A 51,721-nucleotide genomic window follows, 5' to 3' on the forward strand; every position below is an offset into this window, starting at 1 on the left:
GAGGCTCCCGAGCGTCAGGCAGAGCACGCGGCGCTCGCCGTCGATCACCGCCTCCACCTCGCCGCGCCGCCGGTTCGCCCTTGCCCCCGCGCTCATCAGAGCGCCCCGAAGCTCAGGTGGCCTGCCGATTCCAGCGCCAGCTCGAACCGCACCTCGCCATTGTGCTCGCCGGAATATTCGAGCACGGTGATCTGGAAGGGTCCCGTCACCGTGCCGAAATCCGGGATCAGCACCTGCCAGGAGAGGATCGTGCCGGCGAAGAAGGCGGTGCGCACCAGCGCATCGCTCGCCTGGTCCTTGAAGAGGCCGGCCCCCGTCAGCGAGGCGCGCTGCACGCCCGCCCCGCCCAGAAGCTCGCGCCAGCGCCCGGCGCTCTCGGCGTCCGTCACGTCCACCGTCTCCGCGTTGAACGCCAGCCGCCGCGAACGCAGGCCCGCAATCGTCACATAGCTGCCGCCATTGTCGATCTTCAGCAGCAGGTCCTTGCCCTTCTGCGCCACCATGGTCATTGTCCTTTCTGGAATGGAGAGAGCGCCAGCCGGCGCTCAAGGCGATAGTGCTTCGGTCTCTTCCGTCACCGCGCGGAACAGCAACTGCGCCTCGAAGAGCGCCGTCTTCGTCTGCCGCCGCGTTCGGGTCCGCAGATGCAGGAGGCTTACCAGCGCATGGCCGGCCAAGAGCAAGGACACGCCGTGCAGCAGCACCCGCACCCGATGCGCGATCTCCTCCGCCTGCCGCCGGCCAGCGGCTTCCGACCACACCTCCAGCGTCAGCCGATGCTCCTCGCCGGCCTCCGTCCCGGTGGAATAGTCGCGCGTCTCCACCTCGCCGAAGACGATCGCCGGCAATGCCGGTCGTGGCAGCAGCCAGTCCCGGATCCCGTCCGGCCCGATCAGCCCGCTCAACGCCGCATCGCTCGAAAGCCGTGCGTGGATCGCCGCCAGCAGCGCATTCGCCGCGTTCATCGTGCCCCCTCCTCGCAATGGCACAGGAGAAAGCGCCGCGTCTCGTCGGGGTCGCGCACCAGTTTCACGGAGAAGACGCGGGTACCTTTGCGGAACCGCTGTCCCGCCACGATGTCCTGCCGGAACCACACCCAGATCCGGTGGCTGACGATCGCCGCTTCCGCCGCAGCCTCCTCACGCTCAAAAACCCGCATCGGCTCCACCAGAGCCCACAGCGAGCACACCGCCTGCCAGCTCACCGCCGCGCCGCCCTGGCCGTCGCCTGCCTCCACAGGCGCCTCGAGCATGAGCCGCGCCGTCATGCGTCCCGGATCGAAGACCTGAGCCATCAGAGCCTCCGCATCCTGAACGGCGCGACCAGCCGGTCATATCCGTCGGGGATACCGGCTGGCTGCTGGTCCGGGGAGATGACGCCGCGAAAGGCGAACATATGGCCGACATGGATCAGCATCGCTCGCTTCAGCGTGTCCGGCACGTCGGTTCCCGCCTCGCCGAAGCCGGCGGAAAACCCGATCTCGATACCGTTCATGGACTGTCCCGGCGCGGGCGGGTTTCGCAGCCAGAGCCTGGCCGGCCGGCCCTCGCCGTCAAGAAGATGATCCTCGAGTGGAACTTGAAGAGGCTCGCCCTCGGCATCGAAAACCGTAACGGCCGGAATCGCTTGCACCGGCGACTTCGCGATCCTGATGATGCCGTCGGCTGGCCAATCGTCGAGGTGGAGCCGCCAGGACTGCGCCATCAGGCACAATCCCGTCTCGCGCTCCAGGTGCTCGCGGGCCGTGGCGAGAAGCGAAAGCAGCAGCGCATCCTCCTCGCCGTCGTCCAGGCGCAGATGCGCCTTCACCTCGGCAAGCGTCAGCGGCTCCGCGGCGGGCGGAGTGGTCTGGGCATAGGTCATGGGGGTGTCCGAAAATGATTAGGGAGAGCCCGTCGCCATGCCCCCTCACCAACAAAATCTATGACTTAGCTGCGCTAAGATCATGATTTTGTAACCTCTCCCACAAGGGGAGAGGGAGCGCCGAGGGCGCGGCACTGGTTCCTCTCCCTTGGTGGGAGAGGATAGTTCGCCCCAAGAGGCAAAGCCGATTGGCGAGGCGAACTTGGTGAGGGGGTTTCGGCGTTCCTCAGCTCGCCGCGAACTTCACCAGCTTGATCGCCTCGAAGTTCTGCACTCCGCCGCCGACGCGCTTGGTCGTGTAGAAGAGCACGTAGGGCTTTGCGGAATAGGGATCGCGCAGGATGCGGACGCCCGCCCGGTCGACGACAAGATAGCCGGAGCGGAAGTCGCCGAAGGCGACGGCAAGCGCATCGGCGCCGACATCCGGCATCTCCTCGGCCTCCGCGATCGGGAAGCCCATCAGCGATGCGGGCTGTCCGGCGCTTGCCGGCGGGCGCCACAGGTAGTTGCCGTCGGCATCCTTGAACTTGCGCACGTCGCCTTGGGTCTTGCGGTTCATCATGAAGGTGCCGTTCTGACGATGACCGGCCTTCAGCGCATAGATCACGTCCACCAGTGTGTCGGAGGGACCCGTCGTCTTCCAGGCGCCTGCCGCACCGGTCGCGACATAGCCGAGGCTGCCCCAGGTCCAGGCGCTGTCGGCCACCGCCGTATAGGTCAGGAAACCCTTCGGCTTGTTGATCCCGTCGCCACGGATGAAGGCGTCGCCCTCCTGCTCGGCGAAGACGATGTCCACCTCGCTGGCGATCCAGGCTTCGATGTCGACGGCCGCGTCGTCCAGCAGCGCCTGGGTGGCCGCCGGCATGGCGTAGAGTTCCATGGTCGGGAAGGAAAGCTCGGAAAGCTGCGGCGTGTTGGTCTGCGGCCGCGCCGCCGTCTCGGCCACCCAGCCGGTCGAGAGGCCGGAGGCGGCAAACGGCTTCTTCAGCACGGCCGAGGATACGGTGCGCACCGTCGAGAGCGCCCGCATCGGCGAGGCGATGGAGATCCGCCGGCCGATCTCGTTGTCGGTCTCCGGCGGCACCAGATAGCCGCCATCGGCACCGGCCGTCCCGGAAAATGCCTTAGCCTCCAGTTCGCGCAGCCCCGCATCCTCGCCCCGGCGCACATAGGCGTCGAAAGCGGCCTTGTGCTCCTCGGCCTCCGGCGAAAGCTCGCCGCCCTGGCAAGAACCGAGCGCCGGCCGCGCCTTCTTCAACAGCATCTGGTCGAGCACCTTCTTCTGCTCGTCCATCGCCCGGTTGATGCGGTCCATCTTGTCGCGCGTCACGACATCTGCGACGAGCTTCTGCTCGATCTCGCCCAGCCTGCGGTCGTTGACGTCCTTGAAGGCTTCGAAGGCCTCCATAAACTCGTCGAAGGCCGCCGTCACCGTCTCCGGCACTCCCTTAACTTCCGGAGCCTTCACCTCGGGCGCCGTCTTTCCCATGTCCGTCATGTCGCTTTTCCTTTGAAGCTGGGTTTCAACATCATCTTCGCCGCCCGCCGCATCTGGCGGACGAGCTCCGTTTCCCGGTCGCGGAAGAACCGCGCATGCTTGACGTCGGAGACGCGCGCCGAGGGCAGCATCGGGAAGGTCACCACCGAGATCTCCCAGAGGTCCGCCTCCAGGATGCGGCGCACGCCTGTCTTCGGGTCGGAGCGCGCCTTCACCGTCCTGAAGCCGATCGACAGCCCGTCCAGCGCGCCGGACTTCATCAGCGAGAAGACTTCCGCCGCGCGCCCCACGCCCGGCGCAAGCCGCCCTTCGACATAAAGGCCGCGGGCATCCTCGCGGATCACCGTCCAGGCGCCGATCGGTTCGGCCGGATCATGCTGGTAGAGCATGCGCACGCCGCGCGCGCCGCGCTCGGTAAGCGAATTGGCAAATGCCCCGCGCTCGATCCGGTCCTTGCCGAGATCGACCTCGCCGAAGACGGAGGCATAGCCCGAGAATGTCCCGTCGCCGGAAACACCCGCCAGTTCCAGATTTGCGAACTTCCGCGCGCTCGGGCGCAAGACGGGGCGCATAGCTTTGTCCATGGCGGTGCGAGGCCCGCGGTCAGCGTGCATGAAAGTCTCCTGCGATCGTGATTGTCTGTTCGAGAGCCGGCGGAGGATCAGCCCGCCCGCCTGCCCCATCGCTCCGCCACGCGCACGAGCGCGCCGAGCACCCACCAGGCGAGCAGACTTGCCGCCGCCGAGCCGGTCAGTGAAATTTCGAGCCCGGTCAGCTCGTCCGCGATCCCCATCCTGTCGGAGAGCCACAGCCCGGCCGGCTTGCCGAAGATAAGCCCGCAGCAGAGGCCGGTGAAGAAGCGGCTCGCCGCCTCGCGCCGGCTCTTCGGCAACAGGTAGATGAGCGACACGCCCGCGCCCGCCGCCGCGCCGGCTGCCTTCGCCGCCAGCACGCCGGCCTCGTTGCCAAGGTCAGCCATTGTTAATCTTCCTTGATTAGGATGAACGCATGCACCAGCGGCCGGCGATCACCGCCCCGCCGACGAGGACCCCGATTGCCGAGTCCTTTGAATCGGTTGGCCCGGGATGTTCGTGTGGTATTTCCGGTTCTTCAGATACTGGGTGAGCAGCTTCTCAACCTGAATGAGTTTGCGACGACATCGAAGATGCGTCCCTCAAGCGCCTTCATCCAGATCGGCATCTTTCTCGAGATCGGCGGGTCCCTGCCTTGCATGCATGATGGAGACGATCACGATGTGGTCTTCTCGCAATATGTAATCCAAATGGTAAGGTGCTGTAACGAAGCGTCGAACGCCGTCGGCTGGTGCGACTACGACACCAACGCGAGGATGTTCGCCGAGGAGCCGCGCTGCCTTCTTGATCTGCTCGGAGAAGGCAACAGCGATCCTGCGCCCGAACTGAGCGAGATAAGCCCGCTCTCGTTCGACGTACCGTGTCGCTTCCTCCGAGAAGCGCACCTTCATCAGGCGGCCGCCTCACGATTGAGACGATCCAGCTCCGCAAACAGCTCTTCGGCGTCCACCATTCGTCCCGCTTCCGCATCCTCTAGGCCGCGGCGGATGCTCAACATTTCCGCCCCCTCCGCCATCAGGTAATACTTCAGCGCCCTGACGATCACCCAGGACCGGCTGCGATCCGCCGTCTCCGCGATCTTCTCGATATCCTCCAGAATATCCAGCGGCAGGCGCAGGGTGATCGGGTCGGAGAGAACGGGTTTGTCGGCCATGGTCGGCTCCTTCTGTAATACGTCGTATTACAAATCCTACACGCCCGATACCGTTCCCGCAATCGCGCCTCAATATCCAACCGCCTGGCGCTTCTCCTCGTCCGTCAGGAAATCCGCCGCGCCCACCCGCGCCCACAGCGCGTCGCGCTCGGCGGAAAGCCCCGCGATCGTGTCGAGGTCCGGTTCCAGCCTCAGCGTCCCGCCATAGGCCTGCGACAGCCATGCGGACAGGCTCGCCCCCGTGCGCACCAGGAGCGGCACCACCGTCAGCCGGTAGAAGGCGCGGTTCGCCTCCTGGTAGTTCGCGTAGGTGTTGTCGCCGGGAATGCCGATCAGCATCGGCGGCACGCCGACTGCCAGCGCGATGTCACGCGCGGCGGCGTTCTTCGCCGCGATGAAGTCCATGTCCTTCGGCGAAAGTCCCATCGACTTCCAGTCGAGCCCGCCTTCCAGAAGCAGCGGCCGCCCGGCATTCACTGCGCCCGAATAGCCGCTCTCCAGTTCCGCCTTCAGCCGCTCGTACTGGTCGGCGGAAAGATTGCCGCCCTCCTTCGGCTGGTAGACCAGCGCGCCGGAGGGCCGGGCAGAATTGTCGAGCAGCGCCTTGTTCCATTCGCCCGCCGCGTTGTGCAGGTCGAGCGCGGCGCCGGCGGCGGAAAGCGGCGGAAAACCCGTATGGTCGTCGAGCGGGTGGAAGAGCTTCAGGTGCAGGAGCGAAAGTCCGCTTCCCGCCTCCGCCGGCAGCCGGCGCGTTACGTTGCCGGCGCGGTAGTCATAGGCGGTGATCCAGCCGTCGCGGCCCTCCACCACGCTCACCCGGTCCGGCCGCAGCAGATGCAGTTCCCGCAGCCTGTCGCCCAGCACCAGCGGCTCCACATAGGTATTGCCGGACAGCATCAGGTGCCCGTAGAGCGCCTCGAAGAAATCCGGCCCCGCCTGGCGCGCGTTCGGCTGCGCCAGAAGCGGGAGCGCCGGATGTCCGCTCGCCTCCGCGTCCCCCTCATAGGCCAGCCAGGGAACGGAGGCGGCCGCCTCCGCCACCAGCCGCACGGCCCGATGCGCAACGGGGTTCCGCATGAAGCCCGCCCGTGCCAGCGCCCCATAGGAGCGGCCGGACCATCGGGCCGCCCCGTCGCTGGCGAAAATCGCAAAGCCACCCGCCGCCTTGGCTTCGACAGCCTGTCCTGCAGGCACGCCGCTTCCCCCGCCGCTGGCCGTCCAGGGCAGCCTGAATGGAGATTTCATGATTCCGTCCCTTTTCAAATCGCAGGCCGAAGCCCCGCGCCCTGCTCCGGTCTGCTCTTCCAGACGACGCGAGAGCTTGCCCTCAGTTCTGCGCCTGCTCCCACATGATCCGCTCGACCCGCCGGAGCTCGCGGCGCGAGCGGATCTGGCGCGCCGTCGGCTTGTCGGAAACCAGTGCACGCCGGCCATCCTCGTGGCGCACCGTAAAGCTCCGCTCCGCCGCCACCATGCCGTCCTTCCAGGGATAGATCCCGACCGCAGTAAGGCCGAGCTCGCGCAGGTCGCCGATGCCGCGCGTGCCGGTGCAATTTTCCATGGCCGCCAGTGCGATCTCCTCGAAGCTTCCGAGGTCGAGGTATTCTCCGACCGACACCGGCCCCTGAAACAGTTCGCTGCGCGGGTCACTGCCCTGGCTCGCCACCCGCTCGATGTCGCTCAGCGAGCAGAAGAGCTCCCTGTCGTCGAAGGCGATCCTGACGAGCAGGCCCTGGATGAAGACGATCTCCGGGCTCATATTGGTCAGGATGCAGCGGGCGGAAAGCTTGTGGCCTCCGCCCCGGGTAATCAGGATCTTCGGCCGCAACTGGTGGCGATGGCTCATGTAGAAGAGCTGCAGATAGAGCACCCAGACCAACAGCGTGGCGACGCTCGCCACCGCCGAAACGACGCCATAGTTCTCGCTGAGCCACGCCCACATTCGCTTGCTCCTGATCGGCACCAGCGGATGCAACGAGGCGGCAACGGTCGGGTTCCCGCTCCGGTGGCTCTATGCCGCCTCCGTCAGGTTCATCTCTGCCACGATCCGGTCCCAGCGAACGCAAATCGCGCCTGCGGTATTCTTCTCCACCAGCCCGACATCCAGCAGGGCCGAGACATCGGTGTGTACCCCGCGATAATCCCGCTGGAGCTTCTGCGATAACTGCCGGATGGATGTCGGCCCCTCGCCCTTCAGCGCACGCAAAAGCCGCCATCGGTTCGGCGTCAGCACCTTCAACAGCAGGTCCATGCTCTCGAACGCGATCTCCGCCGGCTGTTCGTCGAGATCGCCGCAGTCAATCCGGCGGGCAGCTTCGGCCGCTTCATCGAAGAAGCTTCCGATACCCGTCGCCTGCAGTCGAACTTCGCTCATGTCATCATCTCCCGTTCGACGTCGACCTCGAAATCGCGGATCAACTGCTCAAGGCTGGAGAACCGATACGGTTCCTCCCGGCTTCGGTAGTGCCGGTGGTCACCTTTGCCCTTCTCGTTGTCGTAGCCGATGATGCGTTCTCCCGGGCGACCGAAGAAGAGCGAGTATTTCAATCCATGCGGCCACTCGCGGCTTGCCGCGGGAAGTCGCGAGACCCGCATCTGGATGATCCTGCCGTCATCGAGAAGCAGCTTGCGGTCGAGGATCAGACTTGCCGGCGCCATTGATGTCAACGATACCATATGCTCCAATTTCCATCAACGACCCAGTGCCCGCGCAAACTCCCGCGCATGCCCCGCCACAAGGTCGGCCCGGTCGCGGCCGTTGATGATCTTGCGCGCGCCCACCCAGTCCTCGCGGCCCGGACCGAAATAGTCGTCCAGACGGTGGCCGGTGAAGCTGCCGCGGCGCATGCCCTCGATCAGGATCGCCACCGACACGTCCATCTCCATCGCCCGGCCGGGATCGGCGACGAGGTCGATCCCCGTCACCTCCGACATCGCTTCGTAATTCCGCCGATGGGTCAGTTGCACCAGGCCGCGGCCGAGCCAGGATTTGCCCTCCCCGTCCCGCCGCCAATAGGGTGTCTTCACCGTTCCCAGCCGCCCGGCGGCAAAGGCGGCGTTCAGCCGCCGGATCGCCTCCGCATCCGTCCGCGCCAGCGTCTCGCGCACCGGCTGCATGGTCGCCGCCGTCTCGTGGAAGGCGGCCGCCAGCACATAGGCCAGTTCCCGCCGGCCCGTCCCGGCGCCGTCGTCCCCCGTATGCGCGCACCAGCCGTCCAGGATCGCGGAAAGCCCTTCCACCTGCTTGTGGGTCAGCTTCCCCCGAAACGGTTTCTGCCTCACCCGTGCAAAGAAAGATGGGCGGTGGAGCTTGTCGGAATGCATGGCAAGTACTCCCGTTGGAGAGAATTCACTCGCTTTCAATCGGTTTAGAAAAAACTAAATCGTTTGAACTGCTTAGGCGCAGATTTACAAATCCTTCATCTTGTGGAACCAACGGCGCCACAGGACGTTTTGGTCGGCCTTTGAGATGGAGAGATCATGATGATGAACCAGCAAGCCCCGGCCCTTCAGCCCAAGCAGCAGCCCATCCCGCAGCACGTTCTCGATCGTCTTGAATCCGAATGGCGCCAGATGCGGGAGGCGTCCCTGCCCCAGCCGCGCCTCCAGGCCGCCGAATAGTCTAGATCCCCCGCACCCGCGGCTCTCCCTGCCCCTCGATCAGGAGAGCCGTGAGCGCCCAGACCAGCGCGTCCAGCCGGTCGGGCGAGCGGCCCGAGGACAAACCCTCGGGCCCGAAATCACACATCTGGTCTTCCAGTTCCACGAACCGACCCGCATGCACCACCCGCCGCTGCTCGTAGAGGGCGGCAACCGGTTCGGCGCGCAGGTATTTGCCGCGCGTTGCCCGAACCAGCGTCAGCGGCAGGGAGACGTCGACGCTTCTCAGCATCGCCGCCACCATCTCGCCGCCCTGGTTCACCTCGGCAACGATCCTGTCGGCGGCAAACCGCCGGTAGGTATTAGCCACGGCCTTTGCCCAGCCGGCCGGCGTCATGCCCTCCACGGAACAATCGGCCAGCACCACCGCCCGTCCGCCCGCATCCAGCCCCGCCACGACGATGCCGCAGCAGGAATGCTCGCCGGAACCGGAGGGTGGATCGACCGCCACGACGATCCGCCGCAGCGCCTCCGTCACCCGCACCGTGCAGGCCTCGATCTCGGCGCGCTTCCAAAGCGCATCCTCGCGGTCCTCGATCAGTTCGCCGTCGATCTCCTGCCGCCCGAGCCTTGTCCCGCCATAGCGCTTCTGCAGCTCGATGAGGAAGCCGGGCGCCAGGTTCTTCGCATTGTCCCTGGTCGCAATCCGCACCAGCCGCGTGCCATCCTCGCCCATCAGCCGTTTCAGGAGCGGCACCGGCCGCGGCGTCGTCGTCACAAGCTGACGCGGGTCGCGGCCGAGCCTCAGGCCGAACTGCAGCATGTCGAAGGTCTCCTCCGCATGCTTCCACTTCGCCAGTTCGTCGCACCAGGCATAGTGAAACTGCGGCCCGCGCAGGCTTTCCGGATCCTCGGAAGAGAAGATCTGCGCCACCGCGCCGTTCGGCCAGACAAGCCGCCGGCGCGAGATCTCGAACTCGGGCCTGTGGCGCCCGCGGGCGATCCGGCAGATGCCGGAAACCCCGTCCACCATCACCTCGCGCGCCTCGCCCAGCGTTTCCGCCACCAGCGCGATCCGAAGCTGCGAGCGGCCAACCTCTGCCGAGACCAGCGCCTGCACCCATTCCGCCCCGGCCCTCGTCTTGCCCGAACCCCGCCCGCCCATCACCAGCCATGTCCGCCAGTCCCCCGGCGGCGGCCTTTGCTCGCGCCGGCCAGCAAAGCGCCACTCGCGCTCGAATCCGAGGTGGAAATCCTCGTACGGATCTTCGCTCCCCGTGGTGAGATAAGGCGACGCGTCCTTTGGACCACTCTCGCTCCTTGAGGGGGAGATGCCCGGCAGGGCAGAGGGGGGTATTCCCACAGGCGCTGAGCCGACCTCCTGCGCACAGGTAGGACCGCCTACCGCTTCCCTCGCCTCCGGCAACCTCTCGTCCTCAAGAGACGGCATCGCCGCTTGCGGGCCGTGTCCCTCCACGTCTCTGCCGATCACCGCCCCCAGTGCCGTACCCAGGTCAACCGCGCGTCTCGCCGTTTCCCGGGCCACGACAATCCTCTCGAAGCCCCGGCCCATGCCCGAGGACACCTTCACCGTCTTGCCCAGAAGCTTCTCGTTTCGCTGCCTGATCGTCCGTTGGCTGTCTGGCTTGGTCGCCGAGACGCTCCAATACCCAGGCTGGCGGACCGTCGCGCTTCCAGGCCTCGTAAAGATGGAAGGCATTTTCATCGGCACGGTCCTTGATCATCTGGATGAAGCGTTCCTTCGCCTCCCCATACCCACTTGCCTCCGCCGCACGCTCCGCCTCGTCCGCCCGGTCGCGGGCAAGCTGGCGCTGCAGGCTGTCGACCTTCTCCAGCGTCCGGACGATCAGCGACATGGCGTCGGTCGCCGCCTTGATGTCGGCGCGGGCAAGCTTTCCCGCCGTCTCGTCGCCACCGGCAAGCAGCCGTTCGGCGGCAACCCGCATGGCCCGGAAGGCGTCAAACTGCCCGCGCATCTCGACCGTCATCTCGTTCAGGAGCCGCCGAAGCTCTTCCGCTGCGGAAACCTGGGGCCCCTCCGCCGACTTGGTTTCCAGAACCACTTCCCGGACGTCCTCCGCCAGCGGATCGTCCTCGGGCAGCGCCTCGCGATAGGCGGGCGCCGCCTCCCAGCAGCCGAACAGCGCAAGGTCCACCGCCAACGGATCGAAGGCGTCAGGTTGATCGGCATGTTCCACGGCAAATCTCCAGCCATGCGCCGGCGCCCGGCGAGCCTGAAAAAGGCTCCGGCGACAGAGGCATCCGGCGTCAGAACGAAAAAAGGCCCGGCGCAGGGGGCCGGGCCAGCTTTGACTGGAAGGCCTGCAACCCGGCTGCCGGCCGGCTACAGATCTTCGACTATGCCTGAACCCTACCAGACGACCGTAACGCCGTCAAGGATTAAATTCCTATCACGGTGATTTTATAGGGAGCCATCTCCTCTCCGCCTCCCCCACTGACCTACCCCCTCCCCAGCCCCGCCCTAAATGCCCGCCCCGAAACGAAAGGCAGGCATGGCATGAACAACCCCTTGCAGGACACCAGGGCGCTGAAGGCGATCCTCGAGGAGGTGGTGGAGGATGTCCGCAAGGCCGCCCCCGGCATCTATGAGAAAGCCGTCAGGCAAGCGGAGGAGTGCGACAAGCCGCAGCCTAAGAAGGCCGACTTCGAGAAGTTCGGCATTGCCGTCCATACCCGCATGGGCGAGCTTGTCTCGGCCGGCAATGCCGGCGTCGGCTTTCCCATCCAGTCGATCTCGAAGGTGTTTGCGCTGGAAGTGGCGCTGCAGGCGGTCGGCGAAAAGCTCTGGAAGCGCATGGGCCGCGAGCCATCTGGCGATCCCTTCAACTCGATCATCGACCTGGAGCGCGACCGCGGCATCCCGCGCAATCCCTTCATCAATGCCGGCGCGCTGGTGGTCTGCGACATCCTCGTCGGCATCGGCGGCAATGCCGGGCCGAACCGCCACGTGGTCAGGTTCCTCGAAAACCTGCTCGACGACCGGACGCTCGATTTCGACAGGACGGTGATGGAAAGCGACCGCACGGGCGGCGACCTCAACCGCTCGCTGATGTACATGGCCCGCCACTACGGCAATCTCGACCATCCGGTGGAGAAGGTGATGGACGCCTATATCCACCAGTGCGCCATCACGCTGGATTGCCGCGGACTGGCCAGGGCCGGCTGCTTCCTGATGCTCGACGATCCGGATGACGGCGAGGAGGTGACGGTGGCGGCCGCACGCCGGGCGCGCCGCATCCTCGCCGTCATGATGCTTTGCGGCCAGTATGACGGCTCGGGAGATTTCGCCTATCGCGTCGGCCTGCCCGCCAAGTCGGGCGTCGGCGGCGGCATCCTGGCGATCGCACCGCATCGGGCCTCTATTGCCGCCTGGTCGCCGGCGCTCGATCCGATGGGCAATAGCTGGCTTGGGACGCTAGGCTTGGAGCTCCTGTCGAAGAAGACCGATTGGTCGGTCTTCGGTCGCGCAAGGCATTGATCCGACAGGATATCGGTTACCAGCCATCGCGGTCGCGCTGGCGCCTGCGTTGTTCATCCTCGCGAGGCATGGGTGGAGGCGTGAGCGCCTTCTTCAGGTCGATGCCGGCAAGCTCGTCGATCACCAGCAGATAGAGAAGATAGATGGATACGGCAGCCATCCAGAAGCCGGTCCAGCCACCGACGCGAAGGCCGGTGCCGATGGAAAGCTGAAGCGCGATGAAGGCCAGTGCGCAAAATCCGATTTGGCTCAATCTAAGCATGTCGGTCACCTGGATCCGAGTGGGTGATGCCGCAGAAACATTATACTAAAGTCTAGGTTCCCCGAAAAGTTCTGCGAACGAAGCAGGCGCCGGAATCGCAGGATCCCGGCTCCTGTTTTCCGTTGCGCTCAGGCAGCCCTGCGCCCGAGCCCCCGGATGCGGAAGGCAACGTTGAAGGCAAGCTTGCTGACGATGATCGACAGCACGAAGGCGATCGGCCAGGCGGTGATGAAATTCTTCATCCAGACCTGCAGCCATTTCGGCGTCAGGCCGAGTTCCAGCAGGCTGAAAATGCCCGTCATCAGGAAGGCCATGGTCATGGAAATGAGGAACTGCGCAATCAGGATGGTTTTCTTGTCGGCCATGAAATTCTCCAGGGGTCGGGGAACGGAGAATGATGGCGTCGAAGCACCCATCAAAGCACCACTCCCCCTGTTCAAGGGTGGTGCCGTGGGTTCGCGGGTCGGCCCGCGACTGGATCCCGCTCAAGCGGGGGCCGGAATAACCAAACCGGCCTCGCAATCTTTTCGACGCGCCGTGAATGCCGCCCGTCTTGCGGTCTGTCAAGCCTGCGCCGGAACAATCGCAAAGCCCTCCCGTTAGCACGGCACCATTTCCGGAAAGGGCTTTCCATGGATATCGCCACGGCACATGCGCAGCCGAAGACGCGGGTCGCGCTGACCATCAACGGCCACCGCCACGACCTCGAAATCCACCCATGGGTCACGCTGCTGGACCTGCTGCGCGGCCCCATGCAGCTCAACGGCACGAAGAAGGGCTGCGATCATGGCCAGTGCGGCGCCTGTACGGTGCTGATCGACGGCGAGCGCATCAATTCCTGCCTCAAGCTCGCCGTCACCCTCGACGGCACCAACGTCACGACCATCGAAGGCCTCGGCACGCCAGACGAGATGCACCCCGTGCAGAAGGCCTTCGTGGAGCATGACGCCTATCAGTGCGGCTATTGCACACCCGGCCAGATCTGTTCCGCCGTCGCCCTTCTTAGGGAGGGTTATGCCCGCAGCCGCGAGGAGATCCGCGAGATGATGAGCGGCAATCTCTGTCGCTGCGGCGCCTATACCAACATTGCCGATGCCATCCAGGACGTCATGGAGCAGGAAGTGAAAGTCGGCATGCGGGAGGCTGCGGAATGAGGCCCTTTTCCTATACCCGTGCCGAAACGCTCGGCGATGCCATGGCGGCTCTTGCCGCCAACCCCACGGCCCGTGTGCTGGCCGGTGGCACCAACCTCATCGACCTGATGAAGTATGATGTCGAGCGCCCGGCTGCGATCGTCGACATCAACCGCCTGCCGCTGAAGGAGATCGAGGAACTGCCGGATGGCGGGTTGCGCATCGGCGCGCTCGTCTCCAACGCCGCGCTTGCCTATCATCCCGCGGTCACCGAGCGCTATCCTCTGCTCGCCAGCGCCATCCTTGCCGGTGCCTCGCCGCAGCTCCGCAACGCCGCCACCACCGGCGGAAACCTCTTGCAGCGAACCCGCTGCTACTATTTCTACGACCCCTCCACGCCCTGCAACAAGCGCGAGCCCGGCTCCGGCTGCGGCGCGATTGGCGGCGTCAACCGCATCCATGCCATTCTCGGTGCCAGCGAACACTGCATCGCTACCCACCCGTCGGACATGTGCGTGGCGCTCGCGGCCCTCGCGGCTATCGTTGAAGTCGAGGGGCCGGACGGCCGCCGTGACATTCCCTTCGCCGATTTCCACCGCCTGCCCGGCGACCACCCGGAGCGCGACAACACCATGCGCCAGGGCGAGATCATCACGGCGGTGCGGCTGGAGTGCAATCACTTCGCCCGCCACCACAGCTACCTGAAGCTGCGCGACCGGCTCTCCTATGCCTTCGCCCTCGTCTCCGTCGCCGCCGCACTCGACGTCAAGGACGGGATGATCGTCGATATCCGCGTGGCGCTCGGCGGCGTCGCCCACAAGCCCTGGCGCGACAGCCTGGCGGAAGCCGAATTCGCGGGCCAGCCGGCGACGGAAGAGACCTTTGCCGCACTCGCCGACCGGCTGCTCGCCGGCGCGGAAGGCCAGGGCGACAACGACTTCAAGATCCCCATGGCCCGCAAGGCCATCGTCCGGGCGCTGAAGCAGGCCGCCGCCGGCACGCCGCAGGTCCAGTCCGACAAGCGCATCCGCTGAAGGAGATCCGTCATGTTGAACGAAAAGCCAGTCTTCGGATTTCCGCTGCCGCGCATCGACGGCCCCCTGAAGGTCACCGGCACCGCCCCCTATGCCGCCGAGTATCATGCTCCCGGCATGCTCTTCGGCTATGCCGCCCAGGCGACGATCGCAAGCGGCCGCATCGCCTCGATAGACACTGCCGAAGCGGAAGCCTATCCGGGCGTGGCCAAGGTCTATACCCACAAGAACCGCCCCTCGGTCGCCTGGCGCGACAAGAAGTGGAAGGACGAGGTCGCGCTTCCCGGCCACCCGTTCCGGCCGCTCGAAAACGACCGCATCCTGTTCGGCGGCCAGCCGGTCGCGCTCGTGGTCGCCGAAAGCTTCGAGGCCGCTCGCGACGCCGCCGAGCTGATCCGCATCGAGTATCATCCAGACGAACCGCATACCGACATCACGGTGGAGCGGGCAAAAAGTTACGTGCCGCCGGAAGCGCGCAAGGACAGCATGGTTCCCACCGATCCGCGTGGCGATGCCGAAGGCGCCTATGAGGCCGCCCCCTTCAAGATCGACGTCGAATACCTGCAGCAAGGCGAGCACCATAATCCGATGGAGCTCTTCGCCTCGACCGCCATCCGCAACGAGGACGGGACGCTCACCGTCTACGACAAGACGCAAGGCTCGCAGAACAGCCACGACTATGTCTGCAACGTCTTCGGCCTCAAGCCGGAGAACGTGCGTGTCGTCAACGCCTATGTCGGCGGCGCCTTCGGCTCCGGCCTGCGCCCCAAGCACCAGTTGTTCTTCGCGGTCATGGCGAGCCTCGACCTGAAACGCTCGGTGAAGGTGGAGATGAGCCGCAGCGAGATGTTCTACCTGACCTGGCGGCCGGCCACGATCCAGCGGATGCAATTTGCCGCAAACGCCGACGGAACGCTGGCATCGGTCCGCCACCACGCGATCCAAGCGACCTCGCTGCGCGAGGACTACCAGGAAAACGTCGTCAACTGGTCGGGCCTCACCTACAAGTGCGACAACGTCAAGCTCTCCTACGAACTCGCCAAGACGACCATGTCGACCCCGGGCGACATGCGCGCACCCGGTGCCGCCACCGCCTTCCTGGCGCTGGAATCGGCGATGGACGAGTTGGCCTATGAGGTCGGTATGGACCCCCTGGAATTCAGGGGGAAAAACTTCGTCAGCTACGACCAGAACGACGACCTGCAGATCACCTCCAAGGAACTCGACACCTGCTACCGCGTCGGCGCCGAACGCTTCGGCTGGGACAAGCGTAGCCACGAACCCGGCTCGATGCGCGACGGCAACGACCTGATCGGCTGGGGCGTTGCCACCGGCGTGTGGGAAGCGACGCTGACGCAGGCAGAGGCCAAGGTCCGCCTTTTCCCGGACGGCAAGATCACCGTCATGGCCGCTGCCTCCGATATCGGCACCGGCACCTATACGATCCTTGCCCAGGTCGCAGCCCAGGAACTCGGCCAGCCAGCCGACCGCGTCAGCGTGCTGATCGGCGATTCCACCCTGCCGAAAACCTCCGTCGAAGGCGGTTCCTGGACTGCCGCCTCCTCCGGCTCCGCCGTGCAGGCGGGCTGCATGGAAATACGCAAGACGCTCCTGTCGCTGGCGCAGAAGATGGACAATCATCCCTTCGGCAATGCTCCCGTCGAGGAACTGGCGATCCGCGACAATCGCCTCGTGCTCGACCGCAACGACCAGATGGGGCTATCGATTGCCGACATCCTCGGCCACCACGGCATGTCGTCGGTGGAAGGCCATGGCAAGGTGGCGCCGGACCAGGAGCAGGCGAAGAAATACACGAGCTTCACTCACGGCGCCGTCTTCGTGGAAGTCAGGATCGATGCGGAACTCGGCGTGCCGCGGGTGACGCGGGTGGTCAGCGCCATCGATGCCGGCCGCATCATCAATCCGAAGACCGCGCGAAGCCAGATCCTCGGCGGCGTCGTCATGGGGCTTGGCATGGCGCTGCACGAGGAAGGCATGATCGACCACCGGACCGGCCGGATCATGAACCACAACCTCGCCGAATATCACGTCCCCGCCCATGCCGATGTCCACGACATCGATGTCATCTTCATCGAGGAAGAGGACAAGATGGCGAGCCCGATCGGCGTCAAGGGGCTGGGCGAAATCGGCATTATCGGTGTGGGCGCCGCCGTCGCCAACGCCATCTTCCACGCAACCGGAACCCGCCACCGGCATTTCCCGATCACCATAGACAAGATCATGGAAGGATTGCCCCAGTGACTGGCCCCAGTGACCGGCCGCCGGGAACCCGGCATCGTCATTCTGCCGGCATCTTCATCGAAGCGATGATCTCCGCCGCGGAAAGCTCGGACAGCAGCCGCTTGAGGTCCGGTTCCTGAACCAGTTCGGTCGCTTCCGGCAGCGAGCACCATTTCCGCCTCCGCTGGCCCTTCTCGCGCCACTGCAGCAGCGTCCCGCGAACCTTCAGCCCGAACAGCGAGACGTCGCACCACATCTGCGATCCGTCTGCCCTGCTCTTCAGATAGCGAAACTCACCAAACGGCGCGGCGCTCGTGGTGCCGATGACGCCCGCCTCCTCGTATGCCTCCCGCTCGGCCGCGGCGCGGGGAGAAGGATCGTCGCCAAGCCAGCCCTTCGGCACGATCCAGCGTCCCCGCCGCCGCGAGGTGACGAGAAGGATCCGCAGGCTCCCGCATCGGCCAATTCTCCACGGCAAGGCTCCCGACTGTTCGAGAACCGGAACCTCGCCCGGAAGAAGATGGCCGCCCGGCGCCAACGAGGAGCCGGAAGACGCTCCGGCCACGTGAAGGGGCGGTCCGTCCGCAAGGGGGGCCGGGCGATGCGAGCCGCCCGTGCGCGGATCATCGACCTGCGGCGGAAGCGCAGCCCGAAGAACGTCGCCCGCAGGCGTCATCACGGTCCCGGAAGATATGATAGGGGGTCTCATGGCAGTCGACATGCAAGAATCCAGTCGCAGCCTCGTGGAGGCGCGATACGAGTGAGCCGCATGTTTTGAATGAGGGTCCCGAAGCGGCGAATGCGGTTAGGGTGACGATGAGCCGCTCCGGGAAAGACCACGTCCTTCCCCGACCAACCTCGTCACCATCACAAGCGCATTCATACCCATGCGCTCATATATGGGCCTGCCGGACAAGCTGTTCAACCGGCTCGGGGACGCGGGAGGCTGATACTTGACGGAACAGCCGAGAAGGGCGATGAGTGCTCGACCTTCAATTCGAGAAAGCAGCGGCATCCTCCATGGCGAAAGAGCCAAAGCTGGAATATTCTGATTTTTCAGGAGAATTCGAAGACGACGGCGTGACCGTGCTCGTCGACATCCACCGGGCCGTCGGAAGCGAAGGCGGCTGGACGCTGGAGGTGATCTCCCAGGAGGAAGACGTCACCACCTGGGAAGGCACGTTCGAGACGGACAAGGAGGCCTGGGAGGAGTTCCTGGCGACCACCGAGAAGGACGGCATACGTTGGTTTCTCGGAGGCGAGGAAAGCGAATCCGTGCACTGAGCTTTAGGGGCTCGTCCACGCCATCCACCCCAGGCCGGGCCGGCAACCGCAAGCCCCGCCGCGATTGCCGCGTCGGCACGCCTAGAAGACGAACATGTAGAGCAGGATGATGACGAAGATGGGCACGCCCATGGCCCACAGCACGATTCCTTTGAGCATCTTCTTTCTCCTCTTGTTGTACCGGACAACGCCTCTTGAGCGCCGGAGGTTCCGAACCCGCGGTGCGCCTTTACGAGACGTGCACATGCGTCAGCCCAAGCCTTGAGACGGCAGAGGTACTGCGCTTCTACGGGATCTAGTCCACCTTCTTGATCACGCTGATATCGCCTTCCGCCTCCAGTACTGCCACGCGGACCTCGGAGATGTCCTCCACCCCCGACAGGCGCAGTACCGAGACAAGCTCCTCCTCGGTGATCATCTCGCGACGCATGTTTCTCTTCAGCATCCGCCCATCCTTGACCAGTTGCGTCTGTTTATGGCGCATGAGCCGGCGGATGAACGGCACGCGGTATTCGAGGAAATCGAGCACATATCCCCAGACCAGCACCAGGGCGATCATCAGCAGGAGATCCCCTATTTGGTAGGAACCCGCGGTGATCGACGTTGCGCCGATCGTGCCGATGACGATCAGGATGAGCATGTCGTTCGGCGAGATGTGGCCGGTGTTCCGTTTCGGCACCACCCGGATCAGCATCACCAGCACCAAAAAGACGATGCTGGTACGGATCACGATCTCGAGCAATGGCTGGCTGAGGCTGAATGTCTCGATGAGGATAGCCATGGTCTCTCGCCACCCCTCCGCAGATCTTGAGCGACGGCCTCAATCATCCGGGTATTCGATCCGGTAACGGCTCACCAGCCGCAGCGACCGGTCGGGCTGGATGATGTATCGCTCGCCCCATTCCTGGCTGAACCGGTCGCGGAAGCGATGGGTAACCGTGCTGCCGACCGGCGCCTTGGTCAGCCGCGTGGCCGGCTGGCCGCCATAGGTGATGCTGCCGGGAACGGGTTCCAGCTCTGCGCCGGTGGTACAGCCGCTGAGGCCAAGGATGAGGGCGGGTATCAAGAGGCGCATCATGGTCTTCTCCTGCATCGGGTCGGAGGTTCAACAACGGCTGCCGCGATAGGTTCCGCGCTTGGCGAATGGCAGGCGCCAAGCTTCGTAGCATTCTGCGCAAGGGACGAAAGGGGACGGCCAGCGTGATCTCGCGGCAGCAACGTGACGTCAATCGGTCGCCCGACCCCGTTCTAAAGATAACGGCAGTCGCGTCCCGGGTGGCTTGTGACAGAGCGGGAGCGCCAAGTCCACCACAGCCGGTGAAGGAAATCCAGGTCGCCCGTCCCCGAGCAGGCAGCGTGAACCGGGCTCCTCGGCGCCCTTCAAGGCCCCTTTCGGCGGTCCTCCGCCAAGGTGTGCGCCACAAGCGCATTCGCATGGCCATGGCCCATGCCGTGCTCGTTCTTCAGCATGGCGACCAGGTCCATGTGCCCGGCTGGATATTGCCTCCGCACCACCTCCTGCCAATGGGCGATGGGCTGACCGTATTTTTTCTCGATGGATGGAAAATAGGACGCGGGGCCCTTGATCCTTTCGCTGGTCACGGCGCTCATCCCCTCCGCGCCGCCTCGATCGCGGCGACGTCGATCTTCTTCATCGTCATCATCGCCTCGAAGGCGCGTTTCGCTTCGCCGCCGCCGACCGCAAGCGCTTCCGTCAGCACGCGCGGCGTGATCTGCCAGGAGATGCCCCACCGGTCCTTGCACCAGCCGCATTCGCTTTCCTGCCCGCCATTGCCGGTGATGGCATTCCAGTAGCGGTCGGTCTCCTCCTGGTCCTCCGTGGAGATCTGGAAGGAGAAGGCTTCGCTGTGCCTGAAGGCCGGGCCGCCGTTCAGCCCGACGCAGGGAATGCCGGCCACCGTGAACTCGACGAGAATGACATCGCCCGCCTTGCCGGAGGGGAAATCCGCAGGTGCGCGCATCACCTTCCCCACCCGGCTGTCCGGGAAGGTCGCCGCGTAGAACCGCGCGGCCTCCTCGGCTTCCTTGTCAAACCAGACACAGACCGTGTTCTTGGCCATTTCGATCTCCTTCCCAAGGGTTGCATCGCTTCATCGTGATCGATTGCGCTCCCAGGACGAACTGACGGCCGGCAGGCCGACAGCGGCCGAGAAAAATCCTTGCGTCCCCGGACCGCAGACCCGTCTCCGCGGCGGCCGCCGCCTCCTGCGTTCGACGCCTGTGGGTAATCCTTTGCGCCCCGATGACAGCGCCAGCCTTACCCGCTAACGACGTGTCCGGCGCATCGGCCGCAGCCTGCGGCGGTGCAATGTCGGAACGGGCAAGCAAGGGGCATCACGCATGGGCGAGAGTAGCGGCTATTTTCCGCGGTGGCGGTTGAAGACGGAGGGGCGCATCCTGCCCGACGAGCGGCTGCCGGCCGCGCAGACCATGGTGCTCGGCCTGCAGCACGTCGTCGCCATGTTCGGCTCGACGGTGCTGGCGCCGATCCTGATGGGCTTCGACCCCAACGTCTCGATCCTGTTCTCGGGCATCTCGACGCTGATCTTCTTCATCGCCGTCGGCGGCCGGGTGCCGAGCTATCTCGGCTCCTCCTTCGCCTTCATCGGGCCGGTGCTGGTGGCGACGGCGGCGGTCGCCGGCGCGCCCAATCCGAACATCGCGGTGGCGCTCGGCGGCATCATCGTCGCGGGAGCGCTCTACGCGCTGATCGGCGTCATCGTCATGGCGGCCGGCCACCGCTGGATCGAACGGCTGATGCCGCCGGTGCTGACGGGCGCGATCGTCGCCGCGATCGGCCTGGTGCTGGCGCCTATCGCCATCGCCAGCGCGTCCGGAACCGGCCCGGACAGCCCGGACGGCAGCCAGTTGTCGCGCTGGGTGGCGATCCTCACCGTCGCCGCCGTCGGCCTGATCGCGGTCTATGCTCCCGGCATGACCCGCCGCCTGCCGATCCTCATCGGCGGGGCGCTCGCCTACATCGCCTATCTGGTGCTCGCCAACGGCTTCGGGCTGGGCGCGCCGATCGACTTCTCCGGCGTCGCGGCCGCCGCATGGTTCGGGCTGCCGAGCTTCACGGCACCGGTCTTCTCTGTGCCGGCCATCACGCTGATCGCGCCGGTGGTCGTCATCCTGGTGGCCGAAAACCTCGGGCACATCAAGGCGATCGGCGCCATGACCGGGCGCAACCTCGATCCCTATCTCGGCCGCGCCTTCATCGGCGACGGCGTCGCCACCATGCTGTCCGGCTCCTTCGGCGGCACGGGCATGACGACCTATGCAGAAAACATGGGCGTCATGGCGGTGACGCGCATCTTCTCCACCCTCGTCTTCCTGGTCGCCGCAGCGATCGCCATCCTGCTCGGCTTCTCGCCGAAGTTCGGCGCGCTGATCCAGACAATTCCCGGACCCGTCCTCGGCGGGCTGTCGATCGTCGTCTTCGGCCTGATCGCCGCCACGGCCGGCCGCATCTGGGTGGAGAACAGGGTGGATTTCGCCGAGCCGCGCAACCTCATCACCGTCGGCGTGGCGCTGGTGCTCGGCGCCGGCAATTTCAAGCTCGAGGTCGCGGGCTTCACGCTCGACGGCATCGGCACTGCGACGATCGGCGCGATCGCGCTCTACCATGCGCTCGGCTGGGCGAAGCCTGCCGGCAGGACCGAAGCCTGACCAGGCTGGCCCGGCTCACGTGCCGCAGAAGGTCTGCAGCACCCGCTCCTCCGGTTTCGGGGGAACGGTGTAGACCTCAAACTCCGGGCGGTCCTCGTAGGGCCGTTCCACCGCCGCAAGCAGCCGGTTGAAGAAGCTGAGGTCGCCGTAGTTGGCGGCGGCCAGAGCCTCCTCGACCTTGTGGTTGCGGGGAATGATGGCCGGGTTGACGGCGCGCATGGCGGCAGAGCGTTCCTCTTGCGAACCCCTCTCTCGCTCGAGCCGAGCCCGCCAGGTTTCGAGCCAGGTGGTTGCCTGGTTCCTTTCCTTGAAGGACGAGAGGAAGGCCTCCTCGCCCGCGCCGGCTGCAACGTCGCAGAGCCGCCGGAAGGTCAGCGTGAAATCGGCCTCGCCCTCCTGCATGGCGGAAAGCAGCGCCTGCACCAGTTCTCCGTCGCCCTCCTCTTCGCCAGAAAGGCCGAGCTTGCGGCGGAAGACCGAAAGCCAGGCATTCTGGAAGCGCTGGCCGAACTCGCTCAGCACGTGGTTGGCCGAGAGCACCGCCTTGTCCTGATCCCCGTCGATCAGCGGCAGAAGGCATTCGGCGAGCCGGGCGATGTTCCACTGGGCAATGCCCGGCTGGTTGCGATAGGCGTAGCGGCCGCCCTGGTCGATGGAGGAGAAGACCTTCATCTGGTCGTATTCGTCCAGGAAGGCGCAGGGGCCGAAATCGATGGTCTCGCCGGAAAGCGTCATGTTGTCGGTATTCATCACCCCGTGGATGAAGCCGACGCCGAGCCAGCGGGCGACGAGCTCACCTTGCGCGAAGGCGACGGCGCGCAGGAGTTCCAGGTAGGGCTTCTCCGCCTGCCGGAGCGCCGGGTAATGACGCTCGATGACGTAGTCGGCGAGAGTCCTCAGGCCGTCCACATCCTGCCTGGCGGCGAAATACTGGAAGGTGCCGATACGCACATGGCTCGACGCCACGCGCACGAAGACGGCACCGGGCTGCGGCGTCTGGCGATAGACCTGTTCGCCGGTGGCGACGGCGGCGAGCGCCCGCGTCGCCGGAATGCCGAGAGCGTGCATCGATTCCGAAAGGATGTATTCCCGCAGCACCGGACCCAGTGCGGCGCGTCCGTCGCCACGGCGGGAAAAGGGCGTCGGCCCCGCCCCCTTGAGCTGGATGTCGCGGCGGACGCCGTTTCTGTCGATCACCTCGCCGATGAGGATGGCCCGGCCGTCGCCGAGCTGCGGCACGAAGGAGCCGAACTGGTGGCCGGCATAGGCCATCGCGAGCGGGGTAGCGCCCTGTGGCACGACATTTCCGGCAAAGATCGCCGCCAGCCGCTGCGGATCGGTCGCATCCGCCTCAATTCCCAGCTCCGCGGCAAGCGGCCCGTTGAATTTCAGCAGCACCGGACCTTCCACGGGTTCGGGATAGACCGAGGCATAGAAGCGCTCGGGCAGCCGGGCATAGGAATTGTCGAACTGGAACAAGAAACACTCCTTCGGGTCCGTTACCGCTGAAAATGGGAAACCATGGCCTTCCAACAAGCGGGCGGCGCCATGGTTGCGCCCCATTTGCAATGTCTTCCTTGGCGCGGGCGGCGGACAACGGACTGCGGGAACGGTGCTGATGCAAATTCGCAACAGCAGCTTTTCTTTGCAGCCGGGCGAGGAAACCGGCGGAACCGCGGCCCTTTCCCTTCGTTTTGTCGCCATCATCAACTACAGGCGGTCGGGGCAAAATACTGTTACTTCTCATTTACAAAAAGCTGTTGTAATTCAGCTACAGCTTTATCAGTGAGATAGATTACAACCTGATCATCTGCATTCGAGTAAGGAGAGCATCATGAAGAGAATCCTGTTCCTGGCGGCTGGCGTTGCAATGGTTGCATCGTCTTCAGCCTTTGCCGCCGATGCGGTGGAAACCATTCCGGAAGCGCCGGTGGCCGTCGAAATGCCGGCAGCCTTCAGCTGGAGCGGCCCGTATCTGGGTGTGCATGGCGGCTATGGCTGGGGCGATGGTTCGATCGACGGCATTCCTGGTGACGGCAGCTTCGACGGCGGCCGCTTCGGCGCCTTCGCCGGCTACAACTGGCAGATGTCGAACGGCTTCGTCGCCGGTATCGAGGGTGACCTCAACTACGACTGGAACGACGACGACATCGGTGGCGGCTTTGAAGGTGAAACCGGCTTCTCCGGCTCCGTTCGTGGCCGTGTTGGTTACGCCATGGACCGCACGCTGATCTACGCAGCTGGCGGCTGGACGGCAACCAATGTTGAAGTCACCGGTCCCGGCTTCGACGAAAGTGACACCGCACATGGCTGGACCCTCGGCGCTGGTATCGACCATGCCTTCACCGACAACATGTTCGGCCGCCTGGAATACCGCTACAACGACTATAGCAACGCTGATCTCGGCCCCGGCGCCGAGGCTGACTTTGACCAGCACGTCGTTCAGGTCGGCATCGGTGTGAAGTTCTGATCCTCCCGCATATCCTTGGAAAAGGGCTCCGCAAGGGGCCCTTTTTCGTTTCAGGACGGCAGTTCGGGAATAGCCGGGGATGACCGACGGGCATGTGCCGATCCCGCCAGGGGCTGGTCCGCCGCCTCAGTGCAGGTGCTTCAGCTTGTCCGGATTGCGCATCACGTAGATCGCCGTCACCTTGCCATCCTGGATGTCAAGCGCCGTCGTCTGCAATTCGCCATCTGCTTCGCGGGTGATGAAACCCGGCAGGCCGTTGACCATGGTCACGCGGATCAGTTCCCAGCCTCCCTTCTCGAAGAAGCGCACCAGCGACTGCTGGACCTTCATGACGTCCTCGATCCCGAAGAGCAGCCTGAGTGCCGCAGGGCGCTTGCCACCACCATCGGAATGCATGCTGACATCGGCGGAAAGCATGGCGGAGAGCGTCGCCATATCGCCGCTGCGCGAAGCCGCGAAGAAAGCCTCGGCGATCTCCAGGCCGCGCTTTCGGTCCACCTGAAACCTCGTGCGCGCCTCCCTGACATGGGCACGGGCGCGGGCTGCAAGCTGCCGGCACGCAGCCGGCTCGCGTCCGACCGATGCCGCGACCTCCCCGAACTCCAGCCCGAAGACGTCGTGCAGCAGGAAGGCTGCACGCTCCAGCGGCGAAAGCCGCTCGAGCGCAAGCATCAGCGGGAGCGTCACGTCCTCCTCTTCCTCCTCCTCCACCACCGGATCGGGAAGCCAGGGACCGACATCGGTCTCCCGCTTCTTCCGCGCCGATTTCAGCTGATCGAGGCAGAGCCGGGTGACGGTGCGGCGCAGGAAGGCCTCGGGCTCACGCACCTCCACGCGGTCGGCCCTCATCCAGCGGATGAAGGCCTCCTGCACCACGTCCTCGGCATCGGCCACCGAGCCCAGCATGCGGTAGGCGACGCGCAGCAGCTTCGGGCGCAGCGGCGCGAAGCTTGCCGCGGCATCCTCGTGAGCATCCTCGGGGCTGGGGCCTGCCATCAGGCGACCGCCTTCTGCGCATCGGGAATTGGGGGCGTGCTTACCCAAAGGCCGAAGCCGACGGCGAGACGGTTCCAGCCGTTGATGACGTTGATCATCAGGGTAAGCTTCACCTGTTCCTCCTCAGTGAATTCCGCCTCCAGCGCCTGGCGGGCCGGCTCCAGCGCATGGCCTTCCGAAAGCCGCGTCAGCGCCTCGGTCCAGCCCAGCGCTGCGCGCTCGCGCTCGGTATAGCACGGCGCCTCGCGCCAGGCCGAGAGCAGATAGATGCGCTGTTCGGTCTCGCCCTTGGCGCGGGCCTCGGCCGTGTGCATGTTGATGCAGTTGGCGCAGCCGTTGATCTGCGAGGAGCGGATCTTCACCAGTTCAATGATATTCCATTCCAGGCTCGCCGCAGCATCCATGGACACGCCCATCCACTTTTTCATAAGGGCGGGAGATGCGGCGAAGGGATCAAGTCTCGGTGTCATGGTCATATCCTCTGTTGGGGTTACGACACAAAGACGAGGCAGGATCTGCCGGTGTGACATGACCCCGGATTTTTTCGTCTGGAAGGCCAGCGGCGCTCCGGCGGGAAGCCGCCGCCCGCGTTCCCGCGCCAGGGAACCTGATCGGCTCAACGGCAGGAAAGCGGCGGATGCTTGCTCCGGATCAACCGCCGTTGCGGGCGGATCCGCTAGAGTGGAAATGGAGGATCTTTCGGCAATGGGAGGCAGGCATGGGTTTGGTGCAGCGGATCGGGTTGCGGCTTGAGCGCCAGTCGCATCTGATGAGCATGATGATGGAGCGGCTCGGCGTGGACCAGGAACTGGCCGGACAGGAGCAACTGGGGCTGACCATGGCGCATGCCGTCAGATCCTGCATCTTCTGCCGTTACAGCGCCGCCTGCGAGGAATGGCTCTCCGCCGGTGCCGGCCGCACGCCGCCGGCAGGGCCGGAATTCTGCGGCAATCGGGAATTCTTCAGCGCCCACAGCTAGCATGCCCGTCGCGCCCGAGGCGCGACAGGCATCCGCTCGTCAGGCCGCCCTCTCCGGCGTATAGCCCGCCTCGCGGATGGCGTCCTCGGCCTTGGCCGCATCGCCTTCCACGGTCACCCGCCTGGACGACAAGTCGACGGTGACGGCGGCACCGGGCAGCGCCTCGCCGAGGGCGGAGCGGACGCTCTTTTCGCAATGGCCGCAGGTCATGTCCGGGACGGTGAAGGTGGTGGTCATGGGCAGTCTCCTTTTGTTGTCGCTCGTTTCTGCGCCTTTCCCATGGCGGGAAGGTCAAGCGCTTTTGCCGGGGCGCACGGGGGCCGGTGCCGCGGCGCCGGCCAGATCATTGAGGATCGGGCAGTTCGGCCGGTGGTCGCCGCTGCAGCAATGGGAAAGGTGCTTCAGCGTCTTCACCATGCCCTGTATCTCGGCGATGCGCCGCTCCAGGTCGGCGATATGGACCTCGGCCACCTCCTTGACGGCGGCGCTGGTGCGATCCTTGTCCCGCCACAGCTTCAGCAGCGTCTCGGTTTCCTCCAGCGAGAAGCCGAGATTGCGGGCGCGCTTGATGAAGCGGAGGACGTGCACCTCTTCCTCGCCATAGACGCGGTAGTTGTTGCCGGTGCGGCCCATCGGACGGATGAGGCCGATCTCTTCATAGTAGCGGATCATCTTGGAGGAGACGCCCGACGCCTCCGATGCCTGGCCGATGTTCATCGCGCGCCCTCCCGCTTCACCCTCACCGTCTTCAGCCGCAGTGCGTTGGCGACGACGAAGACGCTGGAAAAGGCCATGGCGCCGGCGCCGATCATCGGCGAGAGCTGGATGCCGAAGGCCGGATAGAGCACGCCGGCCGCGACCGGGATCAACGCCACGTTATAACCGAAGGCCCAGAACAGGTTCTCCTTGATGTTGCGGATCGTGCCCCGGCTGACGGCGATCGCATCCGCCACGCCGGCGAGCGAACCGCCCGAGAGAACCACGTCGGCGCTTTCGATCGCCACATCCGTGCCGGTGCCGACGGCGACCCCGACATCGGCCTCGGCGAGCGCCGGCGCATCGTTGATGCCGTCGCCGACGAAGGCGAGCTTGCGGCTGCGTGCCGATCTTTCCCCTTCGCCCCGCAGTGCCCGGATCGCCTCGACCTTGCCCTCCGGCAGAACCTCGGCCAGCACGCGGCCGATGCCGACGCGGCGGGCAATGGCTTCCGCCGTCCGCCTGCGGTCGCCGCTGACGATGGCGACCTCGAGCCCGAGGTCGTGCAGGGCGCGGATCGCGTCCACGCTATGCGGCTTCAGTTCGTCGGCCACGGCGATGACCGCAGCGAGCCGGCTGTCGATGGCGGCATAGACGGGCGACTTGGCATCTTCCGCCAGCCGGTCGGTATCGGCGGCGAAGGCGGAGACGTCGAGGCCGAGCTTCCGCATCAGGCGGTCCGACCCGACGGCGACCGAATGCTCGCCGACCCTCGCCTCGATGCCGTAGCCGGCCGTGGCCCGGAAATCCGTGGCAGGGCGAAGGGCAATGCCCTTTGCCTCGGCGGCGCGGACGATGGCATCGGCCGTCGGATGCTCGGAGAGCGCCTCCACGGAGGCGACCAGAGCCAACACTTCATTTTCGTCAAAACCTTGCGCCGTGACGAGATCCGTCAGCTCCGGCTTGCCCTTGGTGATCGTGCCGGTCTTGTCAAAGACGACCATGTCGACCGAACGCAATTCCTGCAGCGCATCGCCCTTGCGGAAGAGGACGCCGAGTTCGGCGGCGCGGCCGGAGCCGACCATGATCGACATCGGCACGGCAAGCCCCATGGCGCAGGGGCAGGCGATGATGAGCACCGCGACGGCGGCGACCACCGCATGGCTGAGCGACGGGCCGAAGACGAGCCAGGCGAGGAAGGTGACGACGGCGAGCGCGATGACGGCCGGCACGAACCAGGCGGTCACCTTGTCCACCAGCGTCTGGATCGGCAGCTTGGCCCCCTGCGCCTGCTCCACCATGCGGATGATCTGCGCCAGCATGGTATCGCGGCCGACCTTTTCGGCGCGGAAGCGGAAGGAGCCGGTCTTGTTGATGGTGCCGCCGATGACGGTGGCGCCCTCGCCCTTCTCGACCGGTACGGGCTCGCCGGAGATCATCGATTCATCCACATGCGAGGCGCCGTCGATCACGATGCCGTCGACCGGAACGCGCTCGCCCGGCCGGATGACGACCATATCGCCGACGACGACCTCCTCGGTCGGGACGTCGACGGCGCGGCCGTCGCGCTCGACGCGGGCGGTCCTGGCCTGCAGGCCGGCGAGCTTCTCGATCGCCCGGCTGGCGCGGCCGCTGGCACGGGCTTCGAGCAGCCGGCCGAAGAGGATGAGGGTGACGATGACGGTCGCCGCCTCGTAATAGACGTAGCGGGCGTTTTCCGGCAGCAGGCCGGGCGCGAAGGTCGCGACCAGCGAGTAGCCGTAGGCGGCCAGCACGCCGACGGCGACCAGCGAGTTCATTTCCGGCGCGCCGCGGAACAGCGCCGGCAGGCCGCTCTTCAGGAAGCGGAGACCGGGGCCGAAGATCACCGCAGTGGCGAGGACGAAATAGGCATAGTGGAGCGTCTGCGTCTCCACGGCGCCCATCAGCCAGTGGTGCATCGGCTCATAGACGTGGCTGCCCATCTCCAGCACGAAGAGCGGCAGGGTGAGGACGAAGGCGAGGATCAGGTCACGCCGCAGCTTTCCGTCGCCATGCATATGGGCGTGGTCGTGGCTTGCATGAGCGTCGGCGGCCGCCTGACCGGCATGCTCATGGTGTGCATGGTCCTGGGCACCGTGGCTGGCATGGGGGTCGGCGCCGGGCGCCCCGTAGCCCGCATCATTCAGCGCCCGCTGCATCGCGCCGGCCGGCACTTCGTAGCCGATCTTCTCGATCGCCGCGGCCAGGGCCTCCGGCGAGAAGCCATCACCGGGCTCGACGGTCAGCTTCTTCGTCGCAAAGTTGACGGAGCTTGCCGCCACACCCGGCACCCGGGACGCGGCGGTTTCGACGCGGCGCACGCAGGACGCGCAGGTCATGCCTTCGACGGGAATGCTGATCGGTTCGACGGAAGGCGGTGTTCTGACGGTCTCGTTCATGGCGGAATCCTCTGTTCCGCATATAGGTGGACCTTCCCATGATGGGAAGGTCAAGGGCGGCGCGGGGAAATTCGTGAGGGATGTCGTAAGAGGAGGCGCGCGCGTCCTCGGATCGGCAACAGGCGCTCAGCACGGGCGCGAGCGATGAGAAAGATCATTGTCGGCGCATTGGCGAGTCTCGACGGCATCTTCCGGGCGCGGGCGGGCCGGAGGAGGATCCGGCCGGCGGCTTGCGGCACGGCGGCCCGGCTTTCCATCCGAGCAGCCGAGCGAGGCGGAACTGGAGCGGAGGCGGAAGCTGACCTAGGAACGGGAGGTCAGCTCACCATACGCTGCACCGGGGCGAACTTGCTGAGCCCCAGCCAGTCCTGCATGTTGCGGGCGAGAGCCGGGTCGCCTTCCACTTCGAGCCGGCCCACGGACGTCTCATGCCGCACCGTCGTCAGGCCCATCCAGATCGCCGTCATCGTGTGGAGCGAGCTTCGGATCACGAGGTCGAGATCATGCCCGGGATCGAAATTGCAGAGGTCGGCCTTGCCGTTCTCGATCACCAGCCACCATCGTTTCTGAGCTCCCGCAACTTCGGGATACAGAAACTGTATCGTGCAGCGGCGCGGCGGAAGGTGGCCGGTCCCCAGGTTTCGCTGCATATCCCACATCAGCAGGGACGGATCGAGGTTCTTCAGCGACAGGCGGGATTCTATCCAGCGCTGCGCCCAGGTTCCGAGCCCCATGATGACGGAACGCAGCTCCTCGCCGGAGGGGGACAGACGGTATTCCGTCATTCCCGCCGACGAACGGTCGACCGTGACGACACCGGCCTTCTCGAGTTCCTTCAGCCGCTTGGAGAGCAGGGCCGGCGACATTTTCGGCACGCCGCGCCGCAATTCGTTGAACCGTGTCGAGCCGCAGAGAAGCTCGCGGACGACGAGCGTGGTCCACCTGGAGCACAGGACTTCGGATGCCATCGAGACCGGACAGAACTGCCCGTAACCACCGCGCTCTTCCATGGTGCACCTTTGACGGAACACTTCCGAAGCCCAGCCCGCGCCCATCATAATCCAGCAGGCCGGTTCCGACAATCGGCAGCAGCCGCAACGATGCAGGCGGTACAGATCCTGAACTGGAGGACGATCGAAATCAGGCTCACACTCCGGCATTCTCAATTTCGAGAGGAGGAAAGGGAATGCAAAGCCTGGCAGAAACCGCGACGCAGCCGGAGGCGTTCGTCCGGAAACCCGATATCGTCGAGATCGCCAAAAGCCTGTCGATTGCCCTTGGAGAGCGCGCTGCGGCAGCGGACGAGCGCGACGAATTCGTGCGGGAAAATTATGCGCTCCTGAAGGAGGCGGGCCTCGTCGAGGCAGGCGTGCCGGTGGAACTGGGCGGGGGCGGCGCGGAGTTGCCCGAACTGGCGGAGATGCTTCGCATCCTTGCCCATGCCTGCGGTTCCACCGCGCTTGCCTTCGCCATGCATACCCATCAGGTGGCAATTCCCGCCTGGAGATGGCGCCACCAGAACGTGAGCGCAGTCGAGCCGCTGCTGAAACGCGTGGCGGCAGAACGGCTGGTGCTGCTTTCCAGCGGCGGCTCCGACTGGATCGGCGGCTCCGGCAAGGCGGAGAAGGTCGAAGGCGGCTACCGGATATCGGCCCGCAAGGCCTTCACCTCCGGCGCGGAGGCCGGGAACATCCTGATGACCGGCGCGATCCACGACGGGGCCGACGGCACCCGGTCGGTCATCCATTTCGGCGTGCCGATGGCAGCGCCCGAAGTCAGGATCGAGAACACCTGGCATACGCTCGGCATGAGGGGGACCGGCTCCAACGACGTGGTGCTCGACAACCTGTTCATTCCCGACGCGAACGTCGCCTTCTCGCGCAGGAGCGGCGAATGGCACCCGGTATTCCAGATCATCAGCACGCTGGCGTTTCCGCTGATCTATGCCGTCTACCTCGGCGTTGCCGAGAGCGCACGCGAGATCGCGATCACGACGGCGCGGAAGAAGCAGCCATCGGAGGATGCGACGAACATCGCCGGCCGCATGGATACCGCGCTTCGCGCCGCGCAGCTGGCGCACCGCTGGATGGTGGAGGTCGCCATGCGCAACAGCCCCTCCGCCGAGAGCGTCAACGAGGTGATGATCGGCCGCTCTCTCGTCGCGCGTCACGCCATCGAGGCGACGGAGCTTGCGATGGAGCTCGCCGGGGGTGCGTCCTTCTACCGGGCGAACGGCCTGGAGCGGCGCTTCCGCGACATCCAGGGAGCCCGCTTCCATCCGCTGCAGGCGGGTCCTCAAGCACGCTATGCCGGCGCGATGGCGCTCGGGCAGCCGGTGGCCAACATCTTCTAGGCGGTCACGCATCCGGGCCGCGCGAGCGCGGCCCTGGTCGCAGGAGGATCCGCGGGCCGCAAATGGCTCGCGGACCTTCCGTTCCACCGTCAGCCGGGGACCTTCTCCGACCCCTCACCCACCTTCCACGGCCAATCCACCACATAGTCTTCGAAATCCTCGACCGGGACGTCCGTCTCGCAGACCGTCTCGTGGCCGCGGGCTGAGATGCCGGCCTGGTGGACCGTCTCCGGATCGCCCGAGAGGAGCGGGTGCCACCAGTAGAGGTCGCGGCCCTCGCGCAGGAGGCGATAGCCGCAGGTGGGCGGGAGCCAGGCGATCTCGTCGACCGCCGCCGGGGTGAGCTGGATGCATTCCGGCACCGTCGCCTGCCGGTTGTCGTAATCGGTGCAGCGACAGGTATGGCCGTCCATCAGCCGGCAGCGGACGGAGGTGAAGACGACGTCGCCGGTATCCCAGTCCTCCAGCTTGTTGAGGCAGCAGAGGCCGCAGCCGTCGCAAAGGCTTTCCCATTCGCGCTGGTCCATCTCCTCCAGCGTCTTGGTTTTCCAGAAGGGCAGTTCGCTCATTCACAAATCCGTGCCGGGAACAAGAAGGCGATCCGCGGCTTTTGCCTGTTGCGATTCTGTCATCGCATTTCAACACTTCATCAGCTATTGCTGATTACCTATGCCTGCAGCTCTGGCCGCTCATGACGGCGGCGTCAAGCGACCGGCATGACGATCGGGGGACGCAAGGTGCAGGACGATCCGAAAACGAGCCAAAAGCAGCCGCGCAGGAAGCGCCACCTGCTGCTGCGCATCGACTCCTGGATCGATTCCACCGTCTGGAACCTCGGCTTCCGGCTCGGCGAAATCTGGGAAGAGATCACCATCTTTTCCCGCCGGTTCCGCGTCCGGGGCTGGAAGAAGGCCGTCTTCGAGCTTGCCGGCGAAGCCATGACGCTCGGCACCGCCGGCGCCGTCGTACTTCTCGCGCTTGCCATGCCCGCCTTCGAAGAAACCAAGGAAGATTGGCGCAATCGTGGCGATTTCGCCGTCACCTTCCTCGACCGCTACGGCAACACGATCGGCCATCGCGGCATCATCCACGAGGATTCCGTGCCGGTGGACGAGTTGCCGGACCACCTGATCAAGGCGGTGCTGGCGACGGAAGACCGGCGCTTCTTCGACCATTTCGGCATCGACTTCCTGGGGCTGGCGCGCGCCATGAACGAGAACGCCAAGGCCGGCGGCGTCGTCCAGGGCGGCTCGACACTCACCCAGCAGCTCGCCAAGAACCTCTTCCTTTCCAACGAGCGGTCGATCGAGCGCAAGATCAAGGAAGCCTTCCTGGCGCTGTGGCTGGAGGCCAATCTTTCGAAGAAGGAAATCCTCGCCTACTATCTCGACCGCGCCTACATGGGCGGCGGCACCTTCGGCGCGGCGGCGGCGGCGCAGTTCTATTTCGGCAAGAACATCACCGAGGTGAACCTCGCCGAGAGCGCGATGCTGGCGGGCCTCTTCAAGGCACCGGCGAAATACGCGCCGCACGTCAACCTGCCGGCGGCGCGCGCGCGTGCCAACGAGGTGCTGACCAATCTCGTGCAGGGCGGGCTGATGACCGAGGGACAGGTGATCGGCGCGAGGCGCAATCCCGCCACCGTCATCGACCGCGCCGAGGTCAAGGCGCCCGACTATTTCCTGGACTGGGCCTTCGACGAGGTGCAGCGGCTCGCCAAGGCCGGCAAGATCAGGGAGCGCTCCATGGTGGTGCGCACCACGATCGACATGGGCCTGCAGCAGGCTGCGGAAGCGGCGATGGAATCCAGCCTGCGCGAATACGGCGAGAGCTACCGCGCCAAGCAGGGCGCGCTGGTGATGATCGAGAACGGCGGCGCCGTGCGCGCCATGGTCGGCGGCCGAGACTACGGCGAAAGCCAGTTCAACCGCGCCAGCCGGGCGCTGCGGCAGCCGGGCTCCTCGTTCAAGCTCTACACCTATGCCGCCGCGATGGAGAAGGGGTTCACGCCGGAATCGGTCGTCTCGGACGCACCGGTCACATGGCGCGGCTGGTCGCCGCAGAACTACGGCCGCTCCTACAAGGGCAAGGTCACGCTGATGACGGCGATGTCGCAATCCTACAATACGGTGCCGGTGCGCCTGGCGAAGGACGAACTCGGCACCGAGCGGATCGCCCAGCTCGCCAAGGAGATGGGCGTCGAGACGCCGCTGCGGACGGACAAGACCATTCCGCTCGGCACCTCCGAGGTAACCGTGCTGGACCAGGCGACGGCCTATGCGGTAATGCCTGCCGGCGGGCTGCAGTCGCGCCGCCACGGCATCGCCCAGGTGATGGGCTATGGCGGCGAGGTGCTCTACGACGTCCAGCGCGACGAACCGCCGCCACGGCGCGTGCTCTCGGAGCAGGCGATGTCGTCGATGAACCGCATCCTCACCAACATCCCCTACAACGGCACCGCGCGGCGCGCGGCGATCGACGGCGTGCTCACCGGCGGCAAGACGGGAACGTCGCAGAGCTATCGCGACGCCTGGTTCGTCGGCTTTACCGGCAACTACACGACCGCCGTCTGGTTCGGCAATGACGACTACACGCCCATGAACAACATGACGGGCGGCTCGCTGCCGGCAATGACCTTCAAGAAGCTGATGGACTACGCCCACCAGGGCATCGAGCTGAAGCCGATCCCGGGCATCGAAAACCCCTTCCCCGAACGGGAAGAGAAAAAGGAACAGGTGGTCGCGGAGAAGCCCGAGGGCGAGGAGGCGCTGCCGCCGATGGTGCGGCCCCGCTCCCTGTCGGCGGCTTCCACCCGCGTTCTGCGCAAGATCGCCGACCAGTTGAAGACGGCCGCCCCGCTTGCACCCGCGACCGCCAAGGTGGCGGATGCGACGGTGACGGGATCGGTGGGGCTTGTTCCTGTCACCGCCCCTGAACCGGCACACTGAACGATGCGGTGCCTAGCGCTTGCCTTTCCTTCCGGGGGGAATCAGTGGTAACCCTCGAACGCAATCCTTGAGGGCAGCCTTTCCGTGTTTCGTGTCCCATTCCTCGTCGCCATAGCGCTGGCGATCGCCTTCGGAGGCGGCATCTGGTCGACGCTGTGGGCGCTCGAGGCCACCGCCGGTTTCGGAGCCATCCGGCTCGGCGCCTGGGAGGCGTTTCCCAATGCGCAGACGGCCGATGCCGATCCCTATGCGAAGTCGCACCGGGCAAGCGCCGGGGCGCTTCTCTATGCCAGCGCCGAGGGACTTCGATTTACGGCCAATGTCGACGATGCCGGAGCCGCACTCGATGCGGACTGCTCCTATCGCATTTCCGGCCATACGCCCCCGGCAAGGCTGTGGACGCTTCACACGGACCGGACGGCTGCCGCCCGCAAGGCGGAGCGCGACGGACTTCCGGTCGCAGTGAATTCACGCACCATCCTGCGCCGCGCCGACGGTACCTTCGACATCGTGGTGTCGCGCTTCGCCCAGCCGGGCAACTGGCTCTCGGTCAACGAGGACGGACGGTTCCGGCTGCGGCTGACGCTCCTCGATACCCCGGCCGCCGGCAGTTCGGGCCTGATCGACCTGTCGATGCCCTCCATCACGAACACCGGATGCCGCGATGCTTAAGGTGCTGTTCGCGGTCATCACCGGCCTCGTCGGCGCGGCGCTGCTTCATCTCGTGATCATCCTGGCGCTCCCCTATTTCAGCGAGAAGGACGCCTATACGCGGGTGCTGGCAGAAGGCGGGCGGCACGAATTCCACCTGCTTCCGGACCTGCGCGACCGGGCCGGACTGGTGCAGGAGGACCCTTTCATGGAACTGGCCGTCTGCGCCTACGACATCTCGCAGGGGCCGATCCGGATCTACGCGCAGGGCGACGTGCCGTTCTGGTCGCTCGGCATCTACGACGCGGCCTCCAACGAGGTCTTCAGCATCAACGACCGCACGGCCGCTGCCGGCATTCTCGACGTCGTGCTGGCGACGCCGGCGCAGCTCGCCCTCCTGCGCAAGGCCCTGCCGGAGTCCATCAACCAGGCGATCCTGGTGGAGACGCAAAGGGCGGACGGTTATGTCGTGCTGCGGACGATGGTGCCGCAGAAGAGCTTTTCGCCGGCGGCGGCCGCGTTTCTCTCGCAAGCCGTCTGCGCGCCGTTCGAATGGCGCTCGCACCAGCAATTCTGAAACCTTTACCAGGCCGCCAGCCGTGGCGGCGGTTCAGGTCTGGTTCTGCTCGAGGACCATTAACTGGTTCCGCTGCAGCGGAAGCTGCTCCAGCCGCTCGTAGCGTATGCCCGTGAACAGCAGCAGCTGCCCGGCCCCCTCGCCGGCCTTGCCGCCGATGCGTATCTCCGGACGCCGGCGCTGCCCTTCGCGCCATCTTTCCAGTATCACTATTTCTGCCATGCTCGTCTCCATGTAGTCCGAGACGGATGAACGACGGTTCGATCTCACCCTGCCCTTCAGCGGGCCGGCGCATCCCGCTGACCGGGCATCTGCGCCTTTCTCGTCGGTGCGGCCCCTGAAGGACACAGCGACAGTTCCTTGCAAACCGGCCCCGCCGGACCGGCCGGCGGAAAACCGACGCCGGGTCGGCTTCCGCTGCTCCGGAACCTGCCCGAAGCAGGACCCATTCAGCCGGCCGCCGGTAAACTATTCGTTAATGCTAATAAAGTGTGAGCGGCAAATCCGGCGCTGTATCCCTTCAAAAACGCACAGCGTTGCAAAATGTTCACACCCAGCGGCCCTGTGGCGGCGAAAGAGATCCTGTCCCGGGTCAGCACATCTTCACCGCGCATTAACCGTGGCGGGTTACCGTCCTGTTACCATGACGGACAGCCAGGCCGGGACGAGGGCACCACTCGGCGGCGGGCCGTCATCCGTGCCGGATGCCGCAACGGCGTCACCGGAGTTTGCTGCCGCGACTGTTTGTATTGCGTTTTGTGAGTGTGGCCGTGACGGACCAGTTTCGAGATCTTGAAAGGCCCTCGGCCATGCGCAGGAAGGATGTGGTTCTGATGGCCACGGTGACCAGCTTCGAGGCCCTGCCGCATCCCTCGCGCTCGGAACTGAGGCAGTTCGCCGAACTCTTCGGCCCCCTTTTCGCCGCCTCCAGCGAGGAGGCGCGCCGGCAGGCGGTGGCGGCGCTCTCCCAGTGCCGCACGGTTCCGACGACCGTCGCCTTCTTCATCGCCAGCCAGCCGATCGCGGTCGCGGCTCCCTTCCTCGCCTCCTCGCCCTGCCTCGACGACGAAACGCTGATTGCGGTCGCCCGCACGCAAGGGGCCGCCCATGCGCGCGCCATCGTGCGCCGCGAAAACCTTTCGCCCCGCGTGATCGATGCGCTGGTGAGCCTGCGGCAGGACCGGCCGGCGCCGCAGGCCGCCGACAGGACGGAGATCGCGGAGACGCCCGCCTCCCCCTCGGCCGCCGCGGCCCAGGAGGCGGAGCGACGCTGGCGCGAGGAAGAATTGCGCCAGCGCATCAAGACGCTCGCCAACCATGTGCACCGCACCGAAGACGACCGCCTCGGCCTGAGGACCGTGAGCCCCGTCCAGGAGGCGCTGCTGATCCGTTTCGCCCGCAGTCGCGACGGCGGGATGTTCGCGACCACGCTCGCCGACTGCCTTTCGGCAAGCCGGTGGCTGGCCGAGCGTATCGTGCTCGACATTTCCGGCCGGCAACTGGCCACCACCCTCAAGGCACTCGGCATGGACAAGGCCGACGGGGTCTACGTGCTGCAGCGCTTCTATCCGCATCTGGGCGAGGAGACCAGCGGCCTCACCCGCGGTGCGATGCTGTGGAACGGGCTCGATGCCGACCAGTGCGGACGCCGGGTCGAGGCCTGGCGGCGGGCGGACAGCCACACCGCTACCCGCGAGAGCGAATTCGCCGTACAGGCAGAGGAGGCTGTGGCGGCATCTTCGGAAACCGTGCGGCCCTTGCGTTCGGCAACGCCGCTGCGCCGCCGCGGCTGACGCGGTCAGCCGGGATCGACGACGGCGAACAGCCCCTCGATCCCGTCCGTCTCCAGTTCGATCACCCACAGGTCGCCGTCGAACCGCCTTTCGCGCGCCAGGAGCTCCGTCGCCACGTCCGGGGCCACCCGCTCGAGGCGCTTCTCGAACCGCCGCTCGGTCGCCTTCTGCTCGTCTTCGAAAAAATTCTGCGGCGCCGGCGCGTAGACCGTTTCCGTGCCGTCGCGCAAGCGCTGGCGGATGAAGACGGCGCCCGCCTCCTCCGCCCCCTTCTCTTCGACGGCCGCGAAGCCCCCTGCGGAGAAGACCCGCCGCATGAGGGCTGAAACGAAGATGTCGGAGCGGATGCGCATTGGGGGCCTTCCCTTCAGCGTCGGCGCGCAGAGGCGTCAGAGGGCGCCGATGGACTTCAGCTTCTTCAGCACCATCTCGTTCGGCTCGCCGGTCTCGGGAAGACGGTAGTGCTTCTCGAAGCGCCGGATCGCCGCCTTCGTCTGCGCGCCGGCCACTCCGTCCACGGTGACGTCGGTATAGGCGATGTTCGACAGGCCGCGCTGGATCTGGATCACCAGATCGCTGGAGACGGGAATGCGGGAAGCGACTTCGCCGGCCGGGACGGGCCGTGCGGATGCGCCCGGTGCAGACCCGGCGGCCTTTTCAGAGGCGCGGATCGCTGCGGCGACGGGATCCTCGACCGCGGCGCTGACGTCCTCGCGCGGGCGCATGGCGGGAACGGCGACCACCTGCGGCGCGACGGGCTCGGCGGAGGCGAGCTCGCCCTCTGCCGAGGCCGCAGGCCTTGCCTGCAGTGCGGCAAGCAGTTCGGGCGAAGCTCCGCCCGTCCGCGGCAGGCCTTCGGCCTCCTGGAAGAAGAGGATCGCGGCTTCCGTCTGCGGCCCCATCACGCCGTCGTCCGTGCCCTGGTAGAGCCCGCGGCGCATCAGCTGCCGCTGGACCTCCGCGACCAGCTCGCGCTGCGGTGCGATGGCCGGCTGGCCATCCGACGGCATGGCGGCCGGCGCCGGCTGCTCTTCGGTGGCCGGCTGCTCGCGCTCGATCCTGAAGGTGGTCACTTCCTGCGGCGGAACGGGCCGTGCAGGGCGGTAGCCGGCAATGCCGTTCGGATCCTGCGGATCGCGCGTCGCCAGGAAGGGAGACGGATGGTTGCCCGGCTGGTACCAGAGGGCATTGGCGGCGACGAAGCCGAAGACGATCGTGAAGGTCGAAACGCCGACGACGATGCGCGGATGGCGCGCCGCCGTCCGCCCCGCCGCCGAGAAGAGCCGGGACAGGACGCCTATCTCCTGGACCTGTTTCTTCCTGCTAGGCGATTTTCGCTTGCGCGGCGTCGTCATTCTCTCTGTCCTGTACGTCCTTCATGGTCGACCGTGCGGCAGCCGGCAGGCGCGGCGGGAACTCTACGGGCGAAGCCTCGCCGTCCTCTCCCTGCGCTGCGATGCCGCTGCCGTCGGCGGGAAGCGTCACGGTGACCACCGTGCCCTCTCCCGCGCTGCTGCTGATATGCAGCCGGCCGCCGTGCAATGCAACCAGTCCCTTCACCAGCGACAGGCCCAGCCCCGTCCCCTCGAACCCGCGCGTGTAGTCGTCCTGCACCTGCATGAAGGGCTGGCCGAGGAATTCGAGCTTGTCGGCCGGGATGCCGATGCCGGTATCGCTGACCGTCAGAACCAGGTCCGAGCCCGACCTTACCGCGTCGATCGTCACGATGCCGCCGGCTTCGGTGAACTTCACCGCATTGCCGGCAAGGTTGATGAGGATCTGCTTGACCGCGCGCCGGTCGGCCACCACCTCGCCCAGGCCCTTGGCCGTGCGGGCGGTCAGCGTGACGCCCTTGCCCCGCGCCTGCAGGTCGAGCATCGCGCGGCAGGCCTCCACCACCTCATCGACCGCGAAGGGTTCGGCAATGAGCTGGTAGCGTCCCGCCTCGATCTTGCTCATGTCGAGCATGGTGTTGACGAGCGACAGGAGATGGGCGCCGGACTGGCGGATGAGGCCGATATATTCCTTCTGCCGATCCGTCTCGAGGCGGCCGAAATATTCGCCGGCGAGCACGTCGGAGAAGCCGAGGATGGCGTTGAGCGGCGTGCGCAATTCGTGGCTGACGGCGGCGAGGAAGCGCGACTTCGCCTCGTGCGCCGAGCGGGCCTCCGAGACCCGGTCCGTCGCCTCCCGGCGCAGGGCTTCCTCGGCGGAAACGTCGCGCATCTGGGCAAACACGGCTTCCAGTTCGCCGTCGACGCCGCGCATGGCGGTCATCTCCAGCCCCAGATGCAGGAACTGCCGTCCCTGCGAAGCGCTGTAGACACCCTGGACCCGCACCGCCGCCGAGGCGGCGTCGGCACCCTGCCGCAGCGTGTCGAGCGCATGGACGAGCGCGATGCGGTCGGACACATGGACCAGTTCGGCAAGGCGCTGGCCGCAGGCGTCCTGCAGCGCGGCCGGGAAGCTTGCGCGGTCGCGGCCGCCGCACCGGGTGACGACGCCGCGGGGGTCCAGGAGCAGCGACAGGCCGGGGCATGCGTCGAAGACGAGGCTGTCGGCGGAGATGCCGGGCGGGCGCGCAATGGGCCGGCGCGTCATCGAGGACATCACCGCAACGACGGACAGGAAGAGAGCGGCGGCACCGGTGGCACCGACGGGAAGGGCAAGCGAGAGCGGCAGCACCGGGCTGAGAGCCACCGGCGTGGCCGCCGCCGCCGCAAGCGCGCCGATGGAAAGGACACGCAGGCGCACGACATCGCGGGCACGGTTCTCCTCCGGCTGCCCGAGGCCTTCCAGCCAGCGGGCGGCGGCCCGATCGATCTCGGCGACCGCCTTTCCAGCCATGTTCCTGATGGTGCGCACGCAATACCCTGACGCTTGAAATTACCCTCCGACAATACGGCCGGGCGGCTTAAGGAAAGGATAAAAGTCGGCTGCGCCGCCAGCCCCGAACAGGCCCATTTCCCAATTCGGGACGCTTTCGGCTAGGCTTCTCCGCTTGTGGTTAACAAGGCGTAAGCTCCGGAATTACTTCAATTTTCCCAATGGCGTTAACGATTGCGGCAGAGCCATGCCCCACAAACCTCGGCCACCCGCGGGGCGGCGCCACAATCATGCTTAACAGCGGATGCTAAGATTTGAGGTGAATGCCTGCGGCCGCCGTCCGAAAACGGGAAAGATCGCATTTTAGATAAATTCGCCGAAAAAGCCGGCGGTCTTGTCAAAGGGAGATTCGCTTCCCCAGTTTAGGGTCACCTCCAAGACCGGGAGAGACCCGGCGGCCGACCGGGCATTCATGGGTGGGTGGACAGGGATATGTGGTTTCTGATCAAGGGCAGTGTGTGGTTTGCACTCGTACTCGTGGTGCTTTCCTATTTCAGCAGCCGGCCGGTTGCCGAAACCGAAGCGGCGTCGCAGTTCCAGGTGCAGGACGCGGTGGGCGCCGCCGCCCAGGCCTATCAATATCTCAGCGCCATCTGCGTCGAGAAGCCGGATGTCTGCATCAAGGGTGCGGAGACGGTGTCGGCGCTGGGCCAGCGCGCCAAGGAAGGCGCCCGGGTGGCCTTCGAACTGCTCGACCAGCAATTCGCCGACGAGGCGCCGGCCATCGCAGAGCTTGCCGATCCGCAGCCCATGCCGGAAAAGCCGCAAGCCGCCGACGACATCTCCACCGGCACGATCCCGGCGGAGGCCGTTCCGCTTCCGCAGAAGCGGCCGGCCCATCCCTGAGCTTCGAAAGCCCGCATTTCATCTCTTGCACCAGGCTCGTATCCCGGTGCCGGACTGCCTGCCCAGTCTCCAGCCCTCCTGCTGAGCCGCGAGGTTTCCCGCCTCGCGGTCTTTTTTCTGTTCACGCGGGCGCCGATCCTTCCTATATGCAGGCAAGACAGCATGGAGCACCCGATGGCGACGCTCGAACAGATCATCGACGACTTTGCCTTCCTCGACGAGTGGGAGGACCGCTACCGCTACGTCATCGAACTGGGAAAGGCGCTGCCGGAGCTGCCGGAGGACAAGCGCACGGCCCAGAACAAGGTGCAGGGCTGCGCCAGCCAGGTCTGGCTCGTCAGCCATCAGGACGGCGGCAGCCCGGATCCGGTGCTGACCTTCGAAGGCGATTCGGACGCCCATATCGTGCGCGGCCTCGTTGCCATCGTGCTCGCCGTCTATTCCGGCAAGCATGCCTCCGAGATCGCGAAGACCGATGCGATCGAGATCTTCGACCGGATCGGCCTGGTGGAGCACCTGTCCTCCCAGAGGGCCAACGGGCTGCGCTCCATGGTGAAGCGCATCCGCGAGGAGGCGCGCCTGACGGCGGCTGCCTAGGCGCAGGGCCTGCGGCTCTCTTCCGTCTCCCTTCCAGGCTTGCGCCCTTCGATCCCGCGCTCCATCCACCCTGCCGGCCACCTTCCCCCACTCGGGGAATGAGGGTCAGGATGAGGCAGACGTCATACGCAGCAGGCGGACGGTCACATGTCCGTCACAGCATCGGCCGGTAGCCCTCCGCACCCCAGCGATGGGCGCTGCGCAGGTTGTCACGCGGCGGCGGGGCATAGTGGCGGGCGAGCGCCAGAAGGGCCGTCCGCAGCATCAGCTTGGCCGAGCGGGGCGGCCATTGGCGCTCCCGCTCCACCGTCTCCAGCCCCTTTTCGAAGCAGCAGACATCGATCGCGACTCCGGCAAGCTCCGGCCCCATGGCTTCGACGGCGCGGGAGAAACGGTCGCGCGCCGCAAGCGCGCTGTCGGCGATCTCGGCCTGGCCGCCAGACTGGCCCTTGCCGCGGCCGGCAAGCCGCGGCTCCCAGGACGCGGTGATCCTCGGGCGGAGCTGCCCGCGGGTGAAATCCGACAGGAGACGCTCGCCGGCATCCAAGGCCTCGGCCGGAAGATAGGATCCGCCGGCGCGGTCCTTCAGGCGGGCGAGCAGGGAGAGCGGCGATTCGGCAAGATTGCGGCGGACTGTCTGCCGGTGTCCCCCGACTTCCACCACCGCATCCATGTCGAGCCGGTGCTGGGCGGGAAAGGCCTCCTCATCGGCAACCAATGAACGCCGCAGGAAAGCGGCGGCCGCATCCGTCGCCGAAAGGCGGCGACCATTGCGGCGCACGAGGCCGCGCGCTTCCGCCTGCCGCACCAGCACGGCCGGACAGGGATGACCTTCTTCGCCGATCAGCAGCCGGCCGTCTGCGGCAATTTCCACGCAGCACTCGCCCCGGAGAAGACGGCGCAGCAGCCGGCTCACGTCCCGCTTCTCTCCCTTCGTCCACTCAACCGGCATGGGCTTCCACCTCCATCGTGCCGAAGACGGCGACGACGATGCGCTCCACCGCCGAGACGAAGTCGTCGAAAAGGGGATCGTCACGACGGTCTTCCACCACGTGGCAGGCATGGCGGACGGTGGTGCGGTCGCGGCCGAAGGCGTCGCCGACATCGCTCTGCGAGATCCTCAGCGCCACATGGCAGACATACATGGCGATCTGCCGGACATGGCAGGCGAGCCGCCTGCGGTCGCGGCGGACGAGGACGCGGTCGCCGAACAGGAGCACCATCTCGCCAACGACCTGGCGGACGATGCGGCAGACGGTCTTGAGCGGGATGGCCTGGGTGCGGTGCGGAGGCCAGCGGACCTCCATCGGCGGCAGGGGCGGTCCGGGCGGAGCAGGCGGGAAATCTCTTTCAGGGGACATGACAACTCCTTTGATAGGAATTTATTCATACACCCTAGGGGAAGAACGGGGATGTTGGAAGAGCGCTTTGCGCTGGTCACTGTGAATATCGGAATGAAATCAGTGTGCAGAGCATGACCGAATATGATTTTATTCCTCACTTCGTCCCCATCCACCCCTTAAAACAAAAGGGCCGGAAGCGATCGCTTGCCGGCCCTTCGGAATTGGGGACAGGAGATGTTACTTGCTGCGCTTGCGGCGCTGGCCGAGACCCATCTGCTTTGCGAGACGCGAGCGGGCTTCGGCATAGGCCGGAGCGACCATCGGGTAATCGGCCGGAAGACCCCACTTCTCGCGGTATTCCTCGGGCGTCATGTTGTAGTGGGTCATCAGGTGACGCTTCAGCGACTTGAACTTCTGGCCGTCTTCCAGACAGATCAGGTAGTCTTCCTCGATCGACTTCTTGATCGGCACCGGCGGCTTCGGCTTCTCGGCGACGGTCGCGCTGGGGGCCGGGGAAGACGTGGTGCTGAGTGCGTTGTGCACGTCGGAAATCAGGTGAGCCAGTTCGCCCACCGGGACCACATGGTTGCTTACATAGGCGGCGACGATATCCGCCGTCAGTTCAACCAGCAGATCCTGTCCCTTGGCCATTGCCACTTCTGTCATTGCATGTCTCCTGTCTTTTTATCGTTCTGGGCGGCGCCCGTCTGAACCGCGCCAGTTATTCCAAGTCTCTGCAGCGTGAGCGGGGTTTTCGAAGCCGCCCTGCCTCAAGCGCGTCGGACAGGACAAGGAAGAAATCCCGGCCGCCGCGTCGCTGTTCAGGCAGAGCGTCTATGGTGAATTCCCATCCACCATGAGTTCGCAATCAAGCGCAAACTCTTCTTTGGTGGGCATCGCACTCAATGCTTTCCGTTAGCACCAACAAAGTGGAAATTCAAAGGCTGAAATGTAGGCCAAGTCATGAAAATCACATTATCGGCCACAGGATACCGCAAAAACGGCAGAAGCGCTCGCGATAGACATGCATTAGTTCAACTATACAACCATTTCTCAACTATAATTGACCTTCTTCTCTCCTCATCTCGTCCTGCACCGAGAGACTGGAGAGCGGATAGCCCGAATCATGGGCTGCCTTGGCGAGAAGATGCGCGGAGACCGGCGCAGTGAGGACGAAGAAGAAAAACCCAGCAAGCGAGCGGGCGAGGATGGCAAGATCGGCCGCGTGGACGCCGACCGCGATCAGCATCAGCGCCGAGCCGATCGTGCCGGCCTTCGAGGCGGCATGCATGCGGGCGTAAAGGTCGGGGAAGCGGTTGAGGCCGACCGCCGCCGCAAGGGCGAAGACGGCGCCGACGAGGATCAGCACGGCGGTGACCAGCGCGAGCAGGATGTCCATCAGGGGGTCTCCTTGGGTACCGCCGGCTTGCGCGGCGCCTTCGGTTTCACCGGCTTGGCCGCGGGCACGGCCGCAGTAACTTCCCCAAGGGCTTCTATGGGGGCTTCCCTGGGGGCTTCGGCGGGGGCCGATTTCTTCGCGGCCTTCGTCCTGGCGCCTTGGGCCTTGGCGCCTTCGGCCTTGATGCTTTTGGCCTTGGCGCTCTTGGCCTTGGCGATCTTGACCTTGGCGGCGCTCGCCTTGGTCGCCTCGGACTTGCTCAGCACAGGCTTCGGCGCCACCTCCTTCGGGGCCCCGGCCGGTGCAGCGGCGCCAACGGCATTGCCCTTGTGGGCGGGCTTTGCGGCGGGCTCCTCCGGAAGCGGTTCGGGCGGCGCGCCGTCCTCCCCTCCCCGGCGCTTGCGCGACAGGATGAAGCGGGCGAAGGCAACGGTCGCGAGGAAGCCGACGAGGCCCAGCGAGATGGCGATGTCGATATAGAGCGTGAAGCCCGTGCGGATGGCGATCAGCGCGATGAAGCCCATGACGATGCCCACCAGCATGTCGAGAGCGATCACCCGATCGGGCAGCGTCGGCCCCTTGATGACGCGCCAGGCGGTGAGCAGGAAGGAGATCCCGAGGACGAAGAGGCCGATATGGACGGCAAACTGGGTGATGGACTGGGCCGTCATCAGCGGAAGGTCTCCAGGATCTTGCGTTCGAAGCCGTCGGCGATGTCGCGTCGGGCTCCATCGGGATCGGAGCAATCGATCGCGTGGACATAGAGCGTCTTGCGGTCATCCGAGACGTCCACGGAGAGCGTGCCCGGCGTCAGGGTGATGAGGTTGGCAAGGAGGGTGATCTCGAAGTCGCGGGTGACCGTGAGGGGGAAGGCGAAGATGCCGGGCTTCAGGTCGAGCCGCGGGCTGAACACCATGACCGCCACCTTGTAGGCGGACAAGGCCAATTCCTTGAGGAAAAGGACAAGCAGGGAGAGGCCCGAACGGACGCGCCTCCAATAGTCCTGTTCGGCCATTTCGCCGCGGACGATCCAGAGCGCGGCCATCGACAGGAAGAAGCCGAAGGCCAGGTTGAGGACCGTTGCACTGCCGGTGACCGCCACCCAAAGGAAGGCGAAGATGACATTGAGGATGTAGATCGTCATTCAGCACCTCCCGTCGGGAAAACCGACTGGATATAGGCCGTGGGATCCGCAAGGCTGGCGGCAGCGCCCTGCGACAGGCTTACCGGAATTTCCGGGAACAGGCCGAAGAAGAAGAGCAGGGCTACAAGGCCGGCGAGCGGGGCCGTGCGCTGCCAGGCCTCAGGCGAGGACGGCGCAGCCACTGCCATTTCCGCAGGGCGCGGGCGCCAGAAGGCAAGCAGGAAGACCCGTCCGAGCGCGATCGTCAGCAGGAAGGCCGAGATCAGGATGGCGGCCGAGAGCCACCACGCGCCGATGTCGAGGGCGGCCTTCAAGAGCACGATCTTCGGCCACAGGCCCGAGAACGGCGGCAAGCCGGCTGTCGCCAAGAAGATGACGAAGGCAGCCGCCGTGATCCAGGGCGCCTGCCGATAGATGCCACCGAGGGTCTGCAGCGACCAAGACCCGCCGATGCGTGCTGCTTCGCCGACCAGCAAATAGAGCGCCGTCATGGCGATGATCGAATGCAATGCGTAGAGGATCGCGCCGCCGACGCCGGCCGTGCCACCGATCGCGACCCCTGCCATGACGTTGCCGATACCGGCGATGACCGCAAAGCCTGCCATCCGGCGCAGGTCGTTCTGGCCCAGCGCGCCAAGCGCTCCGACCACCATGGTGAGCGCCGCCGATACTGCGATGACGAAACTGAGTTCTTCCCGCTGCAGTGGGAACAGCATGACCATGACCCGCATCAGCGCATAGACACCGACCTTGGTCAGCAAACCGCCAAACAAGGCTGCGACGACGACGCGCGGCGTATGATAGGAGGCAGGGAGCCAGAAGTTGACGGGGAAAGCCGCTGCCTTCATGGCGAAGGCCAGGATGAAGAGCGCGCTCAGCGTGACCAGGGGCGCGGTGCCCGAATGCGCGTCGGCCTGGCGCGCGATGTCAGCCATGTTGAGCGTGCCGAAGATGGCATAGAGGTAGCCGACCGAGATCAGGAAGAGCGTGGTCGCCATCAGGTTGAGGATCGCGTATTTCAGCGCACCGTCGATCTGCTGGCGTTCGGATCCGAGGATCAGGAGGCCGAAGGACGAGATCAGCAGTATCTCGAACCAGACATAGAGGTTAAAGATATCGCCGGTCAGGAAGGCGCCGGTCACGCCGGCCATCAGCATCATCAGGAGCGGGAAAAAACCGTAGCGACGGCCGGTCGAATCGATGTCCCGCAGTGCATAGATGCCGGCTGCGAGTGCAACCAGGGCCGAGACGAGCGCCATCAGCGCGCCGAGAAGATCGGCCGTGAAGGAGATGCCAAAGGGCGGCAGCCATCGCCCGGCGGTCATGGTGAAAGGCCCGTGCTGCGCCACCCGCCAGAGCAGCATCGCATCCAGCAGCACCAGGGCCACCAGACCAGGAATGGCAATCCAGCCATGCAGGTGCAGCCTGTGGCGCACCATCACCAGGATGGCGCCGAGACCGATCATCAGGCCCATGGGCGCAATCACCAGCCAGTCGGCAAGCGGTGTCGGCGCCATGACCAGCGCGGCGGAGAGATCTATCGGGGCAGTCGTCGGGGCAGCCATCGCGTCAGCCTATCCTGTCAGTAACCGAGCGGCGGGAGCGGCTCGTTCTTCGGTTCGGCAAGCCGCATCTCGTCGGTATTGTCGGTGCCAAGCTCCTGATAGCCGCGATAGGTGAGGACGAGCAGGAAGCAGAAGAAGGAAAAGGAAATTACGATGGCCGTCAGGATGAGCGCCTGCGGCAGCGGGTTGGCCGTCGTCATCGGCAGGATGTCGGAGCCGGGCAGGATGATCGGCGGTATCTCGCGAGTGATCCGGCCGGCAGTGAAGAGCAGAAGGTTCACCGCATTGCCGAAGATGGCGATGCCGAGCAGGATGCGCACGCTGTACTTGGACTGCATGAGGTAGATGGCGACGGAGAAGAAGACGCCGATCAGAACGGAAAACAGCGTCTCCATCAGTCGCTCTCCCTTTCCTCGAGCGCCAGCGCGATCGACGCAATGGCGCCCACGACCACGAAGTAGACCCCGACATCGAAGGAGATCACGGTCGCCAGCGGAACCTCCACACCGAACAGGCTCGGGTAGATCCAGAGGCCGGTCATGAAGGGAACGTTGACGAAGACCGACAAGAAGCCGGAGACCGTCGCCAGGAGGAGACCGAAGCCTGCCAGCGCCATCGGGTGGAAATAGATGGCCCGCCGCACGGCCGCGACGCCATAGGCGATGCCGTAGATGGCGAGCGCGGAGGCCGCGATCAGCCCGCCGATGAAGCCGCCGCCGGGCTCGTTGTGGCCGCGCAGCAGAACGAAGACGGAGAAGACCAGCATCAGCGCGGTAATCGGCGGTGCGACCGTGCGCAGGATGATCGTGTTCATGGACGTTCCCCCTCCCCTGCAACCTCGGCTTTTGCAGCCGTCGTGTCCGGAAGCGGGTTACGCAGGCGCACGCGGATGAGCGCCAGCACCGCAAGCCCGGTGATCATGACGACCGAGATTTCGCCCAGCGTGTCGGTGCCCCGGAAGTCAACGATGATGACGTTCACGACATTGGCGCCATGGGCGATGATCTTGGAATAGGCGTTGAAGAACTCTGTCAGCGCGGTGTTGAACGGCAATTGCGTCGTCTTGATCAGTAGCATGGTGAAGCCGAGTCCGCAGGCGACGGCGATAACGGTATCGATGATCATCTGGCGGCGCGGACGATGGTCACGCGGCGACAGCCTGAGCCGCGTCATCACGAGAGCCAGTATGACGACCGACAAGGTCTCCACCATGAACTGGGTAAAGGACAGATCAGCCGCACCGAAGAGCAGGAAGATGACGGCGACCGCAAAGCCCTGGATACCGAGCGAGACGATCGCGGTCAGGCGGTCGCTGGCGCGCAGCACGGCAAACAGCCCGACCGCTGCCAAAAGGAAGAAGGCCCATTCATGGAACAGCACGTCGCTCGGCCATGCTGGCACGTCCGGAAGCTCGTCATAGACGATTGCCGGGATGAGGAGCGCCGATGCGACCAGGATGAAACTGACGGTTATGTAGACCTCCAGCCTCCCAGGCTGAACCACCCGCGTAACCGCAACCGACATGCGAACAAGGCCGGAGACGAAGTGGTCGAAGCCGCGGTCGGGGCCGCTGCCGATCGCGTCCAGCAGGTGCCGCATCATCGCACGGGCACGATCGAGTTGCAGATAGACGAAGACGCCGAAAGCGACGGTGACGATCGAGAGCAGCAGCGGCATGCCGATATGCGGGACCGTCGTGATCTCCACCACCGTCGGCTCGCCGGCGACGGCGCTTGCCATGGGCGTGGAGACGAAGCGGTGGGTGACGCCGGACAGGATGCCGGCGAAGAGCCCGAGCGCCGCCAGCAGGGCCGGGCCGAGCCACATCAGGAGCGGCCCCTCATGGGCGTGCCTGGGCGTTTCCACACGGGGACCGAGGAAGGGCTTCAGGGCGACCGCGAAGCCGATCACGAACATCAGGCCGTTGCCGACGATCCCCACCAGCGTGAAGACGATCGAGCGCAGGGCGCCGTGGGCGAGCGCGTAGTAGATCTCCTCCTTGGCGAGGAAGCCGAGGAAGAGCGGCAGGCCGCCCATGGAGAGGGCCGCCAGCACGGCGGCGGCAAAGGTGATCGGCATGTCGCCCCGCAGGCCGCCCAGCTTCGTCACGTCGCGCGTTCCGGCTTCGTGGTCAACAAGGCCCGCGACCATGAAGAGCGCGCCCTTGAAGAGGGAGTGCGCGACGAGATAGAGCACCGCCGCCTCCACCGCATGGGGCGCGCCGAAGCCGGTCAGCATGACGAGCAGGCCGAGCGAGGCCATGGTCGTATAGGCGAGCATCAGCTTGAGGTCCGTCTGGCGGATGGCAAGAGCCGTTCCGGCGATCAGGGTGATGCCGCCGAAGAAGGGCAAGAGGATCTCCCAGGCGGCCGTTTCGCCCATGACGGGGTTCAGCCGCATCAGGAGATAGACGCCCGCCTTCACCATGGTGGCCGAGTGCAGGTAGGCGGAGACCGGCGTCGGCGCTTCCATGGCATTCGGCAGCCAGAAGTGGAACGGGAACTGCGCGGACTTGGTGAAGGCGCCGCCGAGCAGGAGCAGCAAGGCGGCCAGATAGAACGGGCTGTCGCGCAGCGTATCGTCCACATGGACGAGCAGCGAGAGCTGGGTGACACCCGTCATGTTCCACAGGAAGATCAGGCCGGCGAGCAGCGAAAGGCCGCCGATGCCCGTCACCACCAGGGCCTGCAGCGCTGCGCGGCGCGCCGCCTCCCGCTCGTGGTCGAAGCCGATCAGCAGGAAGGAGGTAAGCGAGGTGAGCTCCCAGTAGACGAAGAGCATCAGGAAGCTGTCCGACACGACGAGGCCGAGCATCGCACCCATGAAGAGCAGGATGAAAGAGAGGAAGCGTCCCTGCTGCGGATGGCCCTTCATGTAGCCGCCCGAATAGAGCACGATCAGCGTGCCGATGCCGGTGATCAGCAGCGCGAAGGTCAGCGACAGGCCGTCCAGGAACCAGGAGAAGGAGAGGTTGAGGCTCGGTACCCAGGCATAACCGCCGGTGACGACGCCGCCGTCGGCGATCTGCGGCAAGAAGGTGAGGAAATGGATGAAGGCGAAGAGCGGCGCGAGCGCCAGGACCCAGGACGCTCCATGCCCCACCCTGCCAATCGCCATCGGTGCGAAAATGGCGGCCAGGAATGGCAGCATAAGACAAAAGAACGTCAATGCCGTCGGGTCGGCCATTTCGTCTCCCGTTTATTGTGCGGATCGCCCCCCAGCGGACGTAAGCCCTACCCCCTTAGGACAAAGAATCCCCTGCCTCAAGCCATTAACGGCAAACCCACAAATAGTTGAGGCTTTTCGCGAGGCTGTGTGCACCCTATCTTTAGGCGAAGAAAGGTTCTCCCATGACAGACACCACTACCCCCCGCATCCAGAAGAGCGATGCCGAATGGCGCGAGCAACTGACGCCGGAACAGTACCGGATCCTGCGCGAGCACGGAACGGAGCGCGCCTTCACCGGCCCCTACTGGGACAGCACCGAAAAGGGCCTCTACCGCTGTGCCGCCTGTGAGGAACCGCTGTTCGTGTCCGATACCAAGTTCGATGCCGGATGCGGGTGGCCGAGCTATTTCGAGCCCGTGAAACCGGATGCCGTGACCGAGCACCGCGACATCTCTCATGGCATGGTGCGCACGGAAGTGCGCTGCGCCAACTGCGGCGGGCATCTCGGCCACGTCTTTCCGGACGGGCCGCCGCCGACCGGGCTGCGTTACTGCATCAACGGCCATTCCATGGTTTTCGAGCCGCTGGAATAGATCCCGGTTCCCGGCACCAGCGGAGAGCGGGCGCTCATGGACGCTGGCACGCCAATCCGGCCGTCAACCCTGCGCTTCCTGCCAATGCGGATAGGTGACGTAGGCCGTGACCGCACCCTGTTCGTGGGAGCGGATGGTCACCTTCTCGCCCTGGGGCATGTATACGATCTCGCCCGGGCCGGCGGTTACCGTCACCCTGCTCGTCGAGACGGTCAGCCGCCCCTCCAGGACCACCATGGTGTCGTGAACGGCCAGCAATTCGTCGATGCTCTGGTCGGGCCCATAGCGGCCGAAGCCGATCGTGACCGGACCACCGTGGCGTTGGTCGATGACGTTCCCGGCAAAGACCTCTGCGTCCTGCCCGGGAGACCGTTCGAAAACGGCGTCGGTTATCCGAAACTTCCTTACCTGCATGCGCATCTCCTC

The 51,721-nt window shown here is 65.5% G+C and carries 64 protein-coding genes and 1 pseudogene (1 of these 65 only partly in view); 18 read left to right on the forward strand and 47 right to left on the reverse strand.

Annotated elements, in window-relative coordinates; translation table 11 throughout:
- From RTCK_RS03585 to RTCK_RS03655, 15 genes are all read right to left on the reverse strand, one after another.
- Positions 1–96, reverse strand: partial view of a gene transfer agent family protein gene (locus tag RTCK_RS03585; RefSeq protein ID WP_142591669.1) — the start only. Its footprint begins 255 nt before the window's first position; only the first 96 of its 351 coding nucleotides appear in the window; its start codon is at positions 94–96; its stop codon lies beyond the left edge, outside the window.
- Positions 96–503: a phage major tail protein, TP901-1 family gene (locus RTCK_RS03590; protein ID WP_142591671.1), complete on the reverse strand. Its 408-nt coding sequence runs from the start codon at positions 501–503 to the stop codon at positions 96–98. The genes RTCK_RS03585 and RTCK_RS03590 overlap by 1 nt, the downstream gene beginning before the upstream one ends.
- A gap of 42 nt (positions 504–545) precedes the next feature.
- On the reverse strand, positions 546–965 hold the full coding sequence (locus tag RTCK_RS03595) for a DUF3168 domain-containing protein (protein ID WP_142591673.1): 420 nt from the start codon (positions 963–965) through the stop codon (positions 546–548).
- Entirely contained in the window at positions 962–1,294 is a 333-nt protein-coding gene (locus RTCK_RS03600; protein ID WP_142521342.1) for a phage head closure protein, read from the reverse strand. Before RTCK_RS03600 ends, RTCK_RS03595 begins: the two co-directional genes overlap by 4 nt.
- Entirely contained in the window at positions 1,294–1,863 is a 570-nt protein-coding gene (locus RTCK_RS03605) for a head-tail connector protein (RefSeq protein ID WP_142591675.1), read from the reverse strand. Before RTCK_RS03605 ends, RTCK_RS03600 begins: the two co-directional genes overlap by 1 nt.
- Positions 1,864–2,089: 226 nt before the next feature.
- Complete coding sequence (locus tag RTCK_RS03610; protein ID WP_142591677.1) at positions 2,090–3,361, reverse strand: phage major capsid protein; 1,272 nt, start codon at positions 3,359–3,361, stop codon at positions 2,090–2,092.
- The gene (locus tag RTCK_RS03615; protein WP_408004502.1) at positions 3,358–3,975 is read right to left on the reverse strand and encodes an HK97 family phage prohead protease; all 618 of its coding nucleotides are present in this window, start codon (positions 3,973–3,975) and stop codon (positions 3,358–3,360) included. The genes RTCK_RS03610 and RTCK_RS03615 overlap by 4 nt, the downstream gene beginning before the upstream one ends.
- A 47-nt stretch (positions 3,976–4,022) precedes the next feature.
- A complete protein-coding gene (locus RTCK_RS03620; RefSeq protein ID WP_142591680.1) occupies positions 4,023–4,340 on the reverse strand; it encodes a DUF6107 family protein in 318 nt (105 codons plus the stop codon).
- A 195-nt stretch (positions 4,341–4,535) separates the two neighbouring features.
- Positions 4,536–4,844, reverse strand: coding sequence for a type II toxin-antitoxin system RelE/ParE family toxin (locus tag RTCK_RS03625; protein WP_142591682.1), 309 nt, complete (start codon positions 4,842–4,844; stop codon positions 4,536–4,538).
- The gene (locus RTCK_RS03630; RefSeq protein ID WP_142521347.1) at positions 4,844–5,107 is read right to left on the reverse strand and encodes a CopG family ribbon-helix-helix protein; all 264 of its coding nucleotides are present in this window, start codon (positions 5,105–5,107) and stop codon (positions 4,844–4,846) included. Before RTCK_RS03630 ends, RTCK_RS03625 begins: the two co-directional genes overlap by 1 nt.
- A gap of 69 nt (positions 5,108–5,176) precedes the next feature.
- Positions 5,177–6,352, reverse strand: coding sequence for a phage portal protein (locus RTCK_RS03635; RefSeq protein ID WP_142591684.1), 1,176 nt, complete (start codon positions 6,350–6,352; stop codon positions 5,177–5,179).
- A gap of 82 nt (positions 6,353–6,434) precedes the next feature.
- Positions 6,435–7,049 carry a hypothetical protein gene (locus RTCK_RS03640; protein ID WP_142591686.1) on the reverse strand — a complete coding sequence of 205 codons (615 nt, stop codon included), beginning with the start codon at positions 7,047–7,049 and terminating at the stop codon, positions 6,435–6,437.
- A 69-nt stretch (positions 7,050–7,118) separates the two neighbouring features.
- Positions 7,119–7,481, reverse strand: a complete 363-nt coding sequence (locus tag RTCK_RS03645; protein ID WP_142591688.1) for an HVO_A0114 family putative DNA-binding protein — start codon at positions 7,479–7,481, stop codon at positions 7,119–7,121.
- Entirely contained in the window at positions 7,478–7,783 is a 306-nt protein-coding gene (locus tag RTCK_RS03650; protein ID WP_235988525.1) for a toxin-antitoxin system TumE family protein, read from the reverse strand. Before RTCK_RS03650 ends, RTCK_RS03645 begins: the two co-directional genes overlap by 4 nt.
- A gap of 15 nt (positions 7,784–7,798) precedes the next feature.
- Positions 7,799–8,431 (reverse strand): hypothetical protein, encoded by a 633-nt coding sequence (locus tag RTCK_RS03655; protein ID WP_142591690.1) that lies wholly within the window; start codon positions 8,429–8,431, stop codon positions 7,799–7,801.
- A gap of 156 nt (positions 8,432–8,587) precedes the next feature.
- On the opposite strand from RTCK_RS03655, the gene RTCK_RS03660 reads away from it, so the two are divergent.
- Positions 8,588–8,728, forward strand: coding sequence for a hypothetical protein (locus RTCK_RS03660; RefSeq protein ID WP_185927910.1), 141 nt, complete (start codon positions 8,588–8,590; stop codon positions 8,726–8,728).
- A 1-nt stretch (position 8,729) separates the two neighbouring features.
- Here RTCK_RS03660 and RTCK_RS03665 read toward each other — a convergent pair whose 3' ends face one another.
- Together RTCK_RS03665 and RTCK_RS03670 are read right to left on the reverse strand one after the other, a co-directional pair.
- The gene (locus RTCK_RS03665) at positions 8,730–10,280 is read right to left on the reverse strand and encodes a DNA-packaging protein (protein WP_408004504.1); all 1,551 of its coding nucleotides are present in this window, start codon (positions 10,278–10,280) and stop codon (positions 8,730–8,732) included.
- Entirely contained in the window at positions 10,222–10,926 is a 705-nt protein-coding gene (locus RTCK_RS03670) for a hypothetical protein (RefSeq protein WP_185927894.1), read from the reverse strand. Before RTCK_RS03670 ends, RTCK_RS03665 begins: the two co-directional genes overlap by 59 nt.
- Before the next feature lie 320 nt (positions 10,927–11,246).
- Here RTCK_RS03670 and glsA point away from each other — a divergent pair, with 320 nt between their 5' ends.
- Complete coding sequence (gene glsA / locus RTCK_RS03675; protein WP_142591692.1) at positions 11,247–12,227, forward strand: glutaminase A; 981 nt, start codon at positions 11,247–11,249, stop codon at positions 12,225–12,227.
- A 16-nt stretch (positions 12,228–12,243) separates the two neighbouring features.
- Here the strand turns inward: glsA and RTCK_RS03680 are convergent, their stop codons facing one another.
- Positions 12,244–12,489: a hypothetical protein gene (locus RTCK_RS03680; RefSeq protein WP_142521352.1), complete on the reverse strand. Its 246-nt coding sequence runs from the start codon at positions 12,487–12,489 to the stop codon at positions 12,244–12,246.
- 128 nt (positions 12,490–12,617) lie between these two features.
- Complete coding sequence (locus tag RTCK_RS03685) at positions 12,618–12,854, reverse strand: DUF2798 domain-containing protein (RefSeq protein WP_142591694.1); 237 nt, start codon at positions 12,852–12,854, stop codon at positions 12,618–12,620.
- Positions 12,855–13,121: 267 nt separating this feature from the next.
- Between RTCK_RS03685 and RTCK_RS03690 the strand changes: the two genes are divergently transcribed.
- From RTCK_RS03690 to RTCK_RS03700, 3 genes are read left to right on the forward strand one after another with little or no spacing between them, the layout of a single operon-like run.
- Entirely contained in the window at positions 13,122–13,643 is a 522-nt protein-coding gene (locus RTCK_RS03690; RefSeq protein ID WP_142591696.1) for a (2Fe-2S)-binding protein, read from the forward strand.
- Positions 13,640–14,656 (forward strand): FAD binding domain-containing protein, encoded by a 1,017-nt coding sequence (locus RTCK_RS03695; RefSeq protein ID WP_142591698.1) that lies wholly within the window; start codon positions 13,640–13,642, stop codon positions 14,654–14,656. Before RTCK_RS03690 ends, RTCK_RS03695 begins: the two co-directional genes overlap by 4 nt.
- 12 nt (positions 14,657–14,668) lie before the next feature.
- Positions 14,669–16,918 carry a xanthine dehydrogenase family protein molybdopterin-binding subunit gene (locus tag RTCK_RS03700; RefSeq protein WP_142591700.1) on the forward strand — a complete coding sequence of 750 codons (2,250 nt, stop codon included), beginning with the start codon at positions 14,669–14,671 and terminating at the stop codon, positions 16,916–16,918.
- 37 nt (positions 16,919–16,955) lie between these two features.
- Here the strand turns inward: RTCK_RS03700 and RTCK_RS03705 are convergent, their stop codons facing one another.
- Positions 16,956–17,573 carry an NUDIX hydrolase gene (locus tag RTCK_RS03705; protein ID WP_185927895.1) on the reverse strand — a complete coding sequence of 206 codons (618 nt, stop codon included), beginning with the start codon at positions 17,571–17,573 and terminating at the stop codon, positions 16,956–16,958.
- A 344-nt stretch (positions 17,574–17,917) separates the two neighbouring features.
- Between RTCK_RS03705 and RTCK_RS03710 the strand changes: the two genes are divergently transcribed.
- Positions 17,918–18,181, forward strand: a complete 264-nt coding sequence (locus RTCK_RS03710) for a hypothetical protein (protein ID WP_142591899.1) — start codon at positions 17,918–17,920, stop codon at positions 18,179–18,181.
- Between the two features lie 295 nt (positions 18,182–18,476).
- On the opposite strand, the gene RTCK_RS03715 is transcribed toward RTCK_RS03710, so the two are convergent.
- The 4 genes from RTCK_RS03715 to RTCK_RS03730 form a co-directional block, all read right to left on the reverse strand.
- On the reverse strand, positions 18,477–18,962 hold the full coding sequence (locus tag RTCK_RS03715; RefSeq protein ID WP_142591704.1) for a DUF421 domain-containing protein: 486 nt from the start codon (positions 18,960–18,962) through the stop codon (positions 18,477–18,479).
- 39 nt (positions 18,963–19,001) lie between these two features.
- On the reverse strand, positions 19,002–19,256 hold the full coding sequence (locus RTCK_RS03720; RefSeq protein WP_142591900.1) for a hypothetical protein: 255 nt from the start codon (positions 19,254–19,256) through the stop codon (positions 19,002–19,004).
- A gap of 305 nt (positions 19,257–19,561) precedes the next feature.
- Positions 19,562–19,783: a DUF4287 domain-containing protein gene (locus tag RTCK_RS03725; protein WP_142521359.1), complete on the reverse strand. Its 222-nt coding sequence runs from the start codon at positions 19,781–19,783 to the stop codon at positions 19,562–19,564.
- Between the two features lie 5 nt (positions 19,784–19,788).
- The gene (locus tag RTCK_RS03730; protein WP_142591706.1) at positions 19,789–20,262 is read right to left on the reverse strand and encodes a VOC family protein; all 474 of its coding nucleotides are present in this window, start codon (positions 20,260–20,262) and stop codon (positions 19,789–19,791) included.
- A gap of 280 nt (positions 20,263–20,542) precedes the next feature.
- Here RTCK_RS03730 and RTCK_RS03735 point away from each other — a divergent pair, with 280 nt between their 5' ends.
- Entirely contained in the window at positions 20,543–21,871 is a 1,329-nt protein-coding gene (locus RTCK_RS03735; RefSeq protein ID WP_142591708.1) for a solute carrier family 23 protein, read from the forward strand.
- Between the two features lie 15 nt (positions 21,872–21,886).
- On the opposite strand, the gene RTCK_RS03740 is transcribed toward RTCK_RS03735, so the two are convergent.
- Positions 21,887–23,350: a protein adenylyltransferase SelO gene (locus RTCK_RS03740; RefSeq protein ID WP_142591710.1), complete on the reverse strand. Its 1,464-nt coding sequence runs from the start codon at positions 23,348–23,350 to the stop codon at positions 21,887–21,889.
- On the opposite strand from RTCK_RS03740, the gene RTCK_RS03745 reads away from it, so the two are divergent.
- Positions 23,334–23,660, forward strand: coding sequence for a hypothetical protein (locus RTCK_RS03745; protein WP_142591712.1), 327 nt, complete (start codon positions 23,334–23,336; stop codon positions 23,658–23,660). The two genes, RTCK_RS03740 and RTCK_RS03745, sit on opposite strands and share 17 nt — an antisense overlap.
- A gap of 45 nt (positions 23,661–23,705) precedes the next feature.
- Positions 23,706–24,341 (forward strand): outer membrane protein, encoded by a 636-nt coding sequence (locus tag RTCK_RS03750; protein WP_142591714.1) that lies wholly within the window; start codon positions 23,706–23,708, stop codon positions 24,339–24,341.
- Between the two features lie 126 nt (positions 24,342–24,467).
- On the opposite strand, the gene RTCK_RS03755 is transcribed toward RTCK_RS03750, so the two are convergent.
- The gene (locus RTCK_RS03755) at positions 24,468–25,337 is read right to left on the reverse strand and encodes a sigma-70 family RNA polymerase sigma factor (RefSeq protein WP_142591716.1); all 870 of its coding nucleotides are present in this window, start codon (positions 25,335–25,337) and stop codon (positions 24,468–24,470) included.
- On the reverse strand, positions 25,337–25,807 hold the full coding sequence (locus RTCK_RS03760; RefSeq protein ID WP_142591718.1) for a carboxymuconolactone decarboxylase family protein: 471 nt from the start codon (positions 25,805–25,807) through the stop codon (positions 25,337–25,339). Before RTCK_RS03760 ends, RTCK_RS03755 begins: the two co-directional genes overlap by 1 nt.
- A gap of 248 nt (positions 25,808–26,055) precedes the next feature.
- Here RTCK_RS03760 and RTCK_RS03765 point away from each other — a divergent pair, with 248 nt between their 5' ends.
- Positions 26,056–26,316 (forward strand): DUF6455 family protein, encoded by a 261-nt coding sequence (locus tag RTCK_RS03765; protein ID WP_142591720.1) that lies wholly within the window; start codon positions 26,056–26,058, stop codon positions 26,314–26,316.
- Positions 26,317–26,355: 39 nt separating this feature from the next.
- Here the strand turns inward: RTCK_RS03765 and RTCK_RS03770 are convergent, their stop codons facing one another.
- From RTCK_RS03770 to RTCK_RS03785, 4 genes are all read right to left on the reverse strand, one after another.
- Complete coding sequence (locus RTCK_RS03770) at positions 26,356–26,553, reverse strand: heavy-metal-associated domain-containing protein (protein ID WP_142521367.1); 198 nt, start codon at positions 26,551–26,553, stop codon at positions 26,356–26,358.
- Between the two features lie 54 nt (positions 26,554–26,607).
- A complete protein-coding gene (gene cueR, locus RTCK_RS03775; RefSeq protein WP_142591722.1) occupies positions 26,608–27,033 on the reverse strand; it encodes a Cu(I)-responsive transcriptional regulator in 426 nt (141 codons plus the stop codon).
- Entirely contained in the window at positions 27,030–29,432 is a 2,403-nt protein-coding gene (locus tag RTCK_RS03780; protein ID WP_142591724.1) for a heavy metal translocating P-type ATPase, read from the reverse strand. The genes cueR and RTCK_RS03780 overlap by 4 nt, the downstream gene beginning before the upstream one ends.
- Positions 29,433–29,749: 317 nt before the next feature.
- The gene (locus RTCK_RS03785; protein WP_142591726.1) at positions 29,750–30,442 is read right to left on the reverse strand and encodes a winged helix-turn-helix transcriptional regulator; all 693 of its coding nucleotides are present in this window, start codon (positions 30,440–30,442) and stop codon (positions 29,750–29,752) included.
- Between the two features lie 176 nt (positions 30,443–30,618).
- On the opposite strand from RTCK_RS03785, the gene RTCK_RS03790 reads away from it, so the two are divergent.
- The gene (locus tag RTCK_RS03790; protein ID WP_142591727.1) at positions 30,619–31,785 is read left to right on the forward strand and encodes an acyl-CoA dehydrogenase family protein; all 1,167 of its coding nucleotides are present in this window, start codon (positions 30,619–30,621) and stop codon (positions 31,783–31,785) included.
- Positions 31,786–31,874: 89 nt separating this feature from the next.
- Here RTCK_RS03790 and RTCK_RS03795 read toward each other — a convergent pair whose 3' ends face one another.
- Positions 31,875–32,354 (reverse strand): YcgN family cysteine cluster protein, encoded by a 480-nt coding sequence (locus tag RTCK_RS03795; protein ID WP_142521371.1) that lies wholly within the window; start codon positions 32,352–32,354, stop codon positions 31,875–31,877.
- 147 nt (positions 32,355–32,501) lie between these two features.
- On the opposite strand from RTCK_RS03795, the gene RTCK_RS03800 reads away from it, so the two are divergent.
- From RTCK_RS03800 to RTCK_RS03810, 3 genes are all read left to right on the forward strand, one after another.
- On the forward strand, positions 32,502–34,733 hold the full coding sequence (locus tag RTCK_RS03800) for a transglycosylase domain-containing protein (RefSeq protein WP_142591729.1): 2,232 nt from the start codon (positions 32,502–32,504) through the stop codon (positions 34,731–34,733).
- 84 nt (positions 34,734–34,817) lie between these two features.
- Positions 34,818–35,405: a DUF1214 domain-containing protein gene (locus RTCK_RS03805; RefSeq protein WP_142521373.1), complete on the forward strand. Its 588-nt coding sequence runs from the start codon at positions 34,818–34,820 to the stop codon at positions 35,403–35,405.
- Positions 35,398–35,961 carry a DUF1254 domain-containing protein gene (locus RTCK_RS03810; protein ID WP_142591731.1) on the forward strand — a complete coding sequence of 188 codons (564 nt, stop codon included), beginning with the start codon at positions 35,398–35,400 and terminating at the stop codon, positions 35,959–35,961. The genes RTCK_RS03805 and RTCK_RS03810 overlap by 8 nt, the downstream gene beginning before the upstream one ends.
- 33 nt (positions 35,962–35,994) lie before the next feature.
- Here the strand turns inward: RTCK_RS03810 and RTCK_RS03815 are convergent, their stop codons facing one another.
- Positions 35,995–36,183: a hypothetical protein gene (locus RTCK_RS03815; RefSeq protein ID WP_235988536.1), complete on the reverse strand. Its 189-nt coding sequence runs from the start codon at positions 36,181–36,183 to the stop codon at positions 35,995–35,997.
- Between the two features lie 548 nt (positions 36,184–36,731).
- Here RTCK_RS03815 and RTCK_RS03820 point away from each other — a divergent pair.
- A complete protein-coding gene (locus RTCK_RS03820) occupies positions 36,732–37,754 on the forward strand; it encodes a DUF2336 domain-containing protein (protein WP_185927897.1) in 1,023 nt (340 codons plus the stop codon).
- Positions 37,755–37,759: 5 nt separating this feature from the next.
- Here the strand turns inward: RTCK_RS03820 and RTCK_RS03825 are convergent, their stop codons facing one another.
- The 3 genes from RTCK_RS03825 to RTCK_RS03835 are packed head-to-tail and all read right to left on the reverse strand — an operon-like array spanning position 37,760 to position 40,601.
- A complete protein-coding gene (locus tag RTCK_RS03825; protein WP_142521375.1) occupies positions 37,760–38,107 on the reverse strand; it encodes a DUF1491 family protein in 348 nt (115 codons plus the stop codon).
- Positions 38,108–38,143: 36 nt separating this feature from the next.
- Positions 38,144–39,109, reverse strand: a complete 966-nt coding sequence (locus RTCK_RS03830; RefSeq protein WP_142591735.1) for a peptidoglycan-binding domain-containing protein — start codon at positions 39,107–39,109, stop codon at positions 38,144–38,146.
- Complete coding sequence (locus RTCK_RS03835) at positions 39,078–40,601, reverse strand: sensor histidine kinase (protein ID WP_142591901.1); 1,524 nt, start codon at positions 40,599–40,601, stop codon at positions 39,078–39,080. The genes RTCK_RS03830 and RTCK_RS03835 overlap by 32 nt, the downstream gene beginning before the upstream one ends.
- Positions 40,602–41,072: 471 nt before the next feature.
- Between RTCK_RS03835 and RTCK_RS03840 the strand changes: the two genes are divergently transcribed.
- Together RTCK_RS03840 and RTCK_RS03845 are read left to right on the forward strand one after the other, a co-directional pair.
- Positions 41,073–41,486, forward strand: coding sequence for a DUF5330 domain-containing protein (locus RTCK_RS03840; RefSeq protein WP_142591737.1), 414 nt, complete (start codon positions 41,073–41,075; stop codon positions 41,484–41,486).
- A 174-nt stretch (positions 41,487–41,660) separates the two neighbouring features.
- A complete protein-coding gene (locus RTCK_RS03845) occupies positions 41,661–42,083 on the forward strand; it encodes a SufE family protein (protein ID WP_142591739.1) in 423 nt (140 codons plus the stop codon).
- A 154-nt stretch (positions 42,084–42,237) separates the two neighbouring features.
- Here RTCK_RS03845 and RTCK_RS03850 read toward each other — a convergent pair whose 3' ends face one another.
- The 10 genes and pseudogenes from RTCK_RS03850 to RTCK_RS03895 form a co-directional block, all read right to left on the reverse strand.
- Entirely contained in the window at positions 42,238–43,035 is a 798-nt protein-coding gene (locus RTCK_RS03850) for a DUF6456 domain-containing protein (RefSeq protein ID WP_142591741.1), read from the reverse strand.
- The gene (locus tag RTCK_RS03855; protein WP_142591743.1) at positions 43,025–43,444 is read right to left on the reverse strand and encodes a helix-turn-helix domain-containing protein; all 420 of its coding nucleotides are present in this window, start codon (positions 43,442–43,444) and stop codon (positions 43,025–43,027) included. The genes RTCK_RS03850 and RTCK_RS03855 overlap by 11 nt, the downstream gene beginning before the upstream one ends.
- Before the next feature lie 219 nt (positions 43,445–43,663).
- Entirely contained in the window at positions 43,664–44,092 is a 429-nt protein-coding gene (locus RTCK_RS03860; protein WP_142521381.1) for a MucR family transcriptional regulator, read from the reverse strand.
- 391 nt (positions 44,093–44,483) lie between these two features.
- Complete coding sequence (gene mnhG / locus RTCK_RS03865; protein WP_142521382.1) at positions 44,484–44,825, reverse strand: monovalent cation/H(+) antiporter subunit G; 342 nt, start codon at positions 44,823–44,825, stop codon at positions 44,484–44,486.
- Between the two features lie 401 nt (positions 44,826–45,226).
- Positions 45,227–45,496, reverse strand: a pseudogene (locus RTCK_RS03870) (cation:proton antiporter); the annotation flags it as partial.
- The gene (locus tag RTCK_RS03875) at positions 45,496–45,969 is read right to left on the reverse strand and encodes a Na+/H+ antiporter subunit E (protein WP_142521383.1); all 474 of its coding nucleotides are present in this window, start codon (positions 45,967–45,969) and stop codon (positions 45,496–45,498) included. The pseudogene RTCK_RS03870 and the gene RTCK_RS03875, both read right to left, overlap by 1 nt.
- Complete coding sequence (locus RTCK_RS03880) at positions 45,966–47,534, reverse strand: Na+/H+ antiporter subunit D (protein WP_142591745.1); 1,569 nt, start codon at positions 47,532–47,534, stop codon at positions 45,966–45,968. The genes RTCK_RS03875 and RTCK_RS03880 overlap by 4 nt, the downstream gene beginning before the upstream one ends.
- 17 nt (positions 47,535–47,551) lie before the next feature.
- Positions 47,552–47,929, reverse strand: coding sequence for a Na+/H+ antiporter subunit C (locus RTCK_RS03885; protein WP_142591747.1), 378 nt, complete (start codon positions 47,927–47,929; stop codon positions 47,552–47,554).
- The gene (locus RTCK_RS03890) at positions 47,929–48,348 is read right to left on the reverse strand and encodes a Na(+)/H(+) antiporter subunit B (RefSeq protein ID WP_142591749.1); all 420 of its coding nucleotides are present in this window, start codon (positions 48,346–48,348) and stop codon (positions 47,929–47,931) included. The genes RTCK_RS03885 and RTCK_RS03890 overlap by 1 nt, the downstream gene beginning before the upstream one ends.
- Positions 48,345–50,720, reverse strand: a complete 2,376-nt coding sequence (locus RTCK_RS03895; RefSeq protein ID WP_142591751.1) for a putative monovalent cation/H+ antiporter subunit A — start codon at positions 50,718–50,720, stop codon at positions 48,345–48,347. Before RTCK_RS03895 ends, RTCK_RS03890 begins: the two co-directional genes overlap by 4 nt.
- Positions 50,721–50,884: 164 nt before the next feature.
- Here RTCK_RS03895 and msrB point away from each other — a divergent pair, with 164 nt between their 5' ends.
- The gene (gene msrB, locus RTCK_RS03900) at positions 50,885–51,295 is read left to right on the forward strand and encodes a peptide-methionine (R)-S-oxide reductase MsrB (RefSeq protein ID WP_142591753.1); all 411 of its coding nucleotides are present in this window, start codon (positions 50,885–50,887) and stop codon (positions 51,293–51,295) included.
- A gap of 63 nt (positions 51,296–51,358) precedes the next feature.
- On the opposite strand, the gene RTCK_RS03905 is transcribed toward msrB, so the two are convergent.
- Positions 51,359–51,709, reverse strand: coding sequence for an ethanolamine utilization protein (locus tag RTCK_RS03905; protein ID WP_142521389.1), 351 nt, complete (start codon positions 51,707–51,709; stop codon positions 51,359–51,361).
- Positions 51,710–51,721: the final 12 nt, after the last annotated feature.

Origin of the sequence: Pseudorhizobium endolithicum (assembly GCF_902153245.2) — a bacterium.
Lineage (GTDB): Bacteria > Pseudomonadota > Alphaproteobacteria > Rhizobiales > Rhizobiaceae > Neorhizobium > Neorhizobium endolithicum.

Bases quoted from the DNA above. Each gene is read 5' to 3' on its own strand.
- RTCK_RS03780 (WP_142591724.1), bottom strand. From the start codon at position 29,432: ATGAACGAGACCGTCAGAACACCGCCTTCCGTCGAACCGATCAGCATT.
- RTCK_RS03645 (WP_142591688.1), bottom strand. From the start codon at position 7,481: ATGAGCGAAGTTCGACTGCAGGCGACGGGTATCGGAAGCTTCTTCGAT.
- RTCK_RS03790 (WP_142591727.1), top strand. From the start codon at position 30,619: ATGCAAAGCCTGGCAGAAACCGCGACGCAGCCGGAGGCGTTCGTCCGG.
- RTCK_RS03715 (WP_142591704.1), bottom strand. From the start codon at position 18,962: ATGGCTATCCTCATCGAGACATTCAGCCTCAGCCAGCCATTGCTCGAG.
- RTCK_RS03825 (WP_142521375.1), bottom strand. From the start codon at position 38,107: ATGCGCATCCGCTCCGACATCTTCGTTTCAGCCCTCATGCGGCGGGTC.
- RTCK_RS03595 (WP_142591673.1), bottom strand. From the start codon at position 965: ATGAACGCGGCGAATGCGCTGCTGGCGGCGATCCACGCACGGCTTTCG.
- RTCK_RS03830 (WP_142591735.1), bottom strand. From the start codon at position 39,109: ATGACGACGCCGCGCAAGCGAAAATCGCCTAGCAGGAAGAAACAGGTC.
- RTCK_RS03835 (WP_142591901.1), bottom strand. From the start codon at position 40,601: ATGGCTGGAAAGGCGGTCGCCGAGATCGATCGGGCCGCCGCCCGCTGG.
- RTCK_RS03665 (WP_408004504.1), bottom strand. From the start codon at position 10,280: ATGGGCCGGGGCTTCGAGAGGATTGTCGTGGCCCGGGAAACGGCGAGA.
- RTCK_RS03650 (WP_235988525.1), bottom strand. From the start codon at position 7,783: ATGGTATCGTTGACATCAATGGCGCCGGCAAGTCTGATCCTCGACCGC.
- RTCK_RS03890 (WP_142591749.1), bottom strand. From the start codon at position 48,348: ATGAACACGATCATCCTGCGCACGGTCGCACCGCCGATTACCGCGCTG.
- RTCK_RS03765 (WP_142591720.1), top strand. From the start codon at position 26,056: ATGGGTTTGGTGCAGCGGATCGGGTTGCGGCTTGAGCGCCAGTCGCAT.
- RTCK_RS03840 (WP_142591737.1), top strand. From the start codon at position 41,073: ATGTGGTTTCTGATCAAGGGCAGTGTGTGGTTTGCACTCGTACTCGTG.
- RTCK_RS03760 (WP_142591718.1), bottom strand. From the start codon at position 25,807: ATGACACCGAGACTTGATCCCTTCGCCGCATCTCCCGCCCTTATGAAA.
- RTCK_RS03880 (WP_142591745.1), bottom strand. From the start codon at position 47,534: ATGGCTGCCCCGACGACTGCCCCGATAGATCTCTCCGCCGCGCTGGTC.
- RTCK_RS03605 (WP_142591675.1), bottom strand. From the start codon at position 1,863: ATGACCTATGCCCAGACCACTCCGCCCGCCGCGGAGCCGCTGACGCTT.
- RTCK_RS03705 (WP_185927895.1), bottom strand. From the start codon at position 17,573: ATGACGCCTGCGGGCGACGTTCTTCGGGCTGCGCTTCCGCCGCAGGTC.
- RTCK_RS03885 (WP_142591747.1), bottom strand. From the start codon at position 47,929: ATGGAGACGCTGTTTTCCGTTCTGATCGGCGTCTTCTTCTCCGTCGCC.
- RTCK_RS03680 (WP_142521352.1), bottom strand. From the start codon at position 12,489: ATGCTTAGATTGAGCCAAATCGGATTTTGCGCACTGGCCTTCATCGCG.
- RTCK_RS03635 (WP_142591684.1), bottom strand. From the start codon at position 6,352: ATGAAATCTCCATTCAGGCTGCCCTGGACGGCCAGCGGCGGGGGAAGC.
- RTCK_RS03875 (WP_142521383.1), bottom strand. From the start codon at position 45,969: ATGACGATCTACATCCTCAATGTCATCTTCGCCTTCCTTTGGGTGGCG.
- RTCK_RS03750 (WP_142591714.1), top strand. From the start codon at position 23,706: ATGAAGAGAATCCTGTTCCTGGCGGCTGGCGTTGCAATGGTTGCATCG.
- RTCK_RS03695 (WP_142591698.1), top strand. From the start codon at position 13,640: ATGAGGCCCTTTTCCTATACCCGTGCCGAAACGCTCGGCGATGCCATG.
- glsA (WP_142591692.1), top strand. From the start codon at position 11,247: ATGAACAACCCCTTGCAGGACACCAGGGCGCTGAAGGCGATCCTCGAG.
- RTCK_RS03795 (WP_142521371.1), bottom strand. From the start codon at position 32,354: ATGAGCGAACTGCCCTTCTGGAAAACCAAGACGCTGGAGGAGATGGAC.
- RTCK_RS03610 (WP_142591677.1), bottom strand. From the start codon at position 3,361: ATGACGGACATGGGAAAGACGGCGCCCGAGGTGAAGGCTCCGGAAGTT.
- RTCK_RS03710 (WP_142591899.1), top strand. From the start codon at position 17,918: ATGGCGAAAGAGCCAAAGCTGGAATATTCTGATTTTTCAGGAGAATTC.
- RTCK_RS03690 (WP_142591696.1), top strand. From the start codon at position 13,122: ATGGATATCGCCACGGCACATGCGCAGCCGAAGACGCGGGTCGCGCTG.
- RTCK_RS03590 (WP_142591671.1), bottom strand. From the start codon at position 503: ATGGTGGCGCAGAAGGGCAAGGACCTGCTGCTGAAGATCGACAATGGC.
- msrB (WP_142591753.1), top strand. From the start codon at position 50,885: ATGACAGACACCACTACCCCCCGCATCCAGAAGAGCGATGCCGAATGG.
- RTCK_RS03770 (WP_142521367.1), bottom strand. From the start codon at position 26,553: ATGACCACCACCTTCACCGTCCCGGACATGACCTGCGGCCATTGCGAA.
- RTCK_RS03785 (WP_142591726.1), bottom strand. From the start codon at position 30,442: ATGGAAGAGCGCGGTGGTTACGGGCAGTTCTGTCCGGTCTCGATGGCA.
- RTCK_RS03700 (WP_142591700.1), top strand. From the start codon at position 14,669: ATGTTGAACGAAAAGCCAGTCTTCGGATTTCCGCTGCCGCGCATCGAC.
- RTCK_RS03600 (WP_142521342.1), bottom strand. From the start codon at position 1,294: ATGGCTCAGGTCTTCGATCCGGGACGCATGACGGCGCGGCTCATGCTC.
- RTCK_RS03755 (WP_142591716.1), bottom strand. From the start codon at position 25,337: ATGGCAGGCCCCAGCCCCGAGGATGCTCACGAGGATGCCGCGGCAAGC.
- RTCK_RS03720 (WP_142591900.1), bottom strand. From the start codon at position 19,256: ATGCGCCTCTTGATACCCGCCCTCATCCTTGGCCTCAGCGGCTGTACC.
- RTCK_RS03730 (WP_142591706.1), bottom strand. From the start codon at position 20,262: ATGGCCAAGAACACGGTCTGTGTCTGGTTTGACAAGGAAGCCGAGGAG.
- RTCK_RS03660 (WP_185927910.1), top strand. From the start codon at position 8,588: ATGATGATGAACCAGCAAGCCCCGGCCCTTCAGCCCAAGCAGCAGCCC.
- RTCK_RS03850 (WP_142591741.1), bottom strand. From the start codon at position 43,035: ATGCCGGTTGAGTGGACGAAGGGAGAGAAGCGGGACGTGAGCCGGCTG.
- RTCK_RS03815 (WP_235988536.1), bottom strand. From the start codon at position 36,183: ATGGCAGAAATAGTGATACTGGAAAGATGGCGCGAAGGGCAGCGCCGG.
- RTCK_RS03800 (WP_142591729.1), top strand. From the start codon at position 32,502: ATGACGATCGGGGGACGCAAGGTGCAGGACGATCCGAAAACGAGCCAA.
- RTCK_RS03735 (WP_142591708.1), top strand. From the start codon at position 20,543: ATGGGCGAGAGTAGCGGCTATTTTCCGCGGTGGCGGTTGAAGACGGAG.
- RTCK_RS03860 (WP_142521381.1), bottom strand. From the start codon at position 44,092: ATGACAGAAGTGGCAATGGCCAAGGGACAGGATCTGCTGGTTGAACTG.
- RTCK_RS03845 (WP_142591739.1), top strand. From the start codon at position 41,661: ATGGCGACGCTCGAACAGATCATCGACGACTTTGCCTTCCTCGACGAG.
- RTCK_RS03630 (WP_142521347.1), bottom strand. From the start codon at position 5,107: ATGGCCGACAAACCCGTTCTCTCCGACCCGATCACCCTGCGCCTGCCG.
- RTCK_RS03620 (WP_142591680.1), bottom strand. From the start codon at position 4,340: ATGGCTGACCTTGGCAACGAGGCCGGCGTGCTGGCGGCGAAGGCAGCC.
- RTCK_RS03905 (WP_142521389.1), bottom strand. From the start codon at position 51,709: ATGCAGGTAAGGAAGTTTCGGATAACCGACGCCGTTTTCGAACGGTCT.
- RTCK_RS03625 (WP_142591682.1), bottom strand. From the start codon at position 4,844: ATGAAGGTGCGCTTCTCGGAGGAAGCGACACGGTACGTCGAACGAGAG.
- RTCK_RS03685 (WP_142591694.1), bottom strand. From the start codon at position 12,854: ATGGCCGACAAGAAAACCATCCTGATTGCGCAGTTCCTCATTTCCATG.
- RTCK_RS03895 (WP_142591751.1), bottom strand. From the start codon at position 50,720: ATGGCCGACCCGACGGCATTGACGTTCTTTTGTCTTATGCTGCCATTC.
- cueR (WP_142591722.1), bottom strand. From the start codon at position 27,033: ATGAACATCGGCCAGGCATCGGAGGCGTCGGGCGTCTCCTCCAAGATG.
- mnhG (WP_142521382.1), bottom strand. From the start codon at position 44,825: ATGGACATCCTGCTCGCGCTGGTCACCGCCGTGCTGATCCTCGTCGGC.
- RTCK_RS03855 (WP_142591743.1), bottom strand. From the start codon at position 43,444: ATGTCCCCTGAAAGAGATTTCCCGCCTGCTCCGCCCGGACCGCCCCTG.
- RTCK_RS03640 (WP_142591686.1), bottom strand. From the start codon at position 7,049: ATGTGGGCGTGGCTCAGCGAGAACTATGGCGTCGTTTCGGCGGTGGCG.
- RTCK_RS03810 (WP_142591731.1), top strand. From the start codon at position 35,398: ATGCTTAAGGTGCTGTTCGCGGTCATCACCGGCCTCGTCGGCGCGGCG.
- RTCK_RS03615 (WP_408004502.1), bottom strand. From the start codon at position 3,975: ATGCACGCTGACCGCGGGCCTCGCACCGCCATGGACAAAGCTATGCGC.
- RTCK_RS03655 (WP_142591690.1), bottom strand. From the start codon at position 8,431: ATGCATTCCGACAAGCTCCACCGCCCATCTTTCTTTGCACGGGTGAGG.